This is a genomic window from Streptomyces sp. ISL-12, assembly GCF_018614415.1.
GTDB lineage: Bacteria > Actinomycetota > Actinomycetes > Streptomycetales > Streptomycetaceae > Streptomyces.
Genome location: NZ_JAGGOO010000072.1, coordinates 1 through 56,073 on the forward strand (window position 1 = coordinate 1; position 56,073 = coordinate 56,073).

The 56,073-nt window shown below is 71.4% G+C and carries 50 protein-coding genes, 2 tRNA genes and 1 pseudogene (1 of these 53 only partly in view); 9 read left to right on the forward strand and 44 right to left on the reverse strand.

The annotated features are described in order from the left end of the window. Positions 1 to 14 precede the first annotated feature (14 nt). The 6 genes from J7I94_RS20410 to J7I94_RS20435 form a co-directional block, all read right to left on the reverse strand. Positions 15 to 854, reverse strand: a complete 840-nt coding sequence (locus J7I94_RS20410) for a shikimate dehydrogenase (protein WP_215168618.1) — start codon at positions 852 to 854, stop codon at positions 15 to 17. After that, positions 835 to 2,553 carry an endolytic transglycosylase MltG gene (mltG, locus tag J7I94_RS20415; protein ID WP_215168620.1) on the reverse strand — a complete coding sequence of 573 codons (1,719 nt, stop codon included), beginning with the start codon at positions 2,551 to 2,553 and terminating at the stop codon, positions 835 to 837. Before mltG ends, J7I94_RS20410 begins: the two co-directional genes overlap by 20 nt. A gap of 122 nt (positions 2,554 to 2,675) precedes the next feature. After that, positions 2,676 to 3,140: a Holliday junction resolvase RuvX gene (gene ruvX, locus J7I94_RS20420; protein ID WP_215168621.1), complete on the reverse strand. Its 465-nt coding sequence runs from the start codon at positions 3,138 to 3,140 to the stop codon at positions 2,676 to 2,678. Continuing rightward, a complete protein-coding gene (gene alaS, locus J7I94_RS20425) occupies positions 3,140 to 5,812 on the reverse strand; it encodes an alanine--tRNA ligase (RefSeq protein ID WP_215168622.1) in 2,673 nt (890 codons plus the stop codon). Before alaS ends, ruvX begins: the two co-directional genes overlap by 1 nt. Continuing rightward, positions 5,812 to 6,174: a hypothetical protein gene (locus J7I94_RS20430; protein WP_215168623.1), complete on the reverse strand. Its 363-nt coding sequence runs from the start codon at positions 6,172 to 6,174 to the stop codon at positions 5,812 to 5,814. Before J7I94_RS20430 ends, alaS begins: the two co-directional genes overlap by 1 nt. A gap of 7 nt (positions 6,175 to 6,181) precedes the next feature. Then, a complete protein-coding gene (locus tag J7I94_RS20435) occupies positions 6,182 to 6,625 on the reverse strand; it encodes a DUF948 domain-containing protein (RefSeq protein WP_215168624.1) in 444 nt (147 codons plus the stop codon). A 202-nt stretch (positions 6,626 to 6,827) separates the two neighbouring features. On the opposite strand from J7I94_RS20435, the pseudogene J7I94_RS20440 reads away from it, so the two are divergent. Next, positions 6,828 to 9,034 (forward strand): annotated as a pseudogene (locus tag J7I94_RS20440) (AAA family ATPase). On the opposite strand, the gene rpsD reads toward J7I94_RS20440, so the two are convergent. The 5 genes from rpsD to J7I94_RS20465 all read right to left on the reverse strand — a co-directional run bounded on the left by rpsD (position 9,022) and on the right by J7I94_RS20465 (position 14,657). Next, entirely contained in the window at positions 9,022 to 9,636 is a 615-nt protein-coding gene (gene rpsD / locus J7I94_RS20445) for a 30S ribosomal protein S4 (RefSeq protein WP_215168626.1), read from the reverse strand. The pseudogene J7I94_RS20440 and the gene rpsD overlap by 13 nt on opposite strands. A gap of 291 nt (positions 9,637 to 9,927) precedes the next feature. Continuing rightward, the gene (locus tag J7I94_RS20450) at positions 9,928 to 11,283 is read right to left on the reverse strand and encodes a replication-associated recombination protein A (RefSeq protein ID WP_215168627.1); all 1,356 of its coding nucleotides are present in this window, start codon (positions 11,281 to 11,283) and stop codon (positions 9,928 to 9,930) included. A gap of 94 nt (positions 11,284 to 11,377) precedes the next feature. Continuing rightward, positions 11,378 to 12,040, reverse strand: a complete 663-nt coding sequence (locus tag J7I94_RS20455; RefSeq protein ID WP_215168628.1) for a vitamin K epoxide reductase family protein — start codon at positions 12,038 to 12,040, stop codon at positions 11,378 to 11,380. 633 nt (positions 12,041 to 12,673) lie between these two features. Continuing rightward, on the reverse strand, positions 12,674 to 13,936 hold the full coding sequence (hisS, locus tag J7I94_RS20460; RefSeq protein WP_215168629.1) for a histidine--tRNA ligase: 1,263 nt from the start codon (positions 13,934 to 13,936) through the stop codon (positions 12,674 to 12,676). A 13-nt stretch (positions 13,937 to 13,949) separates the two neighbouring features. Then, positions 13,950 to 14,657, reverse strand: coding sequence for an MBL fold metallo-hydrolase (locus J7I94_RS20465; RefSeq protein WP_215168630.1), 708 nt, complete (start codon positions 14,655 to 14,657; stop codon positions 13,950 to 13,952). Between the two features lie 180 nt (positions 14,658 to 14,837). Here J7I94_RS20465 and J7I94_RS20470 point away from each other — a divergent pair, with 180 nt between their 5' ends. Both J7I94_RS20470 and J7I94_RS20475 read left to right on the forward strand, forming a co-directional pair. Continuing rightward, positions 14,838 to 15,656: a peptidylprolyl isomerase gene (locus J7I94_RS20470; protein ID WP_215168631.1), complete on the forward strand. Its 819-nt coding sequence runs from the start codon at positions 14,838 to 14,840 to the stop codon at positions 15,654 to 15,656. 135 nt (positions 15,657 to 15,791) lie between these two features. After that, positions 15,792 to 17,021: a DUF349 domain-containing protein gene (locus J7I94_RS20475; RefSeq protein WP_215168632.1), complete on the forward strand. Its 1,230-nt coding sequence runs from the start codon at positions 15,792 to 15,794 to the stop codon at positions 17,019 to 17,021. 65 nt (positions 17,022 to 17,086) lie between these two features. On the opposite strand, the gene relA is transcribed toward J7I94_RS20475, so the two are convergent. The 15 genes from relA to pgsA form a co-directional block, all read right to left on the reverse strand. Further along, entirely contained in the window at positions 17,087 to 19,621 is a 2,535-nt protein-coding gene (relA, locus tag J7I94_RS20480) for a GTP pyrophosphokinase (protein ID WP_215168633.1), read from the reverse strand. 191 nt (positions 19,622 to 19,812) lie between these two features. Next, complete coding sequence (locus J7I94_RS20485) at positions 19,813 to 20,355, reverse strand: adenine phosphoribosyltransferase (protein WP_215168634.1); 543 nt, start codon at positions 20,353 to 20,355, stop codon at positions 19,813 to 19,815. After that, a complete protein-coding gene (gene secF / locus J7I94_RS20490) occupies positions 20,352 to 21,476 on the reverse strand; it encodes a protein translocase subunit SecF (protein ID WP_215168635.1) in 1,125 nt (374 codons plus the stop codon). The genes J7I94_RS20485 and secF overlap by 4 nt, the downstream gene beginning before the upstream one ends. Positions 21,477 to 21,479: 3 nt before the next feature. Further along, complete coding sequence (secD, locus tag J7I94_RS20495) at positions 21,480 to 23,282, reverse strand: protein translocase subunit SecD (RefSeq protein WP_215168636.1); 1,803 nt, start codon at positions 23,280 to 23,282, stop codon at positions 21,480 to 21,482. Positions 23,283 to 23,411: 129 nt separating this feature from the next. Then, the gene (gene yajC / locus J7I94_RS20500; protein ID WP_215168637.1) at positions 23,412 to 23,900 is read right to left on the reverse strand and encodes a preprotein translocase subunit YajC; all 489 of its coding nucleotides are present in this window, start codon (positions 23,898 to 23,900) and stop codon (positions 23,412 to 23,414) included. A 241-nt stretch (positions 23,901 to 24,141) separates the two neighbouring features. Then, positions 24,142 to 25,224 (reverse strand): Holliday junction branch migration DNA helicase RuvB, encoded by a 1,083-nt coding sequence (ruvB, locus tag J7I94_RS20505; protein ID WP_215168638.1) that lies wholly within the window; start codon positions 25,222 to 25,224, stop codon positions 24,142 to 24,144. 73 nt (positions 25,225 to 25,297) lie between these two features. Continuing rightward, complete coding sequence (gene ruvA, locus J7I94_RS20510) at positions 25,298 to 25,903, reverse strand: Holliday junction branch migration protein RuvA (protein ID WP_215168639.1); 606 nt, start codon at positions 25,901 to 25,903, stop codon at positions 25,298 to 25,300. Continuing rightward, the gene (ruvC, locus tag J7I94_RS20515; RefSeq protein WP_215168640.1) at positions 25,900 to 26,439 is read right to left on the reverse strand and encodes a crossover junction endodeoxyribonuclease RuvC; all 540 of its coding nucleotides are present in this window, start codon (positions 26,437 to 26,439) and stop codon (positions 25,900 to 25,902) included. The genes ruvA and ruvC overlap by 4 nt, the downstream gene beginning before the upstream one ends. A 108-nt stretch (positions 26,440 to 26,547) precedes the next feature. Then, a complete protein-coding gene (locus J7I94_RS20520; protein ID WP_215168641.1) occupies positions 26,548 to 27,300 on the reverse strand; it encodes a YebC/PmpR family DNA-binding transcriptional regulator in 753 nt (250 codons plus the stop codon). A 49-nt stretch (positions 27,301 to 27,349) separates the two neighbouring features. Beyond that, on the reverse strand, positions 27,350 to 27,958 hold the full coding sequence (gene pdxT, locus J7I94_RS20525) for a pyridoxal 5'-phosphate synthase glutaminase subunit PdxT (protein WP_215168642.1): 609 nt from the start codon (positions 27,956 to 27,958) through the stop codon (positions 27,350 to 27,352). 5 nt (positions 27,959 to 27,963) lie between these two features. Continuing rightward, complete coding sequence (pdxS, locus tag J7I94_RS20530; protein ID WP_215168643.1) at positions 27,964 to 28,875, reverse strand: pyridoxal 5'-phosphate synthase lyase subunit PdxS; 912 nt, start codon at positions 28,873 to 28,875, stop codon at positions 27,964 to 27,966. A gap of 113 nt (positions 28,876 to 28,988) precedes the next feature. Beyond that, positions 28,989 to 29,531, reverse strand: coding sequence for a hypothetical protein (locus tag J7I94_RS20535; RefSeq protein ID WP_215168644.1), 543 nt, complete (start codon positions 29,529 to 29,531; stop codon positions 28,989 to 28,991). 110 nt (positions 29,532 to 29,641) lie between these two features. Further along, the gene (locus tag J7I94_RS20540) at positions 29,642 to 30,805 is read right to left on the reverse strand and encodes a glycosyltransferase family 4 protein (protein WP_215168645.1); all 1,164 of its coding nucleotides are present in this window, start codon (positions 30,803 to 30,805) and stop codon (positions 29,642 to 29,644) included. After that, positions 30,802 to 31,710 (reverse strand): phosphatidylinositol mannoside acyltransferase, encoded by a 909-nt coding sequence (locus tag J7I94_RS20545; protein WP_215168646.1) that lies wholly within the window; start codon positions 31,708 to 31,710, stop codon positions 30,802 to 30,804. Before J7I94_RS20545 ends, J7I94_RS20540 begins: the two co-directional genes overlap by 4 nt. Then, positions 31,707 to 32,435 (reverse strand): phosphatidylinositol phosphate synthase, encoded by a 729-nt coding sequence (gene pgsA / locus J7I94_RS20550; protein WP_215168672.1) that lies wholly within the window; start codon positions 32,433 to 32,435, stop codon positions 31,707 to 31,709. The genes J7I94_RS20545 and pgsA overlap by 4 nt, the downstream gene beginning before the upstream one ends. Positions 32,436 to 32,639: 204 nt before the next feature. Between pgsA and J7I94_RS20555 the strand changes: the two genes are divergently transcribed. Next, positions 32,640 to 34,838, forward strand: coding sequence for an elongation factor G-like protein EF-G2 (locus tag J7I94_RS20555; protein ID WP_215168647.1), 2,199 nt, complete (start codon positions 32,640 to 32,642; stop codon positions 34,836 to 34,838). 186 nt (positions 34,839 to 35,024) lie between these two features. After that, positions 35,025 to 36,683 (forward strand): hypothetical protein, encoded by a 1,659-nt coding sequence (locus J7I94_RS20560; protein WP_215168673.1) that lies wholly within the window; start codon positions 35,025 to 35,027, stop codon positions 36,681 to 36,683. Between the two features lie 33 nt (positions 36,684 to 36,716). Here J7I94_RS20560 and J7I94_RS20565 read toward each other — a convergent pair whose 3' ends face one another. The 4 genes from J7I94_RS20565 to J7I94_RS20580 form a co-directional block, all read right to left on the reverse strand. Further along, a complete protein-coding gene (locus J7I94_RS20565; RefSeq protein ID WP_215168648.1) occupies positions 36,717 to 37,265 on the reverse strand; it encodes an HIT domain-containing protein in 549 nt (182 codons plus the stop codon). Positions 37,266 to 37,347: 82 nt separating this feature from the next. Next, the gene (gene thrS, locus J7I94_RS20570) at positions 37,348 to 39,327 is read right to left on the reverse strand and encodes a threonine--tRNA ligase (RefSeq protein WP_215168649.1); all 1,980 of its coding nucleotides are present in this window, start codon (positions 39,325 to 39,327) and stop codon (positions 37,348 to 37,350) included. A 102-nt stretch (positions 39,328 to 39,429) separates the two neighbouring features. Then, positions 39,430 to 40,647, reverse strand: a complete 1,218-nt coding sequence (locus J7I94_RS20575) for a hypothetical protein (protein WP_215168650.1) — start codon at positions 40,645 to 40,647, stop codon at positions 39,430 to 39,432. After that, positions 40,644 to 41,210 carry a DUF4365 domain-containing protein gene (locus J7I94_RS20580; protein WP_215168651.1) on the reverse strand — a complete coding sequence of 189 codons (567 nt, stop codon included), beginning with the start codon at positions 41,208 to 41,210 and terminating at the stop codon, positions 40,644 to 40,646. The genes J7I94_RS20575 and J7I94_RS20580 overlap by 4 nt, the downstream gene beginning before the upstream one ends. Before the next feature lie 170 nt (positions 41,211 to 41,380). Here J7I94_RS20580 and J7I94_RS20585 point away from each other — a divergent pair, with 170 nt between their 5' ends. Further along, positions 41,381 to 42,106: a 3'-5' exonuclease gene (locus J7I94_RS20585; protein WP_215168652.1), complete on the forward strand. Its 726-nt coding sequence runs from the start codon at positions 41,381 to 41,383 to the stop codon at positions 42,104 to 42,106. A gap of 58 nt (positions 42,107 to 42,164) precedes the next feature. On the opposite strand, the gene J7I94_RS20590 is transcribed toward J7I94_RS20585, so the two are convergent. The 9 genes from J7I94_RS20590 to J7I94_RS20630 all read right to left on the reverse strand — a co-directional run bounded on the left by J7I94_RS20590 (position 42,165) and on the right by J7I94_RS20630 (position 50,292). Continuing rightward, positions 42,165 to 42,236 (reverse strand) — tRNA-Val (locus J7I94_RS20590). Between the two features lie 39 nt (positions 42,237 to 42,275). Next, positions 42,276 to 42,722 carry an SRPBCC family protein gene (locus J7I94_RS20595; RefSeq protein WP_215168653.1) on the reverse strand — a complete coding sequence of 149 codons (447 nt, stop codon included), beginning with the start codon at positions 42,720 to 42,722 and terminating at the stop codon, positions 42,276 to 42,278. A 28-nt stretch (positions 42,723 to 42,750) separates the two neighbouring features. After that, positions 42,751 to 45,486, reverse strand: a complete 2,736-nt coding sequence (locus J7I94_RS20600; protein ID WP_215168654.1) for a Tat pathway signal sequence domain protein — start codon at positions 45,484 to 45,486, stop codon at positions 42,751 to 42,753. A 91-nt stretch (positions 45,487 to 45,577) separates the two neighbouring features. Next, the gene (locus tag J7I94_RS20605; RefSeq protein WP_215168655.1) at positions 45,578 to 46,171 is read right to left on the reverse strand and encodes a hypothetical protein; all 594 of its coding nucleotides are present in this window, start codon (positions 46,169 to 46,171) and stop codon (positions 45,578 to 45,580) included. A gap of 10 nt (positions 46,172 to 46,181) precedes the next feature. After that, positions 46,182 to 47,054, reverse strand: a complete 873-nt coding sequence (locus J7I94_RS20610; RefSeq protein WP_215168656.1) for a carbohydrate ABC transporter permease — start codon at positions 47,052 to 47,054, stop codon at positions 46,182 to 46,184. Continuing rightward, complete coding sequence (locus tag J7I94_RS20615; RefSeq protein ID WP_215168657.1) at positions 47,051 to 48,007, reverse strand: carbohydrate ABC transporter permease; 957 nt, start codon at positions 48,005 to 48,007, stop codon at positions 47,051 to 47,053. The genes J7I94_RS20610 and J7I94_RS20615 overlap by 4 nt, the downstream gene beginning before the upstream one ends. Positions 48,008 to 48,021: 14 nt before the next feature. Continuing rightward, on the reverse strand, positions 48,022 to 49,323 hold the full coding sequence (locus tag J7I94_RS20620; protein ID WP_215168658.1) for an ABC transporter substrate-binding protein: 1,302 nt from the start codon (positions 49,321 to 49,323) through the stop codon (positions 48,022 to 48,024). 344 nt (positions 49,324 to 49,667) lie between these two features. Continuing rightward, positions 49,668 to 49,739 (reverse strand) — tRNA-Val (locus tag J7I94_RS20625). A gap of 100 nt (positions 49,740 to 49,839) precedes the next feature. Then, a complete protein-coding gene (locus J7I94_RS20630) occupies positions 49,840 to 50,292 on the reverse strand; it encodes a TIGR02611 family protein (RefSeq protein ID WP_215168659.1) in 453 nt (150 codons plus the stop codon). A 191-nt stretch (positions 50,293 to 50,483) separates the two neighbouring features. On the opposite strand from J7I94_RS20630, the gene J7I94_RS20635 reads away from it, so the two are divergent. Both J7I94_RS20635 and J7I94_RS20640 read left to right on the forward strand, forming a co-directional pair. After that, positions 50,484 to 50,897 carry an SsgA family sporulation/cell division regulator gene (locus J7I94_RS20635; RefSeq protein WP_004002642.1) on the forward strand — a complete coding sequence of 138 codons (414 nt, stop codon included), beginning with the start codon at positions 50,484 to 50,486 and terminating at the stop codon, positions 50,895 to 50,897. Positions 50,898 to 51,235: 338 nt separating this feature from the next. After that, entirely contained in the window at positions 51,236 to 51,796 is a 561-nt protein-coding gene (locus tag J7I94_RS20640; protein ID WP_215168660.1) for a CGNR zinc finger domain-containing protein, read from the forward strand. Between the two features lie 96 nt (positions 51,797 to 51,892). On the opposite strand, the gene J7I94_RS20645 is transcribed toward J7I94_RS20640, so the two are convergent. Next, positions 51,893 to 52,138 (reverse strand): hypothetical protein, encoded by a 246-nt coding sequence (locus J7I94_RS20645; protein ID WP_215168675.1) that lies wholly within the window; start codon positions 52,136 to 52,138, stop codon positions 51,893 to 51,895. 144 nt (positions 52,139 to 52,282) lie between these two features. Beyond that, entirely contained in the window at positions 52,283 to 52,741 is a 459-nt protein-coding gene (locus tag J7I94_RS20650; RefSeq protein WP_215168661.1) for a hypothetical protein, read from the reverse strand. A gap of 209 nt (positions 52,742 to 52,950) precedes the next feature. On the opposite strand from J7I94_RS20650, the gene J7I94_RS20655 reads away from it, so the two are divergent. Continuing rightward, positions 52,951 to 53,463 (forward strand): DsbA family protein, encoded by a 513-nt coding sequence (locus J7I94_RS20655; RefSeq protein ID WP_215168662.1) that lies wholly within the window; start codon positions 52,951 to 52,953, stop codon positions 53,461 to 53,463. Between the two features lie 21 nt (positions 53,464 to 53,484). On the opposite strand, the gene J7I94_RS20660 is transcribed toward J7I94_RS20655, so the two are convergent. From J7I94_RS20660 to J7I94_RS20670, 3 genes are all read right to left on the reverse strand, one after another. Further along, positions 53,485 to 54,309 (reverse strand): GNAT family N-acetyltransferase, encoded by an 825-nt coding sequence (locus tag J7I94_RS20660; RefSeq protein WP_215168663.1) that lies wholly within the window; start codon positions 54,307 to 54,309, stop codon positions 53,485 to 53,487. A gap of 64 nt (positions 54,310 to 54,373) precedes the next feature. Then, positions 54,374 to 55,195: an aminotransferase class IV gene (locus J7I94_RS20665; protein WP_215168664.1), complete on the reverse strand. Its 822-nt coding sequence runs from the start codon at positions 55,193 to 55,195 to the stop codon at positions 54,374 to 54,376. Further along, a protein-coding gene (locus J7I94_RS20670) for a chorismate-binding protein (RefSeq protein ID WP_215168665.1) crosses the window boundary here: on the reverse strand, positions 55,192 to 56,073 show its 3' portion. The gene runs 165 nt beyond the window's last position; only the last 882 of its 1,047 coding nucleotides appear in the window; its start codon lies off the right edge, out of view — the gene reads right to left on this strand; it ends in the stop codon at positions 55,192 to 55,194. Before J7I94_RS20670 ends, J7I94_RS20665 begins: the two co-directional genes overlap by 4 nt.

The window sequence follows — 56,073 nt, forward strand, 5'->3', positions numbered from 1 at the left end:
CCAAACGACAGGCCCTAGCGCTCCGCCAGCGCCCGCTCGCCCGCGGTGCGCATGGCGGCCAGCGGGGCCGGGCCGCGCCCCGTCATCTGCTCCACCTGCAGCACCGCCTGGTGCACCAGCAGGTCGAGGCCGCTGACGACGGCGCCGCCGTGGGCCGACCAGCGGGCGGCCAGCGCGGTGGGCCAGGGCTCGTAGAGCACGTCGAACAGGGTCGTGGGCATTTCCGGCACGGCGGCGGCCAGCGCGTCGGTGGTGCCGGCCGGGGTGGTGGCGACGACCAGCGGGGCGCGCAGTGCCTCCTCGGCCCGCGCCCAGTCCACGACGCGCACGTCGACGTCGAGCCGCTCGGCCCACTCGCGCATCTCGGCGGCCCGGGCCTCGCTGCGCACGTAGACGGCGACCTCACCGGTGCAGATGCGGGCCAGCGCGGCCAGCGCGGAGGAGGCGGTGGCACCGGCGCCCAGGATCGCGGCGGACTCCACCTTCTCGACGCCGTGCTCGCGCAGGGCGGCGACCATGCCGGGGATGTCGGTGTTGTCGCCGGTGCGGCGGCCGTCCTCGGTGAAGACGACGGTGTTCACCGCGTCCACGGAGGCCGCCGTGTCGCTGACCTCGTCGAGCAGCGGGATCACCGCCCGCTTCAGCGGCATGGTCAGCGACAGCCCGGCCCATTCGGACCCCAGCTTCTCGACGAAGCCCGGCAGGGCCGCCTCGTCCACCTCGAAACGGTCGTACGTCCATCCCTCCAGGCCCAGCGCGGCGTACGCGGCGCGGTGCAGCACCGGGGAGAGGGAGTGGGCGATCGGGGAGCCGAGGACGGCGGCCCGGCGGCCGTCAGTCGCCGGTACTGGCATTGAACTTGTCCTTCAGTTTCTCGAACTCGGCATTGGTCTTGGCGAACTCCGTGTTGCTCACGCCGTCGGTGGCAACGAAGTAGATCCAGCCGTCGTCCGTGGGTTTGAGCGCGGCCTCCAGCGCCTCGGCACCCGGATTGCCGATGGGACCGGGGGGCAGACCCTTGTGGTAGTAGGTGTTGTACGGGTCCGGGTTGCTGTTGATCTCGGACTCGCTGATGTGGATCTCGCTCTGACCCATCAGGTAGTTGAAGGTCGAGTCGAACTGGAGCTTCTGGTTGGTCTCGTAGTTGGTGGGCTCGAGGCGGTTGTAGATGACCTCGGCCATCTTGCGGAAGTCCTCGTGGGTCTTGCCCTCGGCCTGCACCAGGCTGGCGACCGTCACGAGCTGCCAGGGCCCGTCGAGCCCCAGCTGCTTCGACTTCTTCTCGAAGCCGAGCTCCTCGTACTTGTCGGTGGCCCGCGCCACCATCTCCTTGAGCACCGCCTCGGGCTTCTGCCCCTTGGCCACCGAGTAGCTGGACGGGTAGAGGAAGCCCTCCAGCGGGTCCTTGACGTCGGCGTGGTTCATCGCCCAGTCGGGCAGGCCGAGGTCCTTCCACTTGGACTTGGCGACCTTGGCGGTGGTGCCCTTGTCAACTTCGAGGCGTTCGTCGATGAGCTCGTAGACGGCGGCGCTGCGCTTGCCCTCGGCGATGATCAGCGTGTTGCGGCTCTCGGGGCTGAGCATCAGCTTCACGGCGCTCTCGGCGGACATCTCCTTCTGCAGCGTGTAGACGCCGTCCTGGATGCCCTTGGCGTTCGGGTTGCTCTGCAGCGCCGCGACGAACGCGTCGACGCTCTTGACCACGCCCTTGCGCTTCAGCTCCTGGCCGATGGTCGAGCCGCCCGCCCCCTTGGGGACGGTGATGGTCACCTGGGTGCCGTTGCCGTCGCCGGCGTAGTCCGGGGCCGCGCCGAAACGATCCTGGTAGAACTGGTAGCCGAAATAGCCGACTCCCGCCACGCCGCCGCCCAGCACCAGGCAGACCACGAGGCACGCACAACCGTTCCGCCGCTTCTTCGGCTTGCCCCCGCGGTTCCTGCGGTCACCGCGGCCGGGAGCGTCGTCGTCGGCGCCGTCGTCCCCGTCGCCGCCCGCGAAGAAGGCGTGTTCGCCCTGGTCGGGCCCCGGGTCCCAGTCGGTCTTCTCCGGCTCCGGCTCGGTGCGCCGCCGGCTCGGCGGCTCGGGGGGCGGATACGCCTCCGGGGTGCCGTAGTGGTCGGGCTGGTCCGTGCCGTAGGAGGCGGCCGCCTGCTGAGCGTACGGGTCGGCGGGATCGGCCGGGTACACGGGCTGCTGCTGTCCGGCGGGCCAGCCCTCGGTGCCGTACTGCTGCTGGTCCTGTTGCTGCCGCGCCGGGTACTGCTGCCCGCCGTACTGCGGGTCGTGCTGCTGGCCGTACTGCTGCTGACCCTGCCCGCCGTCGTACTGCTGTCCGCCGTGCGGGTACTGCTGCTGGGCCTGGCCGTACCCGGCCTGGCCTCCGCCGTCGCCCCAGTCACTGTGCTGCTGATGCTGCGGTTGGTGCTGCGGCTGGCCGCCGTCGAAGGGCTGCTGTCCCGCGTGGGCCTGCTGCCCTCCCCACCCGCCGTCCCCGTACAACGGGTCCTCCGGGTGCCACGGTTCGGAGCCCTGGCCCCGGCCATACTCAGTCATGGATCCCCTAGAGCCGCGAGGCGGCGGTCACGCGGCTTCACGGACCGCTTACCGTTCCGCCTCTCTCTGTGCGGAGGCTGTTCGAAGACCGCCGCATCGCGCGGAACGTTACCGTACAGCGATCAGATGACCACTTCGACGCCCTCGCCAGGAGGATTACCTGACACCCGTTCGGATTCAAGCGCCTGCTGAAGGATGATCACAGCGGCGGCCTGGTCGATGACCGAACGGCCCTTCTTGGAATTCACCCCGGAGGCGCGCAGGCCCTGGCTCGCCGTCACGGTCGTCATCCGCTCGTCGACGAGCCGGACCGGAACGGGGGCGATGCCCTCGGCCAGTTCCTGGGCGAAACGGCGGACCTTGGCCGCCGCCGGGCCCTCGCCCCCCTTGAGGGAGCGGGGCAGGCCGGCGACGACCTCGATCGGCTCGTACTCCTCGACCAGCGCGCGCAGACGGCGGTGGGCCGCCGGGAGGTCCCGGCCCGGGACCGTCTCGACGGGGGTGGCGAGGATCCCGTCGGGGTCGCACGAAGCGACCCCGATCCGGGCGTCCCCGACGTCGATGGCGAGCCGACGTCCTCTGCGCATTACTTGGCCGTCTCCGCGACCAGGCGCTCCACGGCGGCCACGGCGTCACCGATGGCGGCCGGGTTCTGCCCGCCGCCCTGGGCGACGTCCGGCTTGCCGCCACCGCCGCCGCCGAGGGTCTTGGCGGCGGTCCGGACCAGGTCACCGGCCTTGAGGCCGCGGTCGCGGGCGGCGTCGTTGGTGGCGATGACGGTGAGGGGCTTGCCGTTCACCGTCGTGAACAGGGCGACCACGGCGGCCCGGCCGCCCTGGATACGGCCGCGCACGTCGAGGACCAGCTTGCGCAGGTCGTCGGCGGTGGTGCCGTCCGGGACCTGGCCGGTGACCAGGGCGACGCCCCGTACGTCCGTGGCGGACTCGGCGAGACCGGCGGCGGCCTGGAGGACCTTCTCGGCGCGGAACTTCTCGATCTCCTTCTCGGCGTCCTTCAGCTTGCCGAGCATGGCGGAGACCTTCTCCGGGAGCTCCTCCGGCCGGCCCTTGATCAGCTCCTGGAGCTGGGCGACGACCGTGTGCTCACGCGCGAGGAAGTTGTAGGCGTCGACGCCCACCAGGGCCTCGATGCGGCGCACGCCGGAGCCGATGGACGACTCGCCCAGCAGCTTCACCAGGCCGAGCTGAGCGGTGTTGTGCACGTGGGTGCCGCCGCACAGCTCCTTGGAGAAGTCACCGATGGTGACGACGCGCACCCGCTCGCCGTACTTCTCGCCGAACTCGGCGATGGCGCCCTGCTTCTTGGCCTCGTCGATGCCCATGACGTCGGCCCGCACGTCCAGGTCGCGGGCGAGCACCTCGTTGATCTTCTGCTCGACGTCGGTCATCACGGCCGTCGGCACGGCGGACGGCGAACCGAAGTCGAAGCGGAAGCGGCCGGGCTGGTTCTCGGAACCGGCCTGGGCGGCCGTCGGGCCGAGGGCGTCGCGCAGCGCCTGGTGGGTGAGGTGGGTGGCCGAGTGGGCGCGGGCGATGGCCTTGCGGCGCCGGTCGTCGATGGCGGCGTGGGCCTTGGCGCCGACGGTGATCTCACCGACCTGGACGACGCCCTTGTGGACGTAGACGCCGGGGACCGGCTTCTGGCAGTCGCGGACCTCGATGACGGCACCGGAGTCGGTCCTGATCCGGCCGGTGTCGCCGATCTGGCCGCCGCCCTCGGCGTAGAAGGGCGTGCGGTCCAGGACGATCTCGACCTCGTCGCCCTCGGTGGCGGCCGGCGAGGAGACGCCGTCGACCAGGATGCCGACGACGGTGGACTCGCCCTCGGTGTCGGTGTAGCCGATGAAGTCGGTCTGTCCGGCGCGGTCGGCGATCTCCCGGTAGGCGCCCAGGTCGGCGTGGCCGGTCTTCTTGGCCTGGGCGTCGGCCTTGGCGCGCTCCCGCTGCTCCTTCATCAGGCGCCGGAAGCCGTCCTCGTCCACGGACAGGCCCTGCTCGGCGGCCATCTCCAGGGTGAGGTCGATCGGGAAGCCCCAGGTGTCGTGGAGCAGGAACGCCTTGTCGCCGGAGAGGACCGAGCCGCCGGCGGCCTTGGTGTCGGCGACGGCGGTGTCGAGGATGTTGGTGCCGGCCTTCAGCGTCTTGAGGAAGGCGTTCTCCTCGGCCACGGCGACCTTCTCGATCCGCTCGCGGTCGGTGATCAGCTCGGGGTACTGCTGCCCCATCATCTCGATCACCGTGTCGATCAGGTCCTTGACGACCGGGCCGGTGGCGCCGAGCAGGCGCATGTTGCGGATGGCGCGGCGCATGATGCGGCGCAGCACGTAGCCGCGGCCCTCGTTGCCCGGGGTGACGCCGTCGCCGATGAGCATCACGGAGGTGCGCATGTGGTCGGTGACCACGCGCAGGGAGACGTCCGATTCGTGGGCGTCGCCGTAGGAGACACCGGTCAGGTCGGTGGCCTTCTTGATGACGGCCATGGAGGTGTCGATCTCGTACATGTTCTGCACGCCCTGCAGAATCATGGCGAGCCGCTCCAGGCCGAGCCCGGTGTCGATGTTCTTGCTCGGCAGCTCCCCGAGGATCTCGAAGTCCTCCTTGGAGGTGCCCTCGCCCCGCTCGTACTGCATGAAGACGAGGTTCCAGATCTCCACGTACCGCTCGTCGTTGACGGCGGGGCCGCCCTCGACGCCGAACTCGGGGCCGCGGTCGTAGTTGATCTCGGAGCAGGGGCCGCAGGGGCCGGGGACGCCCATGGACCAGTAGTTGTCCTTCTTGCCGAGGCGCTGGATGCGCTCGGAGGGGACACCGACGACGTCGTGCCAGATGCGCTCGGCCTCGTCGTCGTCCTGGTAGACGGTGATCCACAGGCGCTCGGGGTCGAGGCCGTAGCCACCCTTGTCCTGGGGGCTGGTGAGCAGCTCCCAGGCGTACTTGATGGCGCCTTCCTTGAAGTAGTCGCCGAAGGAGAAGTTGCCGCACATCTGGAAGAACGTGCCGTGCCGGGTGGTCTTGCCGACCTCTTCGATGTCCGGCGTGCGCACGCACTTCTGCACGCTGGTGGCGCGGTCGAACGGCGGCTTGACCTCACCGAGGAAGTACGGCTTGAAGGGCACCATGCCGGCCGGGACCAGCAGCAGAGTCGGGTCGTCCGCGATGAGCGACGCCGAAGGGACGACGGTGTGCCCGCGCTCCTCGAAGAAGCTCAGCCAGCGGCGGCGGATCTCGGCCGACTCCATCAGTGGTCCTCATTCCGGTTGTACGAGTACGTCGTCCTGTCGATGTACTTCGAAGTGGGCATCGGGTCGTTGCGGTTCTCGATGGCGGCGTACCGCCGGGGTGCCGGGAGCTCCCGGTCGACGGGGGCGTCGAGACCGAGCGCGTCGCCCAGTTCGGCCTCCCGCTGGGCCATGTTGTCGCGGACCTCGAGCGCGAAGTCCACGGCGCGGTCCTTGAGCCGGCCGCCGGCCTCGATCGCCTTGTTCGCCGCGGTCACGGCGAGGTTCTCGGGGGTGAGCTGCTTCAGCTTCCGGTTGACCTTGGTGGTGGCCCACACTCCGGCGGCGACGCCGGTGGTGAACCAGAACGTACGGCGGAACATCGCTGGGTCAGTCCTTCTTCCGCTTGGCCCGCCGCGTCGCCGGGACGGTACGGCCCACGACGACGGTGCGCCTGGCTGTCTTGGCCGGCACGTCCTCCTTGCGGCCGCCCATCGCCCGGCGCACGCCGTAGCCGAAGGCCGCGACCTTGACCAGGGGGCCGCCGAAGGTGGAGGCGACGGTGGTGGAGAGCGCCGAGGCGTTGGAGGTGACCTCCTGGACGTCGGAGGCGATCGCGTCGACCCGTTCGATCTGGGTCTGCGCCGAGCGCACCGCCGTGGAGGCGTCGGCCAGCAGCGGGACGGCCTGGTCGGTCACGTCCGCCACGAGCTTGGTGGTCGCCTTGAGCGTCTGGGCCAGCCTCACCAGTGCGACGGCGAGGAAGGAGACCAGGATCGCCCAGAACACGGCCACCAGGATCCCGGCCACCTCGCCACCGGACACTGTGTGCACCCGCTCCCTGAAACGTGCCAGAACTTCGCGTACGTCGACTTCACGTCCGTCATGACCATCGAGACCATCGAGAACACGAAAAGTCGTGCACCGAGCCTATCGCGCCGGGGATGGGGGTCCGTACCGGATTACCGTCCGCGTGCGGCGCGGGCGTGCGAGACGTTTGTACGCAGTGCGCACGCTTCAGTACGCTGCGTTCTCTATGCGTGATCAACGGCATGACGGAACGTTCCCGGCCGGGAATCTGCCGCTGGAACTGGACGCCTTCGTCGGACGCGCGGCGGAACTCTCCGAGCTGGACGACGCGCTGCGCGGCGCGCGGCTGGTGACGGTCACCGGGGTGGGCGGCGTCGGCAAGTCGCGGCTGGCGGAGCGGGCCGCCGCGCGGTCGGCACCGCGGGACGGGGTCTGGCGGGTGGAGCTTGCGCCCGTGCGCGACCCGGAGTTCGTGGACTACGCGGTGGTGGAGGCGCTCGGCCTGACCGACCACACCACCAGGACGCCCCGCGAGACCCTGCTCGCCCACCTCGCCGACCGCGAGGTCCTGCTGCTGCTCGACGGAATCGAGCACCTGGTGGACGCGTGTGCCCGGCTGGTGACGGAGCTGCTGGGCCGGGCCCCCGGGCTGCGGGTGCTGGCGGTGGGGCGCCGACCGCTGGCCGTCTCCGGCGAGCGGCTCTTCCCGCTGGCGCCGCTGACCGGGGAGGAGGCGGTGTCCCTGCTGACGGTGCGCGCCGCCCAGCAGGGGGTGGAGATCGGGGGCGGGGACGGCGCCGAGGTGCGGGAGCTGTGCCGGCGGCTGGACGGCATCCCGCTGGCGATCGAGCTGGCCGCGGGGCGGCTGGGCGTGCTGACGCCGGAGCAGGTGCTCGGCCGGCTGGACGACCGGTTCCGGCTGCTGGCCGGGGAGAACCGGACGGCGCTGCCCCGGCACCGGGCGCTGCGCACGGCGATCGGCTGGAGCCATGAGCTGTGCACGCCCGGGGAGCGGCTGCTGTGGGCGCGTCTTTCGGTGTTCGCGGGGCGGTTCGACCTGGAGGCCGCGGAGTACGTGTGCGGCGGCGACGGCCTGCCCGCCGACGAGGTGCTGGACGTGCTCTCCGCGCTGCTCGCCCAGTCCGTGCTGACCCGCGAGGAGACACCGGCCGGGGTGCGCTACCGGATGCTCGGCACGGTGCGGGCGTACGGCGCCGAGTGGCTGGAGGCGACGGGCGACGCGGCGCGGCTGCGGCGCCGGCACCGCGACTGGTACGTGGGGCTGGCGACCTGGTGCGAGCTGGAGTGGTTCTCGCCGCGCCAGTCGGAGGTCGCCGCGCGTATCGAGGCCGAGCTGCCGAATCTGCGGGTCGCCCTGGACCACTGCCTGTCCGATCCGGACGGGGCGCACCTGGGCCAGTACCTGGCGGGCTCCCTGTGGTTCCACTGGGCGGGCTGCGGGCGGCTGGCGGAGGGGCGGCACTGGCTGGAGCAGGCGGTGCGGCTGGACGCGGAGCGGACCGCGCACGAGCAGTCCCGGCTCAAGGCCCTGTGGGTGCTGGCGTACGTGGCGATCCTGCAGGGCGACACGGTGTGCGCGCGGGCGACGCTCGAGGAGTGCCATCGGGAGGCGGAGCGGGCCGGCAATGCGACGGCGCTGGCGTACGCGGTGCACCGCTCGGGCTGTCTGGCGCTGATCACCGATGACGTGGCGGGCGCCGAGACGCTGCTGCGCTCCGCGCTGGCGCGGTACCGGGAGACCGGCGAGCTGAACAGCAATGTGCTGATGGCCCAGGTGGAGCTGGCGATGGCGCGGGCCTTCCAGGGCGATCTGGCGGACGCGGTGCGGCTGTGCGAGGACGTGCGCCGGGTGTGCGACGACCACGGCGAGCGCTGGGCCCGCGCCTACGCGCTGTACGTGCTGGCGTACGCGGCCTGGAGCGACGGCGATCCGGGCAGGGCCCGGCGGCTGCTGACCGTCTGCCTGGGCGACGCCCACGGCTTCCGTGACCTGCTGGGTGCGGTGCTGTCACTGGAACTGCTGGCCCTGGTCACGGTGACGGAGGGCGACGCGGCGGAGGCGGCGGTGCTCCAGGGGGCGGCGGGGCGGATGTGGCTCGCGGTGGGCCTGCAGCTGTTCGGCTCGGCGCACTACAACGCGCCGCGCGAGCTGTGCGAGGCGGCGGCCCGCGACCGGCTGGGGGACGAGGCGTACGAGGAGTGCCTGCGGCGGGGAGCGCGGCTGGGCCGGGAGGAGGCGGTGGCCCGTGCGCTGCGGCGGTCCGAGGAGCCGGCGGCGCTGCCGGGGCCGCGTCGTCCCGCGCGGCCGACGAGGACGCCGGGGACATGACGAGGCCCGCCGTCCCGCCCGCCCACGGGGGCGGGGAGACGACGGGCCCGGGTACCGCGGCCGGCTGGGATCAGCGGGCGTAGTACTCGACGACGAGCTGCTCGTCGCAGATCACCGGGATCTCCTTGCGGTTCGGCTCGCGGTCCAGGCGGAACGCCAGGGCCTTGAGGTTCACCTGGAGGTAACGCGGGGTCTCGCCGTCGGGGGCGAAGCCACCCTCACGCGCGACCTGGAACAGCGTCTTCTCCTTGGAGCGGTCGCGGACCTGCACGACGTCGTCGGGGCGGACGCGGAAGGACGGCTTGTCGACCTTCTGGCCGTTGACCGCGATGTGGCCGTGGACGACCATCTGGCGGGCCTGGTAGATCGTGCGGGCGATGCCCGAGCGCAGGACCAGCGCGTCGAGGCGGCGCTCCAGCTCCACGATCAGGGCCTCACCGGTCTTGCCCTGGACCTTGGAGGCACGCTCGTAGGCGCGGACGAGCTGACGCTCGGACACGTCGTACTGGGCACGCAGACGCTGCTTCTCCAGCAGACGGACCTTGTAGTCCGAGTTCTGCTTGCGGCCGCGGCCGTGCTCACCCGGCGGGTAGGGGCGGGCCTCGAAGTACTTGACGGCCTTCGGCGTCAGCGCGATGCCGAGGGCACGCGACTTCTTGACCTTGGGGCGGGACTGGTTCGCCACTGTCTCTCATTTCCTAGTGTTCGGCTTGCCAGGGTTGAGGGAGGTCGCATCCGCAGCCGGGGAAACCCGCCGGGTCCGCGTGGGACCTGTCGGGCAGCCGCTCCCTGGTCTGGGCACATACGTGCAGCACGCGAGTGGCCCACCGACCGGTCCCGTCCTGCGACGAGGGGTGGTGGGCTGCCCGCGACACCTTCGACGGTGCGCGACGCTCCTGGAACCCGCTGGGGTTCCGGCCGGTTGTCCCGCTCTGACGGCACGGGACTCGGCACTCCGATCGAGTTTACAGGGTGCTCAGGGCCTCTTTCGACCGAGGTGCTTCCTGGTCCACTCCACGGCGTCCGCGTACCGCGCCTCGCCGCCGTGCCGGGTCGGGGTGTAGTACTCGCGGTCCTTCAGGGCGTCGGGGGCGTACTGCTGGGCGGCGATGCCCTCCGGCAGGTCGTGCGGGTAGACGTACCCCTGCCCGTGGCCGAGCTTGCCCGCGCCCTGGTAGTGGCTGTCGCGCAGATGGGCCGGGACGGTCCCGGCGTGCCCCTTGCGTACGTCGTCCAGGGCGGCGCCGATGGCGGTGGTCGCGGCGTTGGACTTGGGTGCCAGGGCGAGGGCGATGGTGGCGTGGCTGAGGGTGAGGGCGGCCTCGGGGAAGCCGATCATGGCGACGGCCTGGGCCGCGGCGACCGCGATCGGCAGCGCGTTCGGGTCGGCGAGGCCGATGTCCTCGCTGGCGGAGATCATCAGGCGGCGGGCGATGAAGCGGGGGTCCTCGCCGGCCTCGATCATGCGGGCCAGGTAGTGCAGGGCGGCGTCGACGTCGGAGCCGCGGATGGACTTGATCAGGGCGCTGGCGACATCGTAGTGCTGGTCGCCGTCGCGGTCGTACTTGACCGCCGCCCGGTCGACGGTCTCCTCCAGCGTGGCCAGGGTGATCTCCGGCTCGCCCTTGTCGAGCGCGGCCCCGGCGGCGGCCTCCAGGGCGGTCAGGGCGCGGCGGGCGTCGCCGCCGGCGATGCGCAGCAGGTGGTCCTCGGTGTCCTCGGGGAGGGTGACGGCGCCCTTGAGGCCCCGGTCGTCGGTGAGGGCGCGGCGGAGCAGACCGCGGACGTCGTCGTCGGTGAGGGGTTCGAGGGTCAGCAGGAGGGAGCGGGAGAGCAGGGGGGAGATCACCGAGAAGTACGGGTTCTCGGTGGTCGCGGCGATCAGCGTCACCCAGCGGTTCTCGACGGCGGGCAGCAGGGAGTCCTGCTGGGCCTTGCTGAAGCGGTGGATCTCGTCCAGGAAGAGGACGGTCTCCTTGCCGTACCCGCCGACCGCGCGCCGGGCGCCGTCGATGACCGCGCGGACCTCCTTGACGCCCGCGGTGATCGCCGACAGTTCCACGAACCGCTTGTTGGTGGCCTTGGAGACGACGTACGCCAGGGTCGTCTTGCCGGTGCCGGGCGGGCCCCAGAGGATCACCGAGGAGGGGCCGGCGGGGCCGGCGGCGCCCTCGCCCACCAGGCGGCGCAGCGGGGAGCCGGGCTTCAGCAGGTGCTGCTGGCCCACGACCTCGTCGAGGGTGCGCGGGCGCATCCGGACGGCCAGGGGGCTGCCGGAGGGGTCTTTCTCCTGGCGTTCTTCTGCGGCGGCGGTGAACAGATCGGGCTCCACGCTCGAAACCCTAAATGACCGCACTGACAACGCGACGGGCGCCGTCGGCCGGGCCCGTGGGTCCGGTCGGCGACGCCCGGGGGGGCGGTGCGGGTCAGCTGGTCCAGAAGTCCCACCAGCGGGTCAGGATCAGCATGCCGATGATGCCGATGTGCAGGACCGGCAGCACCCAGGTGAACTCGCCGAAGAAGCCGCGCAGCCAGTTCGGCGCGGGCAGGAAGCCCTTGCGCACGTTGAACGAGGTCACGTACCAGAACATGACGATCGTGGCGACCCAGGCCAGCGAGCACCACAGGCACAGCGCGTTGATCCGGTACAGGGACTGGAACTGCAGCCAGGTGCAGAAGCCCACGCCGAACAGGGTGCCCGCGTTGAAGGTGAGCCAGTACCAGCGCGGGAAGCGGGCCCGCGCGAGCAGGCTCATGCCGACGCAGATCACGATGCCGTAGCAGACCAGGCCGAGCATCGGGTTGGGGAAGCCGAAGGCGGACGCCTGGTCGCTCTCCATGACGCTGCCGCAGGAGACGACGGGGTTCAGGCTGCACCCGGGGACGAAGGTGGTGCCGGCGACCTTGGCTTCGAGCAGCTTGAACTTGTCGATCGTGATGACCCACGCGGCGAGCAGTCCGGCGGCGCCGGTGATCACCAGCATCACGGCGAACGCGCGGCTGCCGCCCACCGCACCCGGCGCGACGGCACCGGCTCCGGACGCGGGCTCGGGGTCCGTGGAGACGTCTCTGACTGTCGTCTTGCTCATCACGCCGATTCCGTCACTTGAGGTCTCATCTTCTTCGGGCACGGTCATTGTGCCGCACGCACGCGCGTGTCCACCGTTCGGTGGACATAAGGAACGACGCTCGGTCCTCCCCGAGGGCGCGGTTCCGGACAACGCTTGAACCATGAGCGCACAGGCGAACGAACCGGTCGCGCGGGCCGGAGCAGGACGGCGGAGATCCTCCAGGGCAACCGGTCCGGGGAGGGCGGCGAGGTCCGGGTGCCGGGCGCGGACCCGGCGCACGCCGCGCGCGCGTGGCGATCCCGGGCCGGGGTCGTCCGGCAGGACGAATCGGCACCCACGGAGTTGACGGTACGCGCAACGGTCCGGCACTGCGCCCGGTACCGCCCCGGCCGCGTGGCCGCGCGGAGGTCATCGGTCCGGTCGGTCCAAAGACCCTGGGCCTCTCGTTCGGACCACGCCGCGGACGCGGGGTCCGGCACGCGCATCCGCGCTGATGAGGCGCCGCGGATTTCCCCCGCGTGATCCGCACGACAGGCCCTGTGCGGGCAGCCGGCTCAAGGGGCTCTCCGGGCGGCCCCCGGCCCGCGCTGCGGCAGCCGCACGCGGCACGGGCTGCCGGATCAGTGACCGTGCCGCACGCGCGCGGCGGGCTCAGCCGAGCCGGGACTCCAGCTCCGCCACGATCTCGTTGACGCCGATCGCGGTCTGCTCGCCGGACTCCATGTCCTTGAGCTGGACGACGCCCTCGGCGAGGTCGCGTTCGCCGGCCACGATCGTGTAGCGGGCGCCGCTGCGGTTGGCGTTCTTCATGGCGCCCTTGAGGCCCTTGCCGCCGTAGGCGAAGTCGGCGGCGACGCCGTTCTTGCGCAACTCGGTGACCTTGGCGAACAGGACGCGGCGGGCCTCCTCGCCGAGCGGCACGGCGAAGACGGAGGTGGTGGCGGGGAGGTCCAGCTCGACGCCCTCGGCCTCAAGGGCCAGGACCGTGCGGTCGACGCCGAGGGCCCAGCCGACGGACGGCAGCGCGGGGCCGCCGATCATCTCGGAGAGGCCGTCGTAGCGGCCGCCGCCGCCCACCGCGGACTGGGAACCGAGCCCGTCGTGGACGAACTCGAAGGTGGTGCGCGTGTAGTAGTCCAGGCCGCGCACCAGCTTCGGGTCGTCCTCGAAGACGACGCCCGCCGCCGTGATCAGCTCGCGGACCTCCTCGTGGTACGCCTTGCAGGCGTCGCAGAGGTAGTCGCGCAGCAGCGGAGCGTCCCCGAGCTGCTTCTGCACCGACTCGCGCTTGTCGTCCAGGACGCGCAGCGGGTTGATGTCGGCGCGGCGCAGGGTGTCCTCGTCCAGGTCCAGGCCGCGCAGGAACTCCTGGAGGGCGGCCCGGTAGACGGGACGGCACTCCTTGTCGCCCAGCGAGTTGAGCAGGATACGGAACTGGCTCAGGCCCAGCGAGCGGTACGCCTGGTCGGCCAGGATGATCAGCTCGGCGTCGAGCGCCGGGTCCTCCGCGCCGATCGCCTCGGCGCCGACCTGCGAGAAGTGACGGTAACGGCCCTTCTGGGGGCGCTCGTAGCGGTAGTACGAGCCGGAGTACCAGAGCTTGACGGGGAGGTTGCCCGTCTTGTGCAGGCTGGCCTCCAGCGTCGCGCGCAGCACGGAAGCCGTGCCCTCGGGGCGCAGGGCGAGCCGGTCGCCGCCCTTGGTCTCGAAGGCGTACATCTCCTTGGTGACGATGTCGGTGGACTCGCCGACACCGCGCGCGAACAGCTCGACGCTCTCGAAGCCGGGCGTCTCGATGTAGCCGTAGCCGGAGTCACGCAGCGGGGCCGCGATCGCCTCGCGGACGGCCAGGTACTTCGCGGAGTCGGGCGGCAGCAGGTCGTACGTGCCCTTGGGGGCCTTGAAGGTGCTCACGGAAGGTCTCTCGTCACATTCCTCGTCGGGAAGCCTCGGGGGCTTCCTGGCCGGAAGCCGCCTGCCGCAGATACGGGTTGGCGGCGCGCTCCTGGCCGATGGTCGTCTGGGGGCCGTGTCCGGACAGCACCACGGTCGTGTCGTCGAGCGGCAGGACCACGCGGGTCAGGGACTCGAGCATGTCGTCCATGGAGCCGCCGGGCAGGTCGGTGCGTCCGATGGAGCCGGCGAACAGCAGGTCGCCCGAGAACAGCACCGGCGGGATGTCCGCCGCCTCGGGCAGGCCGAAGGTCACCGACCCCTTGGTATGGCCCGGCGCGTGCGCCACGGTCAGCTCCAGGCCCGCCAGCTCCAGCTTCGCGCCGTCGGCCAGCTCCCGTACGTCGTCCGGCTCCCCCACGCTCAGCTCGCCCATCAGCGGCATCCCGATGGACCGGCCGAGGCCCTTCTCGGGGTCGCTCATCATGTAGCGGTCCGCCGGGTGGATCCACGCGGGTACGTCGTTCGCTCCGCACACCGGGACGACCGAGGCCACGTGGTCGATGTGGCCGTGCGTGAGGACGACGGCGACCGGCTTGAGCCGGTGCTTCTTCAGCGCCTCCTCGACTCCCTGGGCGGCCTGGTGGCCGGGGTCGATGATCACGCACTCCTCACCGGCGGCCGGGGCGACGAGGTAGCAGTTCGTCCCCCAGGCCCCGGCGGGGAACCCGGCAATGAGCACGATCGTCCTTCGTTGTGTCGATACGGGTGGCTTGTGAACGGGCTGCGCCCGTGGTCAGAGCCTACCGGCGGTGCCGATTCCTCAGCGAACCCATATACGGTACGGGGCTAACGCAGGCGGTCGGCCCACGGGCACGCACGCGTACCGGTCGGCACACGAAGACGCATAGGAGACAACCCGGTGGTCAGCCAGGAACAGCGGCGGCGTCAGCTCGCCCGGGAGAAGTTCTTGCGGCAGCAGCAGCGGCGCACCGCCGCGCGACGCAAGGCGCGGGTGCGGAACTCGGTGATCGCGTCGGTGCTCGGCGTGGTGCTGGTGGGCAGCCTCGCGCTGTACACGACCGGCACGCTCAAGGGCGACGACGACAAGGAGAACGCGAGCGCCGAGGCGTCGCCCAGCGCGTCGGCGTCCAAGGCCGCCGACCCGTGCGACAAGGCGGCGGCGGGCAAGGCCTCGACGAAGACCTGGAAGAAGGAGCCGGCGATGTCCATCGACAAGTCGGCGGACTACACCATGACGCTGGACACGACGTGCGGCGAGATAGACATCGCCCTGAAGACGTCGGCGGCGCCGCACACGGTGAACTCGTTCGACTTCCTCGCCGGGAAGGGCTTCTTCGACCACTCCACGTGCCACCGGCTCACCACCAGCGGCATCTACGTGCTCCAGTGCGGCGACCCGACCGGGCAGGGCACCGGCGGTCCCGGCTACACGATCCCGGACGAGAACCTGAAGGACAAAAGCCTGAAGGACAACATCTACCCGGCGGGCACGGTGGCGATGGCCAACACCGGGCAGGCGGACTCCGGCGGCAGCCAGTTCTTCCTGGTGTACCAGGACAGTGAGCTGCCGCCCAGCTACACGCCGTTCGGCACGATCTCGGACGCCGGCATGAAGGTGCTCAAGAAGATCGCCGCCGCGGGCGAGAGCACCGGCGCCGGTGACGGAGTACCGAACGCGACGGTCGTGATCGACAAGGCGACCGTCGCGAAATCCTGACTGTCAACTGCGGAATTTCGGTCGTGCGGGATGCGGACAGGCCCCCCGCCGGTCGCCTATGTTGGCGGTGACGAAACTGTGGACGATGCCCGGGGGCGGGAAAGCCCTCCGCGGGCATCATGTGGAGGAGGCGCTGTGAGCAGCGACCCGTGGGGCCGCGTCGACGAGACGGGGACCGTGTACGTGCGTACGGCCGACGGCGAGCAGGTGGTCGGTTCCTGGCAGGCCGGCTCGCCCGATGAGGCGCTGGCCTACTTCGAGCGCAAGTACGAGGGCCTGGTGGTCGAGATCGGCCTCCTCGAGAAGCGGGTGCGGACCACCGACCTGTCGTCGAAGGACGCCCAGGCCGCGATCCAGCACCTGCGCGAGCAGGTCGACGCGCACCACGCGGTGGGCGACCTGGACGCGCTCAGGAAGCGGCTGGACCAGCTCGTGGAGCTGGTGGACAAGCGGCGCGAGGAGCGCAAGGCGCAGCGGGCCAAGCAGTCCGACGAGGCCCGCCGGGCCAAGGAGGAGCTGGTCACCGAGGCCGAGCAGCTCGCCCAGTCCGACCAGTGGCGGGCCGCAGGTGAGCGGTTGCGGGCGCTGGTGGACACCTGGAAGGGCCTGCCCCGGCTGGACCGCAAGTCCGACGACGAGCTGTGGCACCGCTTCTCGCACGCCCGGTCGGCGTTCTCCAAGCGGCGCAAGCAGCACTTCGCGCAGCTCGACGCGCAGCGCGAGGAGGCCCGCCGGGTCAAGGAGCGGCTGGTCGGCGAGGCCGAGGCGCTGTCGGGTTCGACGGACTGGGGTCCGACGGCCGCCCGCTACCGCGAGCTGATGACCGAGTGGAAGGCGGCGGGCCGCGCCCAGCGCGAGCACGAGGACGAGTTGTGGAACCGCTTCCGCGGCGCCCAGGACGTCTTCTTCGCCGCGCGCAGCTCGGTCTTCGCCGAGCGGGACGCGGAGCAGTCCGAGAACCTCAAGCTCAAGGAGGAGCTGGCCGAGGAGGCCGAGAAGCTCCTGCCGATCACGGATCTGAAGGCGGCCCGCGCCGCGTTCCGTGCGGTCAACGAGCGCTGGGAGGCCATCGGGCACGTGCCGCGCGACGCCCGGCCGAAGGTCGAGGGCCGGATGCACGCGGTCGAGCGGGCGCTCCAGGAGGCCGAGGAGACCGAGTGGCGCCGTACCAACCCGGAGGCACGCGCGCGTGCCGAGGGGCTGACCGGCCAGCTCCAGGCCGCCGTGGACAAGCTCCACCAGCAGATCGAGCAGGCCCGCGCGCAGGGCAACAACGCCCGCGCGGACAAGCTCCAGCGTGAGCTGGAGGGCCGCCAGGCGCTGCTGGACCAGGCCCTGAAGGGGCTTCAGGAGTTCGGCGGCTGACACCCGTACACGAGAGGGGCTCCCGTACACGCCGTACGGGAGCCCCTCTCGTGTGTCCTCCGTGTCTACGACGGCCTGCGCGCCGATGTCACCCGGTACACGTCGTAGACGCCCTCGACGCCCCGTACGGCCTTCAGGACGTGCCCGAGGTGCTTGGGGTCGCCCATCTCGAAGGTGAAGCGGGAGGTGGCGACGCGGTCACGGGAGGTCTGGACTGCGGCGGAGAGGATGTTGACGTGCTGGTCGGACAGGACGCGGGTGACGTCCGACAGCAGCCGGGAGCGGTCGAGGGCCTCGACCTGGATGGCGACCAGGAAGACCGAGGACTGGGTGGGCGCCCACTCGACCTCCAGGATGCGCTCGGGCTCGCGGGAGAGCGAGTCCACGTTGACGCAGTCGCTGCGGTGCACGGAGACGCCGCTGCCGCGGGTGACGAAGCCGATGATCGGGTCGCCGGGCACGGGGGTGCAGCAGCGGGCCAGCTTGACCCAGACGTCGTCGACGCCCTTGACCACGACGCCCGGATCGGCGTTGCTGCGCCGCTTGCGGCCACGGCCCCGCGACGGCACCGCCTCGTCGATCTCCTCGCTGGCCGCCTCCTCGCCGCCGAGGGCCTGGACGAGCTTCTGCACGATGTTCTGCGCGGAGACATGGCCCTCGCCGATCGCCGCGTACAGCGCGGAGATGTCGGAGTAGCGCATCTCGTGCGCGAGGGTGACCAGGGAGTCGCCGGTCAGGATGCGCTGGATGGGGAGGTTCTGCTTGCGCATGGCGCGGACGATGGCGTCCTTGCCCTGCTCGATGGCCTCGTCGCGGCGCTCCTTGGAGAACCAGGCGCGGATCTTGTTGCGGGCCCGCGGTGACTTGACGAAGCCCAGCCAGTCGCGGGACGGTCCGGCGCCGGGTGCCTTGGAGGTGAAGACCTCCACCAGGTCGCCGTTGTCCAGGGTGGACTCCAGCGGGACCAGGCGCCCGTTGACCCGTGCTCCTATGGTGCGGTGGCCGACCTCGGTGTGGACGGCGTAGGAGAAGTCGACGGGGGTGGCACCGGCCGGGAGCGCTATGACGTCGCCCTTGGGGGTGAAGACGAAGACCTCGTTGCGGGAGAGGTCGAAGCGCAGGGACTCCAGGAACTCGCCGGGGTCCTCGGTCTCCTTCTGCCAGTCCAGGAGCTGGCGCAGCCACGCCATGTCGTTGAGGTGGTCGTCCTTGCCGGTGGTCCGGGGCGCGTCGGAGCGCACCTTGGAGGCGCCGGCCACGGCCTCCTGCTTGTACTTCCAGTGCGCGGCGATGCCGTACTCGGCGCGACGGTGCATGTCGAACGTGCGGATCTGCAGTTCGACGGGCTTGCCGCTGGGCCCGATGACCGTCGTGTGCAGCGACTGGTACATGTTGAACTTGGGCATCGCGATGTAGTCCTTGAACCGCCCCGGAACCGGGTTCCAGCGGGCGTGGACCGTGCCCAGCGCCGCGTAGCAGTCGCGGACGGTGTCCACCAGGACGCGGATGCCGACCAGGTCGTAGATCTCCGCGAAGTCCCGGCCGCGGACGATCATCTTCTGGTAGACGCTGTAGTAGTGCTTGGGGCGGCCGGTGACGGTCGCCTTGATGCGGGCGGCGCGCAGGTCCTGCTGGACCTCGTCGGTGACGACGGCGAGGTACTCGTCGCGCTTGGGGGCGCGCTCGGCGACCAGGCGGACGATCTCGTCGTACATCTTGGGGTAGAGGATCGCGAAGGCGAGGTCCTCCAGCTCCCACTTGATGGTGTTCATGCCCAGGCGGTGGGCGAGCGGCGCGTAGATCTCCAGGGTCTCGCGCGCCTTCTTCTCCTGCTTCTCCCGCTTGAGGTAGCGCATGGTGCGCATGTTGTGCAGGCGGTCGGCGAGCTTGATGACCAGGACGCGGGGGTCCTTGGCCATGGCGACGACCATCTTGCGCACGGTCTCGGCCTGCGCGGCCTCGCCGAACTTGACCTTGTCCAGCTTGGTGACGCCGTCGACGAGGAGGGCGACGACGTCGCCGAAGTCGCGGCGCAGGTCGTCCAGGCCGTACTCGGTGTCCTCGACGGTGTCGTGCAGCAGCCCCGCCATCAGCGTGGCCGGGTCCATGCCCAGCTCGGCGAGGATGGTGGTGACGGCGAGCGGGTGCGTGATGTACGGGTCGCCGCTCTTGCGCTTCTGACCGCGGTGCCAGCGCTCGGCGACCTGGTAGGCGCGCTCGATCTGGCGCAAAGTCGCCGTTTCGATCTTGGGATCGTTGCCGCGGACTATGCGCAGCAGGGGCTCCAGGACCGGGTTGTACGGGTTGGCGCGCTGAACGCCGAGGCGGGCCAGCCGGGCGCGGACGCGGTTGGAGGAGCCGGTGCGGGCGGGCTGGGCCGCGGGGGCGCGCACCACAGGCGCGTTCTGCGGGCGCTCGGGAGGGACCGGCTTGGGACGTGCCTGCTGGTCCGCGGTCTTGTCGACGGGCGCGGACTGGGTGTGCTGGAGCGTCCCGCGGCTGTCGTTCTTCGCGTGCGGGGTGCTGGGCGCGGGCTTGGCCGCGGGCGCCGAGGCGGACTCGGGCTTGGCGGCTGTCAGTGGCTGGGCCTCGTCTGGCAAGAGGACTCCTCGTGCGCGATCCGGGTCCCCCGGTCAGGCTCCGGAAACCCCATGGTAGCCATCCCGGGTCCCGGGATGACCCGCAGGCCGCTGTGAGGCCCGTCTACGGGAGGAACGCGTGGGGCGGGCGCCGGATTCCTCCGGGCCCGCCCTTTCCGTGTCCGGCCGGTGTCCTGGCGGCCGCGCCGGGGTTATCCGACGGTGAGCAGCGCGTGCAGCGGGGCGCCGTCCAGCTCCGGCTCCAGACGGGCACGCCCGTCCAGGAAGCCCAGCTCCATCAGGACGGCCACGCCCGCGGTGCGCGCGCCGGCCCGGCGGATCAGCTGGAGCGACGCCTGTGCGGTGCCGCCGGTGGCCAGGACGTCGTCGACGACCAGGACGCGGTCGTCGGGGCCGAGGTCCTCGGCGTGGATCTCGATCTCGGCCGAGCCGTACTCCAGGTCGTACGCCTGGCCGAGGGTGGCTCCGGGGAGCTTGCCGGCCTTGCGTACGGGGATGAAGCCGAGGCCGGCGCGGACGGCGACCGGGGCACCGAGGATGAAGCCCCGGGCCTCCAGACCGACGATCTTGGTGGCGCCGGTGTCCTTGGCGATCCCGGCCAGGGCGTCGGTGAGGGCGCCGAACGCCTCCGGGTCGGCGAGCAGCGGGGTGATGTCCTTGAAGACCACGCCCGGCTCCGGGTAGTCCGCCACGTCCCGGATGCGGCTGAGCAGCAGCTCCTGGATGTCGGTCATCGGCGCTTCCCGGAGGGTCGGCCGCGGCCCCGGGTGCGGGACGCGGGCTGGTTGCGGGGGCCGACGACGGCGGGGGCGGCGTCCTCGGGGTCGTCGTCGTACGGCCCGTCCGCGTGGGCGTCGGTGTCCTCGACGGACTCGCCCTTCGAGGCGGCCTGGGCGCGCTTGGCCAGGACGCGCTTCTTGAGCGCCTTCATCTGCGGCTCGCGCTCCTTGAGGTCGGCGACGAGCGGCGTGGCGATGAAGATCGAGGAGTACGCGCCGGCCGCGAGGCCGACGAACAGCGACAGCGAGATGTCGTTGAGCATGCCGGCACCGAGCACACCGCCGCCGATGAAGAGCAGGCCCGCCACCGGCAGCAGCGCCACGACCGTGGTGTTGACGGAGCGGACCAGGGTGCTGTTGATCGACCGGTTGGCGATCTCGGCGTAGGTCCAGCGGTTCTGCTTGGTGATGTCCTTCGTCTGTTCCTTGAGGCTGTCGAAGACGACCACCGTGTCGTACAGCGAGTAGCCGAGGATGGTCAGCAGACCGATCACCGTGCCCGGCGTGACCTCGAAGCCGACGAGGGCGTAGATGCCGACGGTGATGGTGATGTCGTGGATCAGGGCGACGAAGGCGGCGAGCGCCATCCGCCACTCGAAGGCGATCGCCAGGTAGATCACCACCAGGACCAGGAAGATCCCCAGGCCCTGCCACGCCTTGTTGGCGATCTGGTCACCCCAGCTGGGACCGACCAGTTCGGCGTTGATCTGCTCGGCGTCGACCCTCAGGTCCTCGGAGAGTTCCTTCTTGATCTGGTCCGACGTGCCGGTGTCGATGCCGGCGATCTGGATGCGCAGGCTGCCGTCGCCGAGCTTCTGGACGATCGCGTCGTGGCCGGAGGCCGTCTCCGCGTGCTCCTCGGCCTGGGAGACCGAGACGCTGGTGTTCTTCGGTGTGGTGAAGACCGCGCCGCCCTGGAACTCGATGCCCATGTGCAGGCCGCGCACCGCCAGGCCGACGATGGCCGTGATGGTGATCAGGATCGAGATGCCGTACCAGAGCTTGCGGTTCTTGACGAAGTCGTAGCCGACCTCGCCGTGGTGCAGCTTGGCGCCGAGCTCGCCGAGTTTCGACATCGCTCACGCCTCCTTCGGGTCGACAGGGCCGGCGGGACGGGGGTGGCGCGTGCGGCGGATCGGCGGCTTCGCGCCGAGGCTCTTCGGGTCGAGCCCGGACCACTTGTGGCCGCTCGCGAAGAACGTGCGGCGGGCCATGAGCGTCAGCAGCGGCTTGGTGAAGAGGAACACGACCACCACGTCGAGCAGGGTGGTCAGACCCAGTGTGAACGCGAAGCCCTGGACCTTGCCGACGGAGACGATGAAGAGGACCGCGGCGGCGAGGAACGACACGAAGTCGGAGACCAGGATGGTGCGCCGGGCGCGCGGCCAGCCGCGCTCGACCGCGGGGCGCAGCGAGCGGCCCTCGCGGATCTCGTCCCGGACCCGTTCGAAGTAGACGATGAACGAGTCCGCCGTGATGCCGATGGCGACGATGGCGCCGCAGACGGCCGGCAGGTTCAGCGCGAAGCCGATGGTCGGGCCGAGCAGCGACATGATGACGTACGTCAGGATCGCGGAGACCAGCAGCGAGAGCAGGGCGATGAACGACAGGCCCCGGTAGTAGAACAGCAGGTAGAGCACGACCAGGGCGAGGCCGATGGCGCCGGCGATCAGGCCGGCCTCCAGCTGGTCACCGCCGAGCGCGGCGGTGACGGTGGTGACGCTGTCCTCCTTGAAGCTCAGCGGGAGGGCGCCGTAGGAGAGCATGTTGGCGAGGTTCTGCGCCTCCTCCTGCGTGAAGCTGCCGGAGATCTCGGCGTTGCCGCCGGTCAGCGCCTGGCTGACGTACGGGTCGGAGACGACCTCGTTGTCCAGGACGATCGCGAACTGGTTCTGCGGCGACTGGTTCTGCGCCAGCTTGCCGGTGATGCTCGCGAACTTCTTGGCGCCGCCGTCGGTGAAGTCCATCGTGACGGTCCAGCCGGCGGCGGTCTGCGTGTTGAAGACGGCCGAGGCCTTGTCGACGTCCGTGCCGTCGACCTCGGCGGGGCCGAGGATGTACTTCTGCCACTGGCCCTGCGCGTTCTGGCCGCAGGCCACCATGGACTCGTCGTCCTTGGCGCCGTCGCCGGCCTTGGCGCGCTGCGCCTCGTCGGTGCAGTCGAGCTTGGTGTACGCGGCCTGCAGCGCGCTGTCGTCCGCGGAGGCGGACTCCGACGCGGAGGCGCCGGCGCTCGGGGACGCGGAGTCGGAGGCGGCGGCGCTCGCGGAGTCGGTCGCCGACGGGGTGGCGTCGGCCTTCAGGGCGTCGGTGAGGGCGCGGCCCTGGGAGGTGGCGGACGCCGAGGCGCTGTCGGAGGGCGAGGCGCTCTCGTCGCCGTCGGTGGCCTTCTCCGCGGCGCTCCCGGAGGCGTCGGGCGACGCGGAGGCGCTCCCGGAGGCGCTCGCCGAGGGGCTGGCCGAGGCGGCCACGCCGGAGACCTCGGTGGCGAGGACCGGGCGGAAGTAGAGCTTGGCGGTGGTACCGACCTGCTTCCGGGCGTCCTCGGAGTTCGTCCCCTTGGGAATGTTGACGATGATGTTCCGGTCGCCCTGGGTCTGTACCTCGGCCTCGGAGACACCCAGACCATTGACACGGCGTTCCATGATCTCGACCGCGGTGTCCATGTTGGTCTTGTTGATCGCGGATTCCTGGCCGGGCTCCGATTCGGCCCGGAGCGTGATGCTCGTGCCGCCGGCCAGGTCGATACCGAGACGCGGAGTGGTGTGCCCGGAGGCGAACATCCCTCCGGTGAGCGCCACGATGGCGATCAGGATCAGGGCCAGCGAGCGCCCCGGCTTGCTCTGGGCGCTCGCGTTCCGGCCCTTTTTAGGTGCTGCCACCTTCTCGTACTCCCTCTCGGGCCGCCTCGCGCGTCGGTGCGCCGACGGCCATGACATGGTGTCGGGATCCCGCGGGAACCGCGCATGTCCAAGGGCACGCGGGCACGGCCCGCGCGCCCCGGGGCACGGTTACTTCGCCTCGGAGTCGCCCTCGGACTTCTTCAGCGGCTCGTCCGTCTTCGCCTCGGCGGGCGCGGCGTCCGCGGCGGGCTCGTCCTTCTTGCCCAGCTCGACCTTGTCGTCGGGGGCGTCGGAGGCGGCGGCGGAGTCGTCGGACCCGGTGAGGGAGGAGGCGTCGTCCGGGACGAGGTCCTCGTCGGACTTCAGGTCGTGCTCGATGCCGTGGACGATGCGGTTGTACTCGTCGTCGCTCAGGACGGCACCGATGGCGTTCTTCGCGAAGAGCAGTTCGACGCCCGGACCGGCGTCGAGGAGGACCGTGTCCTCGCTGACCTCCTTGACCGTGCCGTACATGCCCCCGATGGTGCGGACACCGGAGCCGGGCTGCATCTGGTTCCGCATGTCGGCGGCCTGCTGCTGCTTCTTCTTCGCCGACCGGGTCATCAGGAACATGGCCCCGATGAGCACGATGAACGGGAGGAGGGTCATGAGACTCACGGGTCGGTACTTCCTTCACACGACCGCGCTGTGAGCGGCCTGATGGTTGGGGGTGTCGTACGCAGCCGACAAGGGCGGCATCGGCGGAGTCTAAGCGAGTCCGCGCGCAGGGAACAACGCACAGGATGGCACCGGGGTTCCCTCTCGGGCCAATGCCCTCGCCGTCGCGGCTCCCTCACGCCTCTCTCACTCCTCTCCCGGCCCCCTCCCGGCCCCCTCCCGGACCCTTCCCGGGCCCCTCTCATGCCCCGAACAGGTCCCCTTGTCCGTTTCCCGCGGCCGCCGAGCCGGGCGGGGTGAGACCGAGGTGCGCCCAGGCGGCGGGGGTGCCGATCCGGCCACGCGGCGTACGGGCTAGCAGGCCCTCGCGGACCAGGAACGGCTCGGCGACCTCCTCGACCGTCTCGCGCTCCTCCCCCACCGCCACCGCCAGCGTCGACAGCCCGACCGGACCGCCGCCGAACAGCTTCAGCAGGGCCTCCAGGACGGCCCGGTCGAGGCGGTCCAGACCGCGGGCGTCCACCTCGTAGACCGCCAGGGCCGCCGCCGCGATGTCACGGGTGATCACGCCGTCCGCCTTGACCTGGGCGTAGTCGCGGACCCGGCGCAGCAGGCGGTTGGCGATACGGGGGGTGCCGCGGGAGCGGCCGGCGATCTCGGCGGCGCCGTCGGTGTCGATCTCGACGTCGAGGAGGCCGGCCGAGCGGTGGATCACGCGTCGCAGTTCGGCCGGCTCGTAGAACTCCATGTGGGCGGTGAAGCCGAAGCGGTCGCGCAGCGGGGGCGGCAGCAGGCCGGCCCGGGTGGTGGCGCCGACCAGGGTGAAGGGGGGCAGCTCCAGGGGGATGGCGGTGGCGCCGGGGCCCTTGCCGACGATGACGTCGACGCGGAAGTCCTCCATCGCCATGTAGAGCATCTCCTCGGCGGGCCGGGACATGCGGTGGATCTCGTCGAGGAAGAGGACCTCGCCCTCCTGGAGGGAGGAGAGGATCGCGGCGAGGTCGCCCGCGTGCTGGATGGCGGGTCCGGAGGTGATCCGGATCGGGGCCTCCATCTCGGCCGCGATGATCATCGACAGAGTGGTCTTGCCGAGGCCCGGGGCGCCGGAGAGCAGCACGTGGTCGGCGGTGGCGCCGCGCGCGCGGGCGGCGCGCAGGACGAGGTCGAGCTGCTCGCGGACCTTCTCCTGGCCGATGAACTCGTCCAGGTCCTTGGGGCGCAGGGCGGCCTCGACGGCCTGGTCCTCGCGGTCGGCGGCCGGGCCCACCAGCCGCTCGGCGGCGGCGCCGGTGTCGCCGGCGGCGGTGTCGTCGTCCCAGTTCATGAGTGGTCTGCCTCGGTTCTCGCTACGGTCGCTACGGCTGGGGGGACAGCCGGCGGGGCGGCTGTCCGGGCGGCTATCGGGCGCGGTTCAGCGTCTGCAGGGCCGCCTTGAGCAACGCGCCCACCTGGGGCGTACCGCCCGCCGCTTCCGCCTGCGGGGTGACGGCGGTCACGGCCTCGTCGGCCTCGCGGGTGGCGTACCCGAGGCCGATGAGGGCGGCGTGCAGCTGGTCGCGCCAGCCGGTGGAGACCAGGGCGCCGACGGCGGGGGCGCCGACCGGCTCGCCGAGGCGGTCCTTCAGCTCCAGGAGCAGCTTCTGGGCGCCCTTCTTGCCGATGCCGGGGACGGCCGTCAGCGCCTTCTCGTCGCCGGTGGAGACGGCCCGGCGCAGGGCGTCGGGGCTGTGCACGGCCAGCATGGCCTGGGCGAGGCGGGGGCCGACGCCGCTGGCGGTCTGGAGCAGTTCGAAGACCTGGCGCTCGTCGTCGTCGGCGAAGCCGTACAGGGTGAGGGAGTCCTCGCGGACCACCAGGGAGGTGGCGAGCTTGGCCGGTTTCCCGACGCGCAGCGTGGAGAGCGTGTTCGGCGTGCACTGGACGGCCATGCCGACGCCGCCGACCTCGACCACCGCGGCGCCGGGGGCGAGGGCGGCGACCGTGCCGCTGACGAAGGCGATCATGCGGGGTGGCCTTTCGGTACGGAGCGGGTGTGCAGGGCGACGGCCTGCTGGAGCCGGTTCTGGGCGGGAGCGCGCCAGATGTGGCAGATGGCGAGGGCGAGGGCGTCGGCGGCGTCGGCCGGCCTGGGCGGGGCGGCGAGCCGCAGCAGCCGGGTCACCATGGCGCCGACCTGCGCCTTGTCGGCGCGTCCGGAGCCGGTGACGGCGGCCTTGACCTCGCTGGGCGTGTGCAGGGCGACGGGGATGCCACGCCGGGAGGCGCACAGGATGGCGACGGCGCTGGCCTGGGCGGTGCCCATCACCGTGCGCACGTTGTGCTGGCTGAAAACGCGCTCCACCGCGACGTACTCCGGGCGGTGCTCGTCGAGCCACTGCTCGATGCCCTGCTCGACGGCGACGAGGCGGTGGCCGAGGTCGGCGTCGGCCGGGGTGCGCACGACCCCGACGCCGATCATGGTCAGCGGGCGGCCCGCGACTCCCTCGACCACGCCGACCCCGCAGCGGGTCAGTCCCGGGTCGACTCCCAGTACGCGCACGCCGCTCCCTCCCCTCGATCACCTGTTTGTGCAGGCTATCGGGTGCCACTGACAGAGCGACGGGCCGACGGGGTGTGTCCCGCCGGCCCGCTCAAGCCCGTGCGCGCGTTACGCGTCGACCTTCTCCATGACCTCGTCGCTGACGTCGAAGTTGGCGAAGACGTTCTGCACGTCGTCGCTGTCCTCCAGGGCGTCGATCAGCTTGAAGATCTTGCGCGCGCCCTCCTCGTCCAGCTCGACCTGCATGGTCGGGACGAAGTTGGCGTCCGCCGACTCGTAGTCGATGCCGGCGTCCTGGAGGGCGGTGCGGACCGCGACCAGGTCGGTGGCCTCGCTGATCACCTCGAAGGTCTCGCCGAGGTCGTTGACCTCCTCGGCGCCCGCGTCCAGGACGGCGCCGAGGACGTCGTCCTCGGTCAGCTCGCCCTTGGGGACGATCACGACGCCCTTGCGGTTGAACAGGTACGACACCGAACCCGGGTCGGCCATGTTGCCGCCGTTGCGGGTCATGGCGACGCGCACGTCGGAGGCGGCGCGGTTGCGGTTGTCGGTCAGGCACTCGATGAGCACCGCGACGCCGTTCGGCCCGTAGCCCTCGTACATGATCGTCTCGTAGTCGGCGCCACCGGCTTCGAGACCGGCGCCGCGCTTGACCGCGGAGTCGATGTTCTTGTTCGGGACCGACTGCTTCTTCGCCTTCTGGATGGCGTCGTACAGCGTCGGGTTGCCGTCGACGTCGGCACCGCCCATGCGGGCCGCGACCTCGATGTTCTTGATCAGCTTCGCGAAGAGCTTGCCACGCTTGGCATCGATGACGGCCTTCTTGTGCTTCGTCGTGGCCCATTTAGAGTGGCCGGACATCTGCCTGTCTCCTTCGCGTAACCCATCTACTGAACGAACCCCAGAGATCCTACAAGGCATCCACCGCGCCCCGGGCGCGCACCATGTCGGTGAACAGGCGGTGCACGCGGTGGTCCCCGGTCAGCTCCGGGTGGAACGAGGTGGCCAGCGCGTTGCCCTGGCGGACCGCGACGATGTGGCCGTCGTGCTCGGCCAGCACCTCGGCCGATGCGCCGACGGACTCCACCCAGGGCGCGCGGATGAAGACGCCCTCCACAGGATCGCCGTCGACGCCCTGGATGTCGACCGCCGCCTCGAAGGACTCGTTCTGCCGGCCGAAGGCGTTGCGGCGCACGATCATGTCGATGCCGCCGATGGTCTCCTGCCCGGAGCGCGGGTCGAGGATCTTGTCGGCGAGCAGGATCATGCCGGCGCAGGTGCCGTAGACGGGCAGGCCGTCCCGCACGCGCGCGCGGAGGGGTTCCATCACCCCGAAGAGGACGGCCAGTTTGGAGATGGTGGTGGACTCGCCGCCGGGCAGGACCAGGCCGTCGACCTCGGCGAGTTCGTCGGGGCGCCGGACGGGCCTGGCCTCCGCGCCGGCCGCGGCCAGGGCGGCGAGGTGCTCCCGTACGTCGCCCTGGAGGGCCAGGACGCCGATGACAGGTGTCTCGCTCACAGTGCTCACCAGCCGCGGTTGGCGTACCGCTCGGCCTCGGGGAGGGTGTCGCAGTTGATGCCGACCATGGCCTCGCCGAGGTTGCGGGACGCGTCCGCGATGACCTTGGGGTCGTCGTAGAAGGTGGTCGCCTTGACGATGGCGGCGGCGCGCTTGGCCGGGTCGCCGGACTTGAAGATGCCGGAGCCGACGAAGACGCCCTCGGCGCCGAGCTGGCGCATCAGGGCGGCGTCGGCCGGGGTGGCCACACCGCCGGCGGAGAACAGCACCACCGGGAGCTTGCCCAGCTCGGCGACCTCCTTGACCAGCTCGTAGGGGGCGCGCAGCTCCTTGGCGGCGGCGTACAGCTCGTGGTTGTCACAGCCGCGCAGCCGGGCGATCTCGTTCTTGATCTGGCGCAGGTGGCGCACCGCCTCGACGACGTTGCCGGTGCCGGCCTCGCCCTTGGAGCGGATCATCGCGGCGCCCTCGGCGATGCGGCGCAGCGCCTCGCCGAGGTTGGTGGCGCCGCAGACGAAGGGGGTGGTGAACGCCCACTTGTCGGAGTGGTTGACCTCGTCGGCCGGGGTGAGGACCTCGGACTCGTCGATGTAGTCGACGCCGAGGGACTGCAGGACCTGGGCCTCGACGAAGTGGCCGATGCGGGACTTGGCCATCACGGGGATGGAGACGGCGCCGATGATGCCCTCGATCATGTCCGGGTCGGACATGCGGGCCACGCCGCCGTCCTTGCGGATGTCGGCCGGGACGCGCTCCAGGGCCATGACCGCGACGGCACCCGCGTCCTCGGCGATCTTCGCCTGCTCCGGGGTGACGACGTCCATGATCACGCCGCCCTTGAGCTGCTCGGCCATGCCGCGCTTCACGCGCGCGGTGCCGGTCTCGGGAGCCTGGTTCTCGGAGTGGGTGCTGGACACGGAAGACCTCGCTGAAGAGATGAAGGGTTTCTGCAGCACTGAGGAAACGTGAACGGAGCAGGCCACAGCAAGGGCCAATGGGAAGACGGTGGATCGTTTTCCGGCGATTCCGGTCAGGCCGCCCGGTCGACCAGGGCCGTCGGCGGCTCGTCGTCCATCTCGAAGGCCAGCGGGAACGGGGCGTGGCCGGCCAGCCGGAACCAGCGGACCTTGCGGTGCTCGCGCAGCCGGCGGGCGGCGCCCACGGCGTCGTTGTGGAAGCGGCGGGCCATGGGGACGCGGCGCACCGCCTCGGTCAGCTCACCGGCCGCCTCCTCGCCGCCGGGGGCCTCGCGCAGGGCCGCCACCTGGTGCGCGTCCCCGAACACCGCCCGCAGCGCCTGGCTCAGCTCGCTCTCGGCGACCTCCCGCTGCTCCTCCTCGCTCTGCCGGGCGGCGTGCGCCGCCTCGTACAGGACGATCGAGGCGGCCGGGTCCAGGACACCGGCAGTGGCCAGTTCCTGCGCGACGGAGGCCCGGCGCAGCAACTGGGCGTCGAGCGCGGCGCGGGCGGCGTCGATCCGGGCGTGCAGACGGTCGAGGCGGCCCGCCGTCCAGCTCAGGTAGAGGCCGATCGCCACGAGGGCCACGGCGATCCAGATCAGGGTTGCGGTCACGCTGCGCTAACTTACCTGGCGCCGTGTCGGCCTGAACGGCCTCGTCCTCGAACGCCGGACGGGCTGGAGAGCCGGACTCGGCCGTGCGGCGCCGTAGGCTCCCCTCCCGCTCAATCGCGGGCGAGCCCGAACCGTGCCCGCAGGCCCGTCGCCCGCTCGTCCGCCGCCACCGCCGCCGCGCCCGCCGTCACCGTCTCGTAGACGGACATGATGTCCGCGCCGACCGTCGACCAGTCGAAGCGCCGCACGTGCGCGCTGCCCCGCGCCCGCAGTTCCGCCAGTCGCGCCGGGTCCTCCAGGAGCCGTACGGCCGTGGCGGCCAGCGCCCCGGCGTCCTCGTTGGGGAACAGCTCACCGGCGGCTCCCCGGTCCAGGACCTGGGCGAAGGCGTCGAGGTCGGAGGCGAGCACGGGAGCGCCCGCGGACATCGCCTCGACCAGGATGATCCCGAAGCTCTCGCCGCCGGTGTTGGGGGCCACGTACAGGTCGACGCTGCGCAGGAAGCGGGCCTTGTCCTCGTCGCTGACCATGCCGAGGAACTCCACCCGGTCGCGCAGCCCGGCGGGCAGGGAGGCGACCGCCTCCTCCTCGTCACCGCGGCCGGCGATCAGCAGCCGGGTCCCCGGACGGGCGGCGAGGATCTTCGGCAGGGCCTTCATCAGCACCGGCAGGCCCTTGCGGGGCTCGTCGATGCGGCCGATGAAGCCGATGGTGCCGCCCTGCCACTCGGGCCGGGGCTCGGCCTTGGCGAAGAAGTCGACGTCGACGCCGTTGGGGATGACGACCGCGTCGCCGCCCAGGTGCTCGACGAGAGTGCGGCGGGCGTACTCGCTCACCGCGATCCGGGCGCTGATCTTCTCCAGGGCCGCCTGGAGGATGGAGTACGCGGCGATCATCGCGCGGGAGCGCGGGTTGGACGTGTGGAACGTGGCCACGATCGGGCCCTGCGCCGCCCAGCAGGCCAGCAGGCCCAACGACGGCGAGGTCGGCTCGTGGATGTGGATGACGTCGAACGCGCCGTCGTGCAGCCAGCGCCGTACCCGCGCGGCGCTCAGGAACCCGAAGTTCAGCCGGGCCACCGAACCGTTGTACGGCACCGGCACCGCGCGGCCCGCGGAGACCACGTACGGCGGCAGCGGGGTGTCGTCGTCGGCCGGGGCCAGGACGGACACCTCGTGGCCGAGCCGGATGAAGTACTCGGCGAGGTCGCGGATGTGGAACTGGACGCCGCCCGGCACGTCCCAGGAGTACGGGCAGACGATACCGATCCTCATGAGGTCCCCTTCGCGGGCCCCAGGTCGGCGAGCCACAAGCGCTGCAGCATGTGCCAGTCCTCCGGATGCTCGGCGATCCCCGTGGCGAAGGCGTCGGCCAGCGCCTGTGTCATGACGGACGCCTTCTCGCGCCGGCTGCCTGACTCGGGTACCCCGACGGGCGGATGGACCCGGCCCCGCATGACGGGCGAGTCGTCGTACCAGAGGGTCACGGGCAGCAGGGCCGCGCCGGTCTGCTGGGCGAGCAGCGCCGGGCCGCCCGGCATCCGGGCCGGCTCGCCGAAGAACTCGACCTCGACGCCGGAGGCGGACAGGTCCCGGTCGGCGACCAGGCAGACCAGGCCGCCGGCCCGCAGCCGCCGGGCCAGCGTGCCGAACGCCGCGCCGCCGGTGTGCGGCAGGACCTCCATGCCGAGGCCCTCGCGGTAGGCGACGAAGCGGTCGTAGAGGGTCTCCGGCTTCAGGCGCTCGGCGACCGTGGTGAAGGGAATGCCCAGCTCGGTGGTGAGCCAGGCGCCGGCCAGGTCCCAGTTGGCCAGGTGCGGCAGGGCGACGACCGCGCCCTTGCCCGCGTCCATGGCCTCGGTCAGGTGGTGCAGGTCCTTGACGGTGACGCCGGCCGCGATCCGATCGCGGCTCCAGGCGGGCAGCCGGAAGGACTCCATCCAGTACCGCAGGTACGAGCGCATCCCCGCGCGGGAGAGCGCCGCGAGCCGTTCGGGGCTCGCGCCGGGCACCACGCGCGCGTAGTTGCGCTCCAGCCGCAGCACGCCCTGGCCGCGCCGCTTCCAGGTGAGGTCCGCGACGGTGCGGCCGAGCCGTGCCGCGACGGGCTCGGGGAGCTTCTTCACGGTGCTCCAGCCGGCGCCGTACAGCGCGTCGGTCAGCCGCTCCTGGGCGCTCACTTGGCCGCCTCGCTCCCCCGCGCCTCGCGCGCGGCCGCGGCCTCCGCCTCGGCGGACTCCCGGCGGACCGTGACGACCCGCTGGATCAGCGTGACGAGGCTGCCGACGGCGACGATCCACAGGGCGACGGGCAGCAGGTACTGGATGCCGGGCACGCCGAACGCGTGCAGGCCCGCCAGACCGGCCGCGACCAGGGAGATGACGAGCCGCTCGGCGCGCTCCACCAGTCCGTTGACGGCGACCGGCAGGCCGATCGACTCGCCGCGCGCCTTGGTGTACGACACCACCTGGCCGCTGGCCAGGCAGAAGATCGAGACGGCGCACAGGACGTTGTCGTCGCCGCTGCCCGCGTACCAGAGCGCGAAGCCGCCGAAGATCGCCCCGTCGGCGACCCGGTCGAGGGTCGAGTCCAGGAAGGCGCCCCAGCGGCTGGAGCGGCCGAGCTGGCGGGCCATGTTCCCGTCGACCAGGTCGGAGAAGACGAAGAGGGTGATCACCACCGTGCCCCAGAAGAACTCGCCCCTGGGGTAGAAGACCAGCGCCCCCGCGACCACACCCGCGGTCCCGATGAGCGTGACCGTGTCCGGGCTGACCCCCCGGCGGATGAGAAACGCGGCGAACGGTGTGAGGACACGCGTGAAGAATGCACGCGCGTACTTGTTCAGCATGGCCTTCCCGACGGTCGGTGTCGCCGCGCGGCCCCTGCTGGCCGCCGGCTGGCCCATCGTAGCCACGCGCGCGCGTGGGCGACGGACGGGCACCCGGACCGCCGGCCGGGCCGGGCGCGCGACGGGTCCGGGTCCTTCGTATGGACGCGGCGTGACGGGAGTGGAAAGCTCGAAGAACCGCGGGCGTCGCCGGAGCCGCTCGCACGCGGCCGACGCGTGTCCGCGCCCACAGTGACCTCACCGTGCACGGGAGGCAGGGTTATGGGCGACAAGGCACACACACATACCGGAGCCGCCGGCAGGGCACAGGCGGCCGACCATCCCGCGTCCGTACGGAATGTGGTGCTGGTCGGCCACTCCGGATCGGGCAAGACGACTCTGGTGGAGGCCCTCGCGCTGACCGCGGGGGCGCTGAACCGGGCGGGCCGCGTCGAGGACGGCGGCTGCGTCTCCGACTACGACGAGATCGAGCACCGGCAGCAGCGCTCCGTACAGCTCTCGCTCGTCCCCGTCACCTGGGACGGCATCAAGATCAACCTCCTCGACACCCCCGGGTACGCCGACTTCGTCGGTGAGCTGAGGGCCGGTCTGCGGGCGGCGGACGCGGCCCTCTTCATCGTCTCGGCCTCGGACGGCGTGGACGGCTCGACGCGCATGGTGTGGGAGGAGTGCGCGGCCGTCGGCATGCCGCGCGCCATCGTGGTCACGCACCTGGAGGCCGCGCGGGCCGGCTTCGAGGAGATGACCCGGATCTGCGCCGAGGCGTTCGGGGCCGACGACCCCGACGCCGTACTGCCGCTCTACCTGCCGCTGCACGGACCGCGGCACCCCGACGGACACGCGCCCGTGACCGGTCTGATCGGCCTGCTGACGCAGAAGCTGTTCGACTACTCGACCGGCGAGCGCAAGGAGTCCGAGCCGGGCGAGGACCAGCTGCCGCTGATCGAGGAGGCCCGCGACCGGCTGATCGAGGGGGTCATCGCGGAGAGCGAGGACGAGACCCTCATGGACCGCTACCTGGGCGGCGAACCGGTCGACGTCAAGACGCTGATCCAGGACCTGGAGCGGGCCGTGGCGCGCGGGGTGTTCTTCCCCGTCCTGGCCGCCGCCCCCGCCGCCGAGGGCGCCCGGCAGGGCCTGGGCACGGTGGAACTGCTGGAGCTGATCACTCGCGGCTTCCCGACGCCGCTGGAGCGCGAGGCACCCCGGGTGACCACCCCCGACGGCCGGCCCCGCGCGCTGCGGCCGTGCGATCCCGGCGAGTCACTGGTCGCGGAGGTCGTCAAGACGTCCTCCGACCCGTACGTCGGCCGGATCTCCCTGGTCAGGGTGTTCTCCGGCACCCTGCGCGCCGACCAGACGGTGCACGTCTCCGGGCACGGGCTGGCCGACCGCGGGCACGAGGACCATGACGTCGACGAGCGCATCGGCGCCCTGTCGACGCCCTTCGGCAAGCAGCAGCGTCCGGTCTCCCACGTCATCGCGGGCGATCTGGCGTGCGTGGCGAAGCTGGCCCGCGCGGAGACCGGCGACACGCTGTCCGCGAAGGACGACCCGCTGCTGATGGAACCGTGGCAGATGCCCGACCCGCTGCTGCCGCTCGCCATCCAGGCGCACAGCAAACCCGACGAGGACAAGCTCTCCCAGGGGCTGGCCCGCCTGGTCGCCGAGGACCCGACGATGCGCCTGGAGCAGAACCAGGACACCCACCAGGTGGTCCTGTGGTGCCTGGGCGAGGCGCACGCGGACGTCGCCCTGGAGCGGCTGCGCGGCCGGTACGGCGTCCAGGTCGACGTCGTACCGCACCGGGTGGCGCTGCGGGAGACGTTCGGCTCGAAGGCGGCCGGGCGCGGGCGGCACGTCAAGCAGTCCGGCGGGCACGGGCAGTACGCCATCTGCGAGATCGAGATCGAGCCGCTGCCGGGCGGCTCGGGCATCGAGTTCGTCGACAAGGTGGTCGGCGGCGCGGTGCCCCGGCAGTTCGTCCCGTCCGTCGAGAAGGGTGTGCGCGCGCAGGCCGCCAAGGGCGTCGCCGCGGGCCATCCGCTGATCGACGTGCGGGTCACGCTGGTGGACGGCAAGGCGCACTCGGTGGACTCCTCCGACGCCGCCTTCCAGACGGCCGGCGCGCTGGCGCTGCGGGAGGCCGCCACCGACGCCAGGATCCATCTGCTGGAACCGGTGGCCGAGGTCGGTGTGCTGGTCGGCGACGACTACGTGGGCGCGGTGATGAGCGACCTGTCCGGGCGGCGCGGCCGGGTGCTCGGCACCGAGCAGACGGCGGGCGGACGCACCCTCGTACGCGCCGAGGTGCCGGAGATCGAGATCGGCCGGTACGCGGTGGACCTGCGCTCCCTCTCGCACGGCACGGCCCGTTTCGACCGCCGCTACGCACGGCACGAGCCGATGCCGCCGCAGGTCGCGGCGCGGGTCGGGGAAGCGGCGCGCGGCGGCGGCTGACCGGCGCCGGGCGCACTCCGGCGGTCCGCGCGCCCCGTGCCGCGCTCCAGGTCGGCGGGCGGCTCGCACCGTCCGCCGACGGGCACCCGCGCCGGGAGATACGCTGATGACCTGATCAACAGGTGTGCGGAGCACGGAAGTCGGGAAAGCCGCTTGAGCGAGAGCGGCTTCGATCTGGGGGCGGGAATGACCGACGGCGGTTACGCGGACTTCTTCGGGCCTCAGGTGCCCCGGGCGGGAGACGCGAGCCAGACGGCCACGCTGGCGCTGGCGTCGGCGGCCTACCGGGACAGCCCTGTGGAGGACATCAAGAAGGCCGACAACGAGTGGCACCAGACGGCCGTCAACGCGGGCCGTTCCTGGGCCACGATCTTCAAGCCCAACCTGGGCGAGGCGTTCGCCCAGGCGGTGGTCGGCCGCATGCTGGGCAGCGGGCGCAAGCCCCTCATCCAGTCCTTCGGCACCGAGCCGCAGGTCGTCGTCGAGCACTGTCTGGCGGCCAACCGCATCCGCAAGGAGCGCGACCGGAAGCTGACCGCCGTCATGGCGGTGTGCGGGCTGCTCTTCCTGCCCGGTCTGCTGGTCTGGCTGCTCGTCTTCCAGATCCGCAGCACGGTCGCCAAGTCGGAGAACAAGCAGGCCGGCGCCCTCGGCACCGCCGTGCTCGTCGCGGTGGGCGCGCTGGCCGTGCTCTTCGTCCTCAAGATGCCGTTCGGCGGTTTCTGGGGCTGGTACGGGCGGCTGGCGGCCGTGATGCCGGTGGTCGGCTGGTTCTGGGCCAAGCGGGTCTGCGAGAACACGGCGAAGGACCTCAGGGAGCGCTGGGGCAGCCTGGTCAAGGGCGCCAGCGTCGCCGCCAAAATCCCGGAGGCGGTGCCCAGCAACCCCAACGAGACCGCCGCCGAGCAGCTGCGCCAGTCGCTGGCCAGGCTGGGCGCCGAGCAGCAGTCCAACTCGGTCTTCTACGCCGGTCCCAAGGGCATCCTCGGCATGGGCACCCGCTGGGGCAGCTGGCAGCTGGCCGAGGAGCTGGTCCCGGCGGACCCGTCCCGGGAGATCCACCCGTTCCGCAGCTGGGACGTCATACGGTCCATCCACGACCAGCTCAGCCAGCTGGAGCGCGGTCCGCTGAACACCAACGGCTTCACCAAGCCGTCGGTCCGGCACTGGATCGTCACGCCGATCGCGGAGGGCGCGGGGGCGGTGTCCCGTCCGGAGGGCGCGGACGTCGAGGCGTACCAGGTCAAGCCGCACGCCATCCAGGAGATCTGCAACAACCAGCAGTTCGGCGCCGGCGACCGGCACTACCTGGGCGTGCAGTGGACCCTGTGGGACGGGCAGCTGATCATCACCATGATGATCACGGTGACGGTGCTGCACTCGACGCTGCGGATCGAGGTCACCGGCCACGCCCTGGGCCCGGTGAACGGCCTGTTCATGGGCGGGCCCTCGGCCCCCTCCAAGACGGTCACCAAGTCGTTCAAGCCGTGGGAGACCCGCAAGGTGATGCTCCCGCTGGTCAACACCCAGGAAGTGGTACGGCTGGCCGTCCGCGCCCCGTTGACCTTCTACACGCCGGCGCTGAACTGGCTGGGCGGCACGATCTCGCTGCCCGAGCCGTTCGGCCTGCGGCACGCCTGGGCCGACCAGCCCTGGCGGCACCGCTTCATGGCCGACGACGCGCTGCGGGCGGCGACGCCGGTGCTGCGGGTGGTGCACCGGGCGGCGATCAAGGTGCTGGAGGAGAACGGCGTGAACACCGAGAAGTTCGGCGCGCGGTCGGCGTTCCTCAGCGGGGCGGTGCAGGACCCGACGCCGGGGAAGGCCGACACGTACAACGCGTAGGCCCTGGTCCGACGCGGAGGCATGGTCCGGCGGCTACGCCGTCGGCCAGGCCTCCGCCAGCATCTTGCGGGTGTCGCCCAGCAGCTGCGGCAGCACCTTGGTGTGGCCGACCACCGGCATGAAGTTGGTGTCGCCGCCCCAGCGGGGCACGACGTGCTGGTGGAGGTGGGCGGCGATGCCCGCGCCGGCCACCGAGCCCTGGTTCATGCCGATGTTGAAGCCGTGGGCGCCGGAGGCGGTGCGCAGGGCCGTCATCGCCTGCTTGGTCAGCTCGGCCAGCTCGGCGGTCTCCTCGCCCGTCAGCTCGGTGTAGTCGGCGACGTGCCGGTAGGGCACGGCCATGAGGTGGCCGCCGGTGTAGGGGTAGAGGTTGAGCACCGCGTAGACCAGCTCACCGCGCCGGACGACGAGGCCGTCCTCGTCCGATTTCGCCGGGATCGAGCAGAAGGGACAGCCGTCGTCGGCGCCCGGGCCGCTCGGCTTGTTCTCGCCCTGGATGTAGGCCATCCGGTGGGGCGTCCACAGGCGCTGGAACGCGTCCTGCGTCCCCACTCCCAACTGCTGCTCCGGCTCACTCGTCATGCGTGCAGCATATGGCGTCCGCCCGGGGCGACGGGAAAGGCCCCCGGTTCCCCGGGGGCCTCGCCGTCGGCCGGTCGGCCGGTCAGACCTGCGTGCGCTCCTCGACGACCTTGGCGATCTTCGCGATGGCGTCCTCGACGGGGATGCCGTTCTCCTGGGAGCCGTCGCGGTAGCGGAAGGAGACGGCGCCGGCCGCCATGTCCTCGTCGCCCGCGATGACCATGAACGGCACCTTCTGCTTCTGGGCGTTGCGGATCTTCTTCTGCATGCGGTCGGAGGAGGCGTCGACCTCGACGCGCAGCCCCGCCGCCCGCGCCTGCTCCGCGAACTCCTGGAGGTAGGGCACGTGCGCGTCGCCGATCGGGATGCCCAGCGCCTGGACGGGGGCCAGCCAGGCCGGGAAGGCGCCGGCGTAGTGCTCGAGGAGGACGCCGAAGAACCGCTCGATGGAGCCGAACAGCGCCCGGTGCAGCATGACCGGCTGCTGGCGGGAGCCGTCCGCGGCGGTGTACTCCAGGCCGAACCGCTTGGGCTGGTTGAAGTCGACCTGGAGGGTCGACATCTGCCAGGAGCGGCCGATCGCGTCCTTGGCCTGCACCGAGATCTTCGGCCCGTAGTACGCGGCGCCGCCCGGGTCGGGGACCAGCGGGAGGTTCTGCTTCTCGGCGGCCTGGCGCAGCGCCTCGGTGGCCTCCTCCCAGTCCTCGTCCGAGCCGATGAACTTGTCGGAGTCGTCACGGGTGGACAGCTCCAGCTCGAACTCGGTCAGCCCGTAGTCCCGCAGCAGGTCGAGCACGAAGGTCAGGAGCGTGTCCAGCTCCTGGGGCATCTGCTCCTTGGTGCAGTAGATGTGCGAGTCGTCCTGGGTGAAGCCGCGCGAGCGGGTCAGGCCGTGCACGACGCCCGACTTCTCGTACCGGTACACGGTCCCGAACTCGAAGAGGCGCAGGGGCAGTTCACGGTAGGAACGGCCGCGCGACTTGAAGATCAGGTTGTGCATCGGGCAGTTCATCGCCTTGAGGCGGTAGTTCTGCTCGTCGAACTGGATGGGCGGGAACATGCCCTCCGCGTAGTGCGGCAGGTGCCCGGAGATCTCGAAGAGGTGCTCCTTCGAGATGTGCGGGGTGTTCACGAACTCGTACCCGGAGACCTCGTGCCGGCGGCGCGAGTAGTCCTCCATGACCTTGCGGATCACACCGCCCTTGGGGTGGAAGACCGCGAGGCCGGGGCCCAGCTCGTCGGGGAAGGAGAACAGGTCCAGCTCGGCGCCGAGCTTGCGGTGGTCGCGCTTCTCGGCCTCGGCGAGGAAGTCCAGGTGCGCCTTCAGCTCGTCCTTGGACGGCCAGGCGGTGCCGTAGATCCGCTGGAGCTGCGGGTTCTTCTCGCTGCCGCGCCAGTAGGCGGCGGCGGAGCGCATCAGCTTGAAGGCCGGGATGTTCCGCGTGGTCGGCAGGTGCGGGCCGCGGCACAGGTCCTTCCAGCACAGCTCGCCGGTCTTGGCGTCGAGATTGTCGTAGATGGTCAGCTCACCGCCGCCCACCTCCGCGTCGGCGCCGTCGGCGGCCTGCGCGGCGTTGCCCTTGAGGCCGATCAGCTCCAGCTTGTACGGCTCGTCGGCCAGCTCCTCGCGGGCGGCGTCGTCGCTGGTGACGCGGCGGGAGAAGCGCTGGCCACGCTTCTGGATCTCCTGCATCTTCTTCTCGACGCGCTTGAGGTCCTCCGGGGTGAAGGGCTCCTTGACGTCGAAGTCGTAGTAGAAGCCGTCCCGGATGGGCGGGCCGATGCCCAGCTTCGCCTCGGGGAACAGCTCCTGCACCGCCTGCGCCATGACGTGCGCGGTGGAGTGGCGCAGGATGTTGAGGCCGTCCTCGGAGGAGATCTCGACGCCCTCGACGGTCTCGCCGTCCCGCAGCTCGTACGCGAGGTCCTTCAGCTCGCCGTCCACGCGGGCGGCGACGATCGAGCGCTCGCCGGGGAAGAGGTCGGCGGCCGTGGTGCCCGTCGTCACCACGCGTTCTTCCCGCTCGGAATCGCGTTGGATGATCACACGGACGTCTGACACCGGTCTCTCCTGACTGAAGTGGGTCGCGGCGCCATACCGGAGCGCACGCATGAGGGCGATCGTACCGACCCGTCCCCTCCGCAGGCGAAACAGATACCCGGCTCACTCCCCGGCACAGGCATCCTCGAAGAAGTCGAGGTCCTCCTGGAGCGCCTTGAGCATCCGGTCCCGGTCGGCGTCGTCCACCCGCACGGGCACGACCCCGCCCGCGCCGCTGAGCCGGCGGAAGCCGCCCCGGCTCTCCAGCCGGCCGTCCACCCGCACCGGCAGTCCGACGAGATGGGCGTGGCCGGCGATGCGGTACGCGTCCTCGTCGAGGGCGACCCGGACGTGCGGGACGTCGGCGCCGGACAGCACCCGCAGCCGTACGGTGCCCGCGCCGCGCGGTCCCGACCTGCGCATCCGGACGACGGTGCCGGTGAGGCGCACCGGTACGGAGGGTTCGGCGCGCAGATAGCGGGCGCCGGCCTCGCGCAGGACGGGCAGGTCGCCGGGCGAGAACCCGACGGGCTCGGCGGGGGCGGCGCGGCCCTCGGGGGCTCCGGTGGCCGGGGCCCAGTCGACGGCGATCCGGGCGCCCTCGGTGCCCTGGACGAGGGCGACGAGCGCCTCGGTGAGTTCATGGCTGACGCCGGCCTCGACGGCGGTGTCGAAGGCGTCCAGGCCGCCGGTGGCCCGCTGGTAGTCGACGGCCTCGCGGGCCGCGTGGAGGGCCTGGTGGAGGCGGACGGCGAGGGCGCGGCCGGTGGCGACGGGCAGGTACGCGGTGAGGCGGTGGCCGCCCGGGGCGGGCCCGACCAGGACGTCGGCCAGGGTCCCGGCGGCGGCGCGGCGGTGCCGGGCGCCGTAGTAGCCGGCCCGCGCGTGGGTGGCGAGCGCTCCGGCGAGCAGCATGCGGCGGGCGGCGGTGCGCAGCTGTTCCGCCGCGGTCCACGCGGTGGCCTCGCCGGGTCCGGCCGGTGCCTCCCGCCACCAGTGGATCTCGTCGCTGGGCACGGCGAGGCCGAGCAGCACCTCGCGGGCGGACGGGGTGCCGGCGCGGGTGAGGGCCAGCAGAGCCTCGGCCAGCAGGTCGTCGCTGTCGGGGAAGGCCCGGCTCTCGGGCACCAGCAGGCTGGTGGCGGCGCCGGCCGGGCCGGGCGGGGTCCAGCGGCCGTAGCGTCCGGGGGCACCGCCGCGACGCTGCCAGCCGTGCCGGCGCAGCAGGGCGGCGAGTACGGCCGGGTCGACGTCGGCCGGGGCGGGCGGCGGGCCGTCCCAGGAACCGGCGGGGTGCGGGCGTACCGGCCGCAGCGGCCGGCCGGCGGGGCGGTGCGTCATGGTTTCCCTCCCGTCCCGACCCGCGTCATGATCTCGCACAGCGCCCGGTCGTCGAAGACCCGTGCGGTCGGCACCCGCACGGTGGTGCGGTGCCGGCCGGTGACGGGATGTCCGGCCAGGTTGATCCAGTAGCAGCAGTGTCTGAGGTCGAGGCGGTCGTGGCCGGCCCGCAGCCACTGGTCCTGGGAGCGGGGGACGATCATCACGACCAGGATCTTGTGGACCGAGACCGGGGTACGGGCGAGCTTCGCCAGGTGCGCGTTGTCGAGCGTGAAGGAGAAGGAGCGGCCCGGCGGGTCCGGCGGGATCTGGTACGTCGCCTTGAGCTGCACCTTGATGGTGACCTCGTCGTCGACGGTGTGCCCGGGGGCGCTGTGGCTGACGTGCCAGTCGATGCCGTTGTCGGGGAACGGCTGGGACAGTGAGCAGCCGGCCGCCGCGGCGACCGCGTGCAGATAGCCGACCTGGAGTGTCTCCATGCAGGCGGTGACGGCGAGGGACCCGCGGACGGGCGCCGTGCGCTCGGGCAGCAGCCCGCCCCGTTCGGGCTGCGCTACGGCCATGAGCGGGCAGCCTTCCAGAACTGGTGTGTTCGCGCTGCGGGTCGCTGAACTGCGAGGACCCACACTTCTGTTGTGTCCTTCCGGCGTACGGCGCAAACAGCCCGGGTATCACCCGAGCGGGCAGTGGACGGGATGTCAACTGCCGAGGGTGATCGAGGGGTTGTGGTGGTATGACGGGCTGGTACGAAGGACCCCTGGCCGCGTTCGACACGGAGACCACGGGTGTCGACGTCGAGACCGATCGGATCGTGGCGGCCGCCGTCGTCGTCCAGGACGCCCCGGGCCTCCGGCCGCGGGTCAGCCGCTGGCTGGTCAACCCGGGCGTTCCGGTGCCCGAGGCGGCGACCGCGGTGCACGGGCTGACGGAGGAGCATCTGCGGCGCAACGGCCGCTGGCCGGCGCCGGTGATGTACGAGGTGGCGGAGGCGCTGGTGGAGCAGGCCCGGGCGGGGCGGCCGCTGGTGGTGATGAACGCGCCGTTCGACCTGACGCTCCTCGACCGGGAGTTGCGGCGCCATCGCGCCTCGTCGCTGGGGCGCTGGCTGGAGCGGACGCCGCTGCACGTCCTCGATCCGCGGGTGCTCGACAAACACCTGGACCGCTACCGCAAGGGCCGCCGCACCCTCACCGCCCTGTGCGCGCACTACGGCGTCCCGCTGGAGGGGGCGCACGACGCGGCGGCCGACGCGCAGGCGGCGCTGGAGGTGGTACGGGCGGTGGGGCGCCGGTTCGCGGGGCGGCTGGAGCGTCTCTCCCCCGCCGAGCTGCACACCCTGCAGGCGGTGTGGCACGCGGCACAGGCCCGGGGGCTGCAGGCGTGGTTCGCGGCCAGTGGCACGGAGGAGGCGGTGGACCCGGCGTGGCCGCTGCGTCCGGACCTGCCGGCGGCGGCCTGAGGGCACGGGTACGGGCAGCGAAAAACCGGCCCGCCGTGCGGCGGGCCGGTCTTCCCGGTGGGCGATACTGGGTTCGAACCAGTGACCTCTTCGGTGTGAACGAAGCGCTCTCCCACTGAGCTAATCGCCCGGGAACGCACTGAACAATACAGGTCCCGGCACGCTTCCTTCAAACCGCTGCCAGGTGGGCGGCCAGTCCGCGCCGCCCGGCCCGCATCATCAGCGTGTGGTTGGCGCGGAAGAAGGCCCTCCCGGGGACGGCGAGCCGGCGCAGCAGCGGCTTGCGGACGTCGACCTCCTGGTCGTAGCGGACCAGGGTGCCGGTCCCCTCGGGGGTGACCGTCCAGCGTGCCCAGCCCTCGATGTCGCCGCGGAGCGCGACCTCCAGCACGCCGGCCTCCGGGTCTCGCCGCCCCTCCCGCAGGACCTGGGTGAGGTCGTACGGGAGGAGCGAGCGGACGCGGAGGGTGCCGCTGGTGCCGTCGAGGCGGGTGACCTCGCGGACCTGCGGCCACCAGCGGGGGTAGTCCTCGATCCGCTCCAGGGCGCGGTACACGGCCGGGGCGGGCGCGGGCAGCGCCCACAGGCTGCGGAAGCGGTAATGGTTCCAGTCCACGTCCGCAGCCTGCCCGCGCGGGAGCGGGTTACGGCATCCGGTCTCCCAGCAGGGCGAGGTTCTCGATGGCGGCGAGGCCGTAGAGGGCGGTGTCGTTGGTGGCGACCCAGGCCGCCTCGCTGCCGGGCACCAGCGCCATCGGGCCGCTGACCTTCTCCGTCGTCCAGGGGGACGATTCCTTGTAGCCGTCGGAGTTGTAGAACTTCTCCCACGCGCGCGTGGCGAGCTTTTCGTCCCCGGTCTGTACGGCGGCGTAGGCGTCGAGGCGGGAGTGGCCCTGGAAGAGGATCAGGGAGCCGAAGTGGGAGCCGTAGCGGGCGGCCTGTTCGGTCTTGGAGGCGTTGAAGTAGCGGCAGTAGTCGTAGTACGCCTCGTTGAACTCCGGTATGTCGACGAGGTCGATGAGTTCCGCGCACAGTTCGTTGAGGCCGAAGACGGCGGACAGGTGCGAGACGCCGACCACCGGCTGCTCGGCCACGGCGAACTCGCCGGTGTCGAGGTCGTACAGGCCGCTGCCCTGGACGAAGCCGTTGGGCTGGGCGGCGATGCCCTTCATGGTGGACAGCACCCGGGCCTTGGCCTTCTCCCACTTGGGGCCCTTGCGTTCCCACTCGGTCAGCCAGGCCGACACCAGGCCGCTCCAGTCGGTGCCGAAGCCGATCGACAGGGCGTGCCGGTCTGGGGTGTATGGGTCGGTGCGGACCTTGCGGTTGGGGTCGAGGACGAGGAACGTCTCGTCGGAGTCGACGTTGGCGTGCATGAGGTCGCCGACGCGTTCGTCGGCGGTGAGGAAGTAGTAGAAGCGGCGGTAGGTGGTGTTGGCGATGCGCTGCTGCTTGGCGCTGTCGGCGTAGTGCTGGACGCCGTGCCGGGTGCCGAGGCCCGCCCACTTGCCCAGGTGGTAGACGTCGACCTCGCCGGTGTGCCGGGTCATCGCCTCGGCGAAGCGGAAGATGTCGGCCCGGCCGCTTCGGAGGTACGCGTACCAGAGCCACAGGTCGGGCGAGAGTTCGGAGTTGTCCCAGGCGTAGCCGCCGACGTCGTACCGCCACTGGTGCCGGACGGTGTCGTAGGTGTGCATGATGTCGCCGTAGTCCCAGAAGCCGTACCAGCGGCGCTGCTCCACCTGGTCCTTGTAGTAGGTGAAGAGGAAGTCGAGGTGGTCCTCGATCTTGGCCTTGGCCGGGGTGGAGCGGTCGGGCTCGGCGTACAGGCCCTTGCCGAAGACGCCCGCCTTGATGAGCTGGGCCGGCGGGGCGGCGAGCTGCGGCAGCACGCGGACGGCCTCGACCTGCTCGGCGAGCGTCTCGGGGGTGGGGGTGGCGGCGTTGGCCCAGAAGAGGAGTTCCGAGGTGCGGGCGATGCCGTAGGGGGTGCCGAACTCGGGCTCGTAGTCCTCGTAGGTGATGTTGAGGCCTTCGAGCTGCTCGGCGTAGGTGTCCTGGCCCATGCCGTCGTGGTAGAAGCGCAGGTCCATGGGCTGGGCCTCGGGTGACCAGAGCCAGAGGGTGACCTCGGCCTCGTCGGTCTGCGCGTCGCGGATGTCGAGCTGGGCGGGGTACTTCTCCCAGAAGTCGCGCAGGCCGAAGGAGAGCCCGCCGCTCACCCCGCCGACGTAGCCGAAACCGGAGGCCCGCCGACCACCGCCGGCGCCGATCCAGCCGTGGCCCTTCTTGGTGCGCTTGCGCAGGGTGAAGCCGTCGGCGGAGAGCTGGGAGAGGGTGTAGTCGCCCCAGTCGGGGATGTACTGGAGCCGGGTGGTGACCCGCTGGTCCCAGGTGGCGGGGTCGGGCAGCTTCTCCCCCGCGTACTGCGCGGCCTGTACGGCGGCTCCCGGGTCGCGGCGCAGTCCGGTGATGCCCTTGACGGCTTCGCGCAGCAGGCCGGTGCCCTCGCCGCCGATGCGGATGTGACGGTCGTAGGACGCGTCGCGCATCGGCACGGTGAAGCGGACGCCGAGGCCCCGGATGAAGTCGCCGGACGCCTTTCCGGGCTCCTGGGTGCCGTCGAAGGTGATGGTGTGCACCATGCGGAAGGAGTCGGCGCCCGCGTAGAAGTAGAGGCGGAGGGAGAAGGGGAGCCAGCTGCGGCCGCCCTTGCGGTGCTTGCCGTCGATGCGGACGACGGCGCGGACCGGGCCCTCCTGCTCGACCTCCACGTCCGAGATCGCGCCGTCGAAGCGCTCGTACTTGACCGTGCCCTGGTCGCCGTCCTCGATCTCGGGCTGGCGCAGCAGGACGAGGCGGCCGTTCTTGGCGATCTCGGTGGAGCCCCGGGTGACGGACTTGACGAGGGTGGAGCCGTCGGTGCCGATCCGTGCGGTGATGACGCCGGTCGATATGTCGATCCCTCCGCCGCGCCGGGTGACGGTGACCTTCTCCTCGGGGGCGGCCGGGGTGCCCGTGGTGAGGGTGAGCTTGCCGGAGCCCGAACCGACCGCGTGTGCCGTCCACTTCAGGGAGCCGTCCGGCCAGTACGCCAAGGGCCAGGACTGGGTGGGTACGGCCTTGCCGTCGGCGTCGGTGACGGCGAAGGTCTGGTCGGGCTGGTGGGTGCCCTTGGGCCAGGGGACGCCGACGGTGGAGCCGGGGGCGGCGCCCAGGCCGCCGTCCTCCAGCCAGTCGAGGGTGACGGGGGCGTCGTCGGCGGTGTCGGCGGCGGGCGCGGCCTGGGCCTCGCGGGTGCCCAGGGCCCAGCTGAACTGGGCGGCGGCTCCGGCGACGGCGGCGGCCTTGAGGAGGGATCTGCGGGGGATGGGAGACATGGCTCTTCCTTCCTTGCGGGTGCGAGGGGCATGTCAAGGGCATGACAGACAGAGGCGCGGCCCACGGAGGCGCCGCTCCCCTGGGGGAGGTTCAGCTACGGCCGTACCGGGTCTCCACGGCGACGGCCGCCGCCGCGACGGCCCCGAGGACCGGGACCGCCAGCGGCGCGACCAACAGCGCGGAACCGGCGACGACCGCCAGTCCGCAGACGATCAGCAGGGAGCCGGCGGGGTCGCGCAGGGTCCGGCGCCCGGCCGCGGCGAGCAGCGCGCGCCAGGACGCGCCGGGCGTCCACACCGCCGCCGCGCGCAGCCCCGCCACCACCAGGGCGAGCAGCGCCAGCAGGCCGACCGCCCCGGCGAACGGGCCGCCGGGCAGCCCGGCCCGCGCGGCCTGGACGTCCACCCAGACCGCGCCCGCCGCCGCCCACCCGGCGAGTCCCACGGCCCACCCGCGGCGGACGGCCGCCCGGAAGTCGGCGGTGAACTCCCGTCGGCCGCCGCCCTCGTGGGCGGTCCGGCGGCGCAGGTGCCGGGCGCCGGCGGCGAAGGCCGCGGGGTAGGTGACGACGCCGAGACAGGCCACGGCGATCCACACCCCGGTGAGCATGCACTCGGCGAAGACGGCGAAGCGTTCACCGCCGAACACCGGCTCCTTGCGCGCCTTCACACGTGTCCCAGCCATACCGGCCGCCTCACTTCAGTCCCGAGGTCGCCATGCCGTCGATGAGATAGCGCTGGAAGGCCATGAAGAAGGCGACGACCGGGACCAGCGCGACCAGCGACATCGCGATCATGCTGCCGTAGTTGGAGATGCCCTCCTGGTCGCGGAACATCATCAGCCCGAGCGAGACGGTGTACTTGGAGGGGGTGTTGAGGTAGATCAACGGCCCCATGAAGTCGTTCCAGGCGTTGATGAAGGTGAAGATGGCGCTGGTGATGAGGGCGGGGCGGCACAGCGGCAGCACGATGGACCAGTAGGTCCTGAGGTGCCCGCAGCCGTCGAGCTTGGCGGCCTCGTCCAGCTCGCGCGGCAGCCCGCGCATGAACTGCACCATCAGGAAGACGAAGAACGCCTCCACGGCCAGGAACTTGCCGGCCACCAGCGGCACGAGGGTGTCGACGAGTTCCAGCTTGCGGAACATCACGTACTGCGGGATGAGCAGCACGTGGTACGGCAGCAGCAGCGTGCCGATCATCAGGGTGAACAGCAGGTTCCGCCCGGCGAACCGGATCTTGGTGAAGGCGTAGGCCGTCAGCGAGCTGGACAGCACGACACCGACCACGGCGAGCACCGCGTACGTCAGCGAGTTGACGAAGAAGCTGCTGATGGAGATGCCGGAGATGCCGTCGGCCAGTCCGGAGAAGTTGGCCCAGACCGGCTCGGTGGGCAGCAGGTCGAGACTGGCGATGATGTCCTTGCTCGGCTTGAACGCCGCGCCGACGACCCAGATCACGGGGTACAGGACGACCGCGAGGACGACGAGCGCGCCCACGTGCCAGGCGATCGATCCGGTGCGCCGCCGGTCGCCCGCGGTGCGCGCGGCGGGGGTGGTGGCGGTGGTCACTTGGCGGCCTCCTCGTAGTGCACCCACTTCTTCTGCGACCAGAACAGCACCGCCGTCACCAGCGCCACCGCGACCACCAGGGTCCAGGCCATCGCGGAGGCGAAGCCCATCTGGGCCTCCTTGAAGCCCTTCTGGTAGAGGTAGCAGGTGTAGACGAGGGTGGCGTCGGCCGGTCCGCACCGGGTGTCGGAGACGACGTAGGCGGAACCGAACACCTGGAACGCGTGAATGGACTCCAGCAGTACGTTGAAGAACAGCACCGGGGAGATCATCGGCAGCGTGATGTTCCAGAACCGCCGCAGCGGCCCGGCCCCGTCCACCTCGGCCGCCTCGTACAGCTCCCGGGGGACCTGCTTGAGGCCGGCCAGGAAGATGACCATCGGCGCGCCGAACTGCCAGATGCTCAGCGCCACCAGGGCGTAGAGGACGTAGTCGGGGTTGCCGATCCAGCCCCCGACGTCCAGACCGAAGATCTTCTGACCCCGGTCCACGATCGCGTCGTCCGAGAACAGCGCCCGCCACACGAAGCCCACCGAGACGCTGGCGCCGATGAGCGAGGGCATGTAGAACGCGGCCCGGTACAGCCCCTGTCCGCGCCGCTTCTGCGCGAGCAGCATCGCGACGCCGAGCGCCAGCAGCAGTTTCAGCGGGGTGGCCACGACGACGTACTTCAGGGTGACCTCGACCGACTTCTGCCAGCGCGGGTCCTGGAACATCGTGGTGAAGTTGTCCAGCCCCACCCACTGCGGCGGCGTGAACAGGTTGTAGCTGGTGAACGCGTAGTACAGCGACGCGATCATCGGCCCCGCCGTGAGCAGCACGAATCCGGCGAGCCACGGCGACATGAAGAGGTAGCCGGCGAGGTTCTCGCGGCGCCGCCCGCGCCGCCCGGCCGCGGGAGCGGCGGACCGCTTCCCGGCCGGGGGTGCGGGCGCTTCCTTGACGAGCGTCATGGTCGTACGTCCCCTCAGCCCGCGAAAGCGGCCTTGGCCTCGTTGAACAGCGTCTTGGCGGCGTCGGCCGGCTTGGCCTTGCCCTGGGCGACCTCACCGCCGATGCGCAGGAACGCCGCCTCGATGACATCGGAGCCGGACGGGTGCGGGGTGATCTTCCCGAGCAGCCCGGCGGCGGCGACCTCCTCCTCGTACGCCTTGACGCCCTTGTTGTTGTCGTCGGTGGGGGTGAACGCCTCGTACTGCTCGCTGGTGGCGAGAATGCCCCGGTCGTAGCCCATGATCTTGCCGACCTCGGGGTCGTGGACCATGAAGTCGATGAACTGGGCGACTTCCTTGGGGTGCTCGGTGCCGGTGAAGGCGCTGAGCATGAGCGAACCGAGGTACTGGCCGGTGTCCTTGCCGTTCGTGGTCGGGATCGGCGCGAGCCCGTAGTCCGACTCGCCCTCGCCCTCGTAGCGGATGGAGAAGTTGTCCCAGGTGAACTCACCCGCGGCGAGCCCCGCCGAGAGGCCCGACTTGGGCTTGACCTGCTCGATCTTCTTCGGGTCGGCGACGAGCCCGGACCGTACGCGCTTGTAGCCGTCCTCCCACCACTGCGTCAGGTCGTCCTCGGTGAAGCCGAGGCCGCTCTCGGTGTAGAAGGCCTTGCCGTTCTGGCGCAGATACAGGTCGTAGAGGTACATGATGCTGAAGTAGCCGGTGTCACCGGCGATCTTCAGCTTGTCCTGGATCGTCTGGAGCGCGTCGAAGTACTCGTCCCAGGTCCAGCCCAGCTTCGGCTCCAGGCCCGCCTTCTTGAAGGCCTTGAGGTCGATGACGAGGGCCATGGTGTTGGCGCCGACGGGTATGCCGACCTGCTTGTCGTCGACCTGACCGACGGTCAGGACATTGTTGCGGAAGTTCTCCAGGCTGAGATGTCCCGCGTCGGCCTGTGTCTTGAGGTCCATCAGGACACCGCGCTTGTCGTACTTGCGCAGGAAGGTGACGGAATTCTGGAAAACGTCCGGCGGATTTCCACCGGAGGCCTGCGTCTGGAACTTCTCCCAGAACGCCTCGTAGTCCGTGAATTCCGGCTTGATCTTGATCTTCGGGTACTTCTTCTCGAAGAGGGCGATCGTCTTCTTGATGGCGATGGCCCGCGGCTCGCCGCCCCACCAGGCATAACGGATCGTCACCGTGCCATCGCCCGAGCCGCTGCCGCCCCCGCACGCGGTGGCCGTCGCGGCCAGCCCCGCGACGGCCAGCGAGGCCCCCGTCGCCTTGAGGACCGTCCGCCTTCCGACCCGCCCCTCGACATTCCCGCCCTGCTGCATATGAGCCTCCCCGCGACGTTGCGTTCGCCCCATGAATCGTTTCAAGTAAGCGCTTGCTGGCACAAGGTACGGAGGGCCCAGGGGCGCGTCAATGATTCGGACAGGAATTGATGTGCGGTGGCGGCCGGGCCGCGACACCCCGGCCGCCACCGCGACGGCGCGCGTCGGCCGAGAAAACCCAGGTCCGCGTCGCGCGGTCGACGGACCGAACGGCGCCGGACCGGGCCGGTCGGCCGCACGGCAAGGTCACGGTTGGATGAAGGCCGGCCAAGCCGTTGCGTGGCCGCCACAACGACGAAGCGGCCCGGCTCACGATCGTGAGCCGGGCCGCCTGATGATCCCGGTGGGCGATACTGGGTTCGAACCAGTGACCTCTTCGGTGTGAACGAAGCGCTCTCCCACTGAGCTAATCGCCCGGGTGCGGAAAGAACATTACCGCATGTCAGGGGGTGCCCGTGACCAGCCACCCGCTCGCACAGAGGCCCCGAAACGCCCCGGGGCCCCGCTCGGCTCAGCTCACTGGTCCTCGATCTTCCACGGCATCACCAGGCCGAACTTCCACAGATAGAAGCCGGCGATCGCCCCGATGATCACCAGGCCGATCACCGTGAGAATGATGTTGCGCCGCCGCACCTTGGGGTCGAGTGCCCGCTGCGCAGCCTCGGTCACTTTCCGCTTGGTCCAGCGCAGCACCAGTTGGGCCCAGACGAACTCGGTGGCCCAGATCGCCATGCCCCCGAAGATCACCACCCAGCCGGGTCCGGGCAGCGGCAGCATGATGACGCCGGCCACCACGACCGCGAGACCGACGACGAAGACCCCGACCTGCCAGCTCATGTGCAGCACGCGGCGCGCCTTGACGAATTCCGGCGCCCGCGACCCGAGGCTTCGCTCGTCCTCCGCCTTGTCCGCCTTCGTCCCGTCCGCCATCACGGCCACCTCGACCGGCTCGCTACGCCCCGTGTTCATACGGCCAAACCCTACCGGAGCGAAACGAGTCACCGGAATGGACGCAGCCTGCCCGCGATTCCTCGGCCGGAAGGGGTACGTAAAGGCACGCAAAACACTCAGAGGGGTTTACAACGGCACCGTAGGTGGCATGTCGATTTCGCCGACGTGCGAATCCCCGAGCGCACACTGAGCGAAAGGCCCTGGCGCTTATGAACACCACGGTCAGCTGCGAGCTGCACCTGCGCCTCGTTGTGTCGAGCGAGTCCTCCCTGCCTGTCCCCGCAGGCCTGCGGTACGACACGGCCGATCCCTACGCCGTGCACGCCACCTTCCACACCGGAGCCGAGGAGACCGTCGAGTGGGTGTTCGCCCGTGATCTCCTCGCCGAGGGGCTGCACCGCCCCACCGGCACCGGCGACGTCCGTGTCTGGCCGTCGCGCAGTCACGGTCAGGGCGTCGTGTGCATCGCCCTGAGCTCTCCGGAGGGCGAGGCCCTGCTCGAAGCCCCGGCGCGGGCTCTGGAGTCCTTCCTGAAGCGCACAGACGCCGCCGTGCCGCCCGGCACGGAACACCGGCACTTCGACCTCGATCAGGAACTCTCGCACATCCTGGCGGAAAGCTAGGGCGAGACCCCCGAACCGCCCGGCGCCGTCGACTCGGGGTGACGGACCGGGCCGGGACAGCCGTATACGGCACACACACCGGCGTCGCCGCCGCGGACCACCGCGGGGTGGCGCCGGTGTGCGTACTCCTGCGGGAACCACGGCCGGGCCGCCACCGTTGTACGGGCACGAGAGACGGCGGGCACGACACAGACGTGCACGGAACGGACGGCCGCGGAGCGGGCGGGCACGGAGCGGGCACGAGAGGCGGCATCGGGGCCGTACGGCCGACCGCGGATGCCACTACCATCGGCCAGCATCCGCGGGCGCCCGCCCGTCCCCAGGCCAGGGAGCGAAACGTGCTGATCACCCACGACACCCGGTGCGCCCTCGACACCGTGGTGGATCTGGTGAACACCGCACCGGAGGACGAGTCGTCGCCGGACGGGCTGCCGGATGTCGCCGCCCTCACGGATTTCGTGCGGAACCACAAGATCAGCGATGTCGGCGTGCTCTCGGAGTTCGACCTCTCGGCGGTGCGCAAGGTGCGCGGCCGGTTCGCCTCCGCCTTCGCGGCCTCCGACACCCGCGCCACCGCCGGCCTGATCAACGAACTGGTCGCCGCCGCGGGCACCACCCCCCGGCTCACCGACCACGACGGCTACGACTGGCACGTCCACTACTTCGCTCCCGGTGCCTCCGTCGCCGATCATCTGGCGGCCGACTGCGGGATGGCCCTGGCCTTCTTCGTGGTCGCCGGGGAGCGGGAGCGGCTGCGGCGCTGCGAGGCGCCCGACTGCCGGCGTGCCTTCGTCGACCTGTCGCGCAACCGCTCACGGCGGTACTGCGACAGCCGGACCTGCGGCAACCGGCTGCACGTGGCGGCCTACCGGGCGCGGCGCAAGGAAGCGGCGGGCTGAGCCGGCCCGGGGGCTCCCCAGGGCGGCCCGAAGGCTTCCCCCGGACACGGTCCCGACGCGCCCCCGGCGGGTGGCGCCGGGGAACGCGGGTACGGCTCACAGCAACAGCAGGTCGTGCAGCGAAGCCATGAGCAGCAGGAACCCGATCACCGCAAGGAAGATCATCAGCGGTGGCTGGGAAAGGGCGAAGAGGCATCCGCGTGGCTCTTGGGGCCGGGAGGCGGTATCGCTCTCTGTGGTGTCCAGCTGTGTCGTGTCCAGCATCTCGCGGCGATGATGACGCAGTTCGGAGCCCGACGCGATCAACACGCCCGCAAGGCACCGGTGTTCGCCGGAATACATGATCTTCGCTTCGAGTTGTGATCATTTCCGGACGTTTCGCCAGCTCACTGTGTCGTTTCAGAGAAACGGGGCCGTTTCGGCGGAACGAGCGGCGAGGGGCGAGGGGCGAGCGGGGCGGTGAACCCCGACGGTGGGCGGACGGTCTCAGATGCCGTGCTTCTTCAGGATGGCCTCGATGTCGCTGAAGTCGTCCTCCGACCGGGGCTTGCCCGCAGGGCGGGCCGGCGCCGGACGCGGGGCGGAACCGGCGCCCAGTGAGGGCGCCGAGGCTCCCGGGGCCACGGCGCCCTGCCGGGCGGCTGCCCGGGCGGCCTCCTTGCGCTCCTTGCGGGTGGGGCGGGTGCCGCCGCGGCGGCGCTCCACGACGCGCGTGACCATGAACAGCAGCCACGCCAGGCCCAGCACGGCGAAGCCCGCCCAGGCCATCGGGCTGAAGGCGGTGTCGGCGAGCCACTCGACGACGCCGGTCATCACCAGGCCGACGGGTATCAGCGAGTAGGCGGCGACGCGGACCGCCGCCAGGAAGCGCCTGCGGTACGCGGTGATCGCCGCGATGCCCAGGCCGGCCGCGGACACGGCGGAACAGACGGTCTCGGCAATCATCCGGTCCTCCAGGGCTCGGGCGCCGTCGGGCAGGCACTTTCGTCCCTTCCATCCTGCACCGTCCCCACCCGGTGCGGCCATGCTCCGGCCCGACATCAGGGACATCTCCGGGTCGCCTCGGGGGCGCCTCCTCCTCAGGTCCCTGGGCCCGGTGCTCGCCGGTGCGGGCGGGATGGGGAGGTCGGGAGCGGGGCTGGGACACTGGTCGCATGAGCGACTCCTCCCCCGCCGTCCCCGCCACGCCCGTCCTCGACGTCTGGTGTGAGCTCCAGTGCCCGGACTGCCGGACCTCCCTGCACGACCTGCACGCCCTGCGCGCCCGCTACGGGGACCGCCTGGAGCTGCGGCTGCGGCACTTCCCGCTGGAGAAGCACAAGCACGCCTTCGCCGCCGCGCAGGCCGCCGAGGAGGCCGCCGTGCAGGGGCAGGGCTGGGCGTACGTCGAAGCGGTGCTCGGCCGGCTGGACGAGCTGGACCGCCGGGGGGAGGCCCTCCTGGTCGACGTGGCCCGGGAGCTCGGCCTGGACGCCGAGGAGTTCGACACCGCCCTGATCGACGGCCGGCACATCCTGGTCGTCGACGCCGACCAGGCCGAAGGCAAGGCGATCGGCGTGACCGGGACCCCGACGTACGTCATCGACGGCGAGCGGCTCGACGGCGGCAAGAGCCAGGAGGGGCTCCGCGCCCGCGTCGAGGAGATCGCGGACCGGCTGCTGGGCTGACGCCGGTCCCCTCGCCCGCGCCTACAGCAACGGCTTGTAGAAGGTGTACCGGGTCGTCTCGTAGCCTAGCGACTCGTACAGCCGTTCGGCCGGGGTGTTGCCGGCGAACACGTTGAGGCCGAGCAGCCGGCGTCCGGCGGTGATCGTCTGCGTCTCCGCGAGGAGCAGCAGCGACCGGCCGTGCCCCCGGCCCCGGTGGGCGGCGTCGGCCTCGACGTCGTAGACGTACGCGGACTCGGGGCGCAGCGCCAGCCACAGCGTGCCGACCCGCTCGCCCTCGTGTTCCAGCACGCTGAACAGCATGTCCTCGGTCTCGGGCCCCCGCGGCAGCAGCGTCTCGTGGTCGTGCCGGGATCTGGCGTACGCCACGTCCTCGGGTATGCCCCGCTCGATCCAGGTCCGCGCGTACTGCTCGGACTCGTGGGCCCACCAGGCGTCGAACTCCGCCCGGGTCATCGGCCGCGGACGGCTGCCCGCCGGCAGGGCGGGCGGGGTGTCCCCGAGCCGCTTCTCCATGCCGCGGTTGCGCGGCAGGTAGCCGAGCGACTCGACGAGCCGCAGGGCCGCCCCGGCGTCCGCGGGGACGGTGACGGTGAGCTGTCCGCAGCCCCAGCCGCGCGCCACCTCCTCCGCCGCGAGCGCGGCCACCGTGGCCCGGCCGCGCCGGCGGTCGGCCTCGTCGACGCGCAGGTCGTGGATGACGGCGACCGCGTCGCCGAAGGCGGGAGAGGTGCCGAGGTGGACCGCGCCGACGGGGCGGCTGTTCACGCACACCTGGTAGTAGCGTGAACGCGTTCCGTCGGCGGCGCGCTGAAGCGGCTCGGTCGGCCGCAGGGTGGTGGTCATCAGGGGTGTTCTACCCCGCGCGACCGCCTGGGAGCAGCCGGTTTTGACGGTCGGTCCGTGCCGGTCAGGGGTCGAGGTCGGCGCCGGACCGTTCCGCGAAGATCCGCATCGCCTTGGCCGTCACCGGCCCCGGGGCGCCCGGCAGTTCCCGGCCGTCGACCCGGTGCACGGCCTGGACGTCGCGCAGCGTGGAGGTCAGGAAGATCTCGTCGGCGCGTTCCAGGACGTCCAGCGGAAGGTCCGACTCCACGGCGCCGGTCCACTCGACGGCCAGGGCGCGGGTGATGCCCGCGAGACAGCCGGAGGCGACCGGCGGGGTGTGGATCTCCCCGTCGAGGACGACGAAGACGTTCGACCCGGTGCCCTCGCACAGCCGCCCCACCGTGTTGGCGAACAGCGCCTCGGAGGCGCCCTGTTCACGGGCGCGGGCGAGGGCGACGACGTTCTCGGCGTACGAGGTGGTCTTCAGGCCGGTGAGCGCGCCGCGCTCGTTGCGCGTCCAGGGGACGGTGATCACGGCCGTGGAGTCGGGACGGCGGGCGGTGGCGCCGAGGGCGACCAGCAGGGTGGGGCCGTGCTCGCCGCGGTCGGAACCGAGCGGGCCGTGTCCTCCGGTGCAGGTGATCCGCAGCCGGCCGAGCGGCATGGGGTTGGCCTCCAGTACGGCGGCGCAGGCGCGGCGCACCTCGTCGAGGTCGGGCTCCGGCAGGCCGAGGCCCCTTGCCGAGCGGGCCAGCCGGTCCAGGTGCCGGGTCAGCGCGAAGGGGCGCCCGTCCACCGCCTTCACGGTCTCGAAGACGCCGTCGCCCACGGTCAGTCCGTGGTCGAAGGCGGAGACCCGGGCGGACTCCGCGTCCCGCAGCCCGCCGTCCAGCCAGATCTTCATGTTCCCGGCCCCTCCCCGATCGCTTCGTACCTCCCCGACGCTACCGCGAGCAGCCGGGACGCCTTCAGCTCGGTCTCCCGCCACTCCCGCTCCGGGTCCGAGCCCCAGGTGATCCCGGCTCCGGTGCCGAACTTCAGCAGGCCCTCGGCCCGGTCGATCCAGAAGGTCCGGATGCCGACGGCCAGCTCGCCGGTGCCCCGGTCGGCGTCGACCCAGCCGACGCCCCCGCAGTACGGGCCGCGGGGCGCGGTCTCCAGCGCCTCGATGATCCTGAGGGCGCTCGCCTTGGGCGCGCCGGTGACCGAGCCGGGCGGGAAGGTGGCGGTGAGCAGCTCCGGCCAGCCGGCGCCGGTCCGCAGTTCGCCCCGTACGGTCGACACGAGGTGCACCAGCCCCGGGTGCTTCTCCACCGCGCACAGGTCGGGCACGGTCACGCTGCCGGTCGCGCAGACCCGCCCGAGGTCGTTGCGGACCAGGTCCACGATCATCACGTTCTCGGCGTGGTCCTTCTCCAGCAGGTCCGCCTCGGTGCGGCCGGTGCCCTTGATCGGCCCCGACTCCACCGTCCGTCCCGCGCGGCGCAGGAACAGTTCGGGAGAGGCGGTGGCCACCTCCACCCCGTGCCCGGGAAGCCGGAGGGTTCCCGCGTAGGGCGCCGGGTTCCCGCGGGCCAGCAGCGCGGTGAGGGCGTCCACGTCGGCGTCGGGCGGGACGGGCGCGGACAGGACGCGGCAGAGGTTGGCCTGGTAGACCTCGCCGGCCGCGATGTGCGCGCGGATGCGTCGTACGGCGCTCGTGTACGCGTGGTGATCCAGCGAGGACGCCCAGTCGCCGACGGCGGGTCCGCGCCACCGTCCCGGCCGGGGCGCGGGCACCGG

What these genes read in the sequence shown, in the direction of transcription:
- J7I94_RS20410 (WP_215168618.1), bottom strand. Translation starts at nt 854, where the DNA reads ATGCCAGTACCGGCGACTGACGGCCGCCGGGCCGCCGTCCTCGGCTCC.
- mltG (WP_215168620.1), bottom strand. Translation starts at nt 2,553, where the DNA reads ATGACTGAGTATGGCCGGGGCCAGGGCTCCGAACCGTGGCACCCGGAG.
- ruvX (WP_215168621.1), bottom strand. Translation starts at nt 3,140, where the DNA reads ATGCGCAGAGGACGTCGGCTCGCCATCGACGTCGGGGACGCCCGGATC.
- alaS (WP_215168622.1), bottom strand. Translation starts at nt 5,812, where the DNA reads ATGGAGTCGGCCGAGATCCGCCGCCGCTGGCTGAGCTTCTTCGAGGAG.
- J7I94_RS20430 (WP_215168623.1), bottom strand. Translation starts at nt 6,174, where the DNA reads ATGTTCCGCCGTACGTTCTGGTTCACCACCGGCGTCGCCGCCGGAGTG.
- J7I94_RS20455 (WP_215168628.1), bottom strand. Translation starts at nt 12,040, where the DNA reads ATGAGCAAGACGACAGTCAGAGACGTCTCCACGGACCCCGAGCCCGCG.
- J7I94_RS20485 (WP_215168634.1), bottom strand. Translation starts at nt 20,355, where the DNA reads ATGACCGACATCCAGGAGCTGCTGCTCAGCCGCATCCGGGACGTGGCG.
- secF (WP_215168635.1), bottom strand. Translation starts at nt 21,476, where the DNA reads ATGTCGAAACTCGGCGAGCTCGGCGCCAAGCTGCACCACGGCGAGGTC.
- ruvB (WP_215168638.1), bottom strand. Translation starts at nt 25,224, where the DNA reads ATGAACTGGGACGACGACACCGCCGCCGGCGACACCGGCGCCGCCGCC.
- ruvA (WP_215168639.1), bottom strand. Translation starts at nt 25,903, where the DNA reads ATGATCGCCTTCGTCAGCGGCACGGTCGCCGCCCTCGCCCCCGGCGCC.
- J7I94_RS20520 (WP_215168641.1), bottom strand. Translation starts at nt 27,300, where the DNA reads ATGTCCGGCCACTCTAAATGGGCCACGACGAAGCACAAGAAGGCCGTC.
- J7I94_RS20540 (WP_215168645.1), bottom strand. Translation starts at nt 30,805, where the DNA reads ATGAGGATCGGTATCGTCTGCCCGTACTCCTGGGACGTGCCGGGCGGC.
- pgsA (WP_215168672.1), bottom strand. Translation starts at nt 32,435, where the DNA reads ATGGGCCAGCCGGCGGCCAGCAGGGGCCGCGCGGCGACACCGACCGTC.
- J7I94_RS20555 (WP_215168647.1), top strand. Translation starts at nt 32,640, where the DNA reads ATGGGCGACAAGGCACACACACATACCGGAGCCGCCGGCAGGGCACAG.
- J7I94_RS20560 (WP_215168673.1), top strand. Translation starts at nt 35,025, where the DNA reads ATGACCGACGGCGGTTACGCGGACTTCTTCGGGCCTCAGGTGCCCCGG.
- J7I94_RS20565 (WP_215168648.1), bottom strand. Translation starts at nt 37,265, where the DNA reads ATGACGAGTGAGCCGGAGCAGCAGTTGGGAGTGGGGACGCAGGACGCG.
- J7I94_RS20575 (WP_215168650.1), bottom strand. Translation starts at nt 40,647, where the DNA reads ATGACGCACCGCCCCGCCGGCCGGCCGCTGCGGCCGGTACGCCCGCAC.
- J7I94_RS20580 (WP_215168651.1), bottom strand. Translation starts at nt 41,210, where the DNA reads ATGGCCGTAGCGCAGCCCGAACGGGGCGGGCTGCTGCCCGAGCGCACG.
- J7I94_RS20585 (WP_215168652.1), top strand. Translation starts at nt 41,381, where the DNA reads ATGACGGGCTGGTACGAAGGACCCCTGGCCGCGTTCGACACGGAGACC.
- J7I94_RS20600 (WP_215168654.1), bottom strand. Translation starts at nt 45,486, where the DNA reads ATGTCTCCCATCCCCCGCAGATCCCTCCTCAAGGCCGCCGCCGTCGCC.
- J7I94_RS20605 (WP_215168655.1), bottom strand. Translation starts at nt 46,171, where the DNA reads ATGGCTGGGACACGTGTGAAGGCGCGCAAGGAGCCGGTGTTCGGCGGT.
- J7I94_RS20615 (WP_215168657.1), bottom strand. Translation starts at nt 48,007, where the DNA reads ATGACGCTCGTCAAGGAAGCGCCCGCACCCCCGGCCGGGAAGCGGTCC.
- J7I94_RS20620 (WP_215168658.1), bottom strand. Translation starts at nt 49,323, where the DNA reads ATGCAGCAGGGCGGGAATGTCGAGGGGCGGGTCGGAAGGCGGACGGTC.
- J7I94_RS20630 (WP_215168659.1), bottom strand. Translation starts at nt 50,292, where the DNA reads ATGAACACGGGGCGTAGCGAGCCGGTCGAGGTGGCCGTGATGGCGGAC.
- J7I94_RS20635 (WP_004002642.1), top strand. Translation starts at nt 50,484, where the DNA reads ATGAACACCACGGTCAGCTGCGAGCTGCACCTGCGCCTCGTTGTGTCG.
- J7I94_RS20645 (WP_215168675.1), bottom strand. Translation starts at nt 52,138, where the DNA reads ATGTATTCCGGCGAACACCGGTGCCTTGCGGGCGTGTTGATCGCGTCG.
- J7I94_RS20650 (WP_215168661.1), bottom strand. Translation starts at nt 52,741, where the DNA reads ATGATTGCCGAGACCGTCTGTTCCGCCGTGTCCGCGGCCGGCCTGGGC.
- J7I94_RS20655 (WP_215168662.1), top strand. Translation starts at nt 52,951, where the DNA reads ATGAGCGACTCCTCCCCCGCCGTCCCCGCCACGCCCGTCCTCGACGTC.
- J7I94_RS20660 (WP_215168663.1), bottom strand. Translation starts at nt 54,309, where the DNA reads ATGACCACCACCCTGCGGCCGACCGAGCCGCTTCAGCGCGCCGCCGAC.
- J7I94_RS20665 (WP_215168664.1), bottom strand. Translation starts at nt 55,195, where the DNA reads ATGAAGATCTGGCTGGACGGCGGGCTGCGGGACGCGGAGTCCGCCCGG.